Raw genomic sequence first — 57,671 nt, forward strand, 5'->3', positions numbered from 1 at the left:
GCGCCGATGGTAGTTGGGGCATTGCCCCTGTGAGAGTAGGACGTCGCTAGGCACCGGAAAAGATCAACCTTAGGGTTGATTTTTTTTTTGTGAGAAAACCGAAGGTTTTAAAAATCTTTAAAATAGGTACAGAAAGAAATCAAAGTACGGCGGGTTTCGAGGAGCAAAGAGTTCAAGGAAGCAAGTGAGCGACAACCGGAATGTACAACGTACATGAGGATTGGAGGGAGTGCAGCTGACGCAGAAATCTGCCGCTCATCGGAAGCCGGCGACCGAACATGGAAGTTAAGCTTCAGCGCCGATGGTAGTTGGGGCATTGCCCCTGTGAGAGTAGGACGTCGCTAGGCACTGGAAAAGATCAACCTTAGGGTTGATCTTTTTTTGTGAGAAAACCGAAGGTTTTAGAGTAACTAAAGCACCCGCATTTGATAGTACAGGAAATTTCGAAAAAGTAATCCAGGAATTATGCATGCAAATGGGAGAAAATAGGTAACAGCGAACGAGTAAAACCCTTATAGTGGTATGCAAATGGGAGAAAATAGGTAACAGCGAACCAGTATGACCATTATAGTGGTATGCAAATGGAAGAAAATAGGGAACAGCGAACTAGTAAAACCATTATAGTGGTATGTAAATGGAAGAAAATAGGTAACAGCGAACCAGTATGACCATTATAGTGGTATGCAAATGGAAGAAAATAGGGAACAGCGAACCAGTAAAACCATTATAGTGGTATGCAAATGGGAGAAAATAGGTAACAGCGAACCAGTAAAACCATTATAGTGGTATGCAAATGGAAGAAAATAGGGAACGCCGAACCAGAAAACCCCTTATAGTGGCATGCACTTGGAAAAGTATAGGTAACACCGAACCACTAGCAAACTCATTAACAGGTTCCACACCTAGTTGAAAACAGAAATCCCAAATATCCTGAAACCTTTACTACTCATAACCGTAAATTACCTTATCAGACAAATACAAAAGGAGGCTTTCTCATTGCTAGCTGGATTTATCACATGTTTTATTGTTGGTCTCATATGTATATTAATGGGGTTATTAGTATGGAAGAAGAAGCAACTATCTTTAATTGCTGGTTATAATGAAGAAACCTTTAAAGGGGATAAGGAAAAGTTAGCTAAAGCCGTGGGATTTTTTACGATTATAACTGGTTTACTAACCATAATACTTCCGTTTGGTTTAGAGTTCATTAGTGAGATGTTTGGACTTCTTTTTGGAGCAATTATTGTAATTGGAACGGCAGCCTTACTCATATATGTAAATAAATTAAATAAACCAAGCGATATCTAATTAAACAAATCCCCTACTGAATGGTTAGGGGATTTTCTTGTTAACTCTCAGCATCTTTTACTTCGACTCTTATGCGGGAATCATCAGGGATTTGCTTGTGAAGGTGAATAAGTAGGAGTCCTCGTTTGTAGCTTGCTTTGATGCGGTCTTCTTTAACCGTATAAGGGAGTTGTATTTCACGTTCGAATTTCCCTTGGAAGATGCCTTCTTGGATGAGATCAAATCCTTTGAAATTCAAATTGATTTTTCCACGGACCTCCAGTGTTTGATGGTTAACGAATATGTCGACATCCTCAACCTTCACTAGTCCAGGAAGGCTCAAGACAACTAAAAGTTCGTTTTCACCTTGATAGACATTTAGCTGGGAATGGGCATTGTCGAAGAATGGGGTGAATTCATTCCAAAACTCATCACCAAAAAAGTGATCCCATTGCTTTCGCCAATTATTCATATTTTTAAATTGGTCCATTTTCATGGGCTGTTATTCCCTCCTCACTAGTACATAATTCCTCTAAAGTAGTATATGAATTGGAAGTAGGTAGGTGCCTATAAATAAATTATCGAAATGATGTTTTAGGTGATATCATTTAGGGAAAATGTTTAGTACAATGTAATCTTTGGCAAGATAAGTAAAGTGAGGTTTTCGAAGGGGGATTTAAATTTAAATGTTAGGTAATGCATATGTAATGGTCATCATTATACTAGTCATAAATATTGTATATGTGTCATTCTTTACGATTAGGATGATTCTAACACTGAAGGGGCAACGTTATTTAGCGGCGTTAATAAGTACTGTCGAGGTCGTAATTTATGTAGTTGGTCTTGGTTTGGTGCTTGATAACTTAAATCAGATTCAAAACTTAGTTGCATATGCTGTTGGGTACGGAATCGGTGTAATTGTCGGGATGAAGATAGAAGAAAAGCTTGCGCTTGGATATATTACAGTTAATGTAATAACAAAGGAATATGAAATGGAATTACCGAAACGATTGCGCGCTGAGGGATACGGGGTTACGAGTTGGTCAACCGAAGGGAAAGAGGGAGAAAGATTGTCCATGACAATTTTAACCCCGCGCAAATATGAGATGAAATTATATAAAACCATTACAGATTTGGACCCGAAAGCGTTTTTGATTACGTATGAGCCGAAATCTATACACGGTGGATTCTGGGTGAAGGCTGTAAAGAGAGGGAAACTAGAAACATGAACAAGCCAAAGAAACAAAAGTTTGAAGTTAGGGATAATGAAACGATCGACCAATGTTTGGACCGGATGAAGGCTGAAGGTTATTTTCCGGTAAGAAGAATGGAGGAACCAATCTTTCAGGAAACCGAGCGTAATGGAGAGATTGCAGTAGAGCCTTGTGGGAGAAGGATTGTTTTTGAAGGAAAACTACAGTAAAACACGAACATTAAAAATAATAATAGGATAAATTGTTCGATAATAATTGACAATTACTGAATACTGTTGTTAAGATTAGGTTAGATAAAATACCTCATATAATCTTGGGAATATGGCCCATAAGTTTCTACCCGATAACCGTAAATTATTGGACTATGAGGGAAAAGTATTATTTTACCTATTCTTGGACATAGAATGCTCAGGTAGGATTGCTTTCCCTTTTCGGAAATCAGTCTTTGCCTGGGCATTTTTTATATTTAAAGTCAGCTATAGGCACTGTCATTGAACCAAAAGGCAATCGCTTCTGAAGGAGAAAAGGAACCTTCTATCTGCTACTTGTCTTACGCTTATTGGATGATAGGGCCTTGGGCTTTCAATTTAAGGAGGATCTTATGAATCCAGTAGTTGGTGTAATTATGGGAAGTACTTCAGATTGGGAAACGATGAAGGAAGCTTGCAATATTCTTGATGAGATAGGGATTCCTTTTGAAAAAAAGGTGGTTTCTGCTCATCGTACACCAGACCTTATGTTTGAATATGCACAAAATGCAAAAGAGCGAGGCATTAAGGTCATTATTGCAGGGGCAGGCGGTGCGGCCCATTTACCTGGAATGGTAGCAGCAAAAACAACTTTACCAGTTATAGGAGTACCAGTTCAATCGAGAGCATTGAATGGTCTTGATTCATTGCTTTCCATCGTACAAATGCCTGGTGGAGTGCCAGTTGCTACGGTTGCGATTGGCAAAGCAGGTGCTATAAATGCAGGATTATTAGCGGCTTCAATTCTAGGAATTTCGAATCCAGAGTGGGATCAGAAGCTTGTAAATATAAGAGAAGCTAGAAGAATTCAAGTACTAGAAAGTAGTGATGAACTTGAATAATCGAATTTTACCAGGCCAGACGATAGGGATTATTGGCGGTGGTCAGCTAGGTAGAATGATGGCAATTTCAGCTAAGGAAATGGGTTTTTTCGTAGCAGTGCTAGATCCGACACCGAACTCGCCTTGTGGGCAAGTATCAGACATCGAGATTACGGCCCAATATGATGACCTTGAAGCCATAAAGCAGTTAGCAAGTGTGAGTGATGTAATAACGTATGAATTTGAAAATATAGATTATGAAGCCCTTACGTGGCTTGAAGAGAATGCAAATTTGCCGCAGGGCAGTCATTTATTAAAAATAACGCAAGATCGAGGTACGGAAAAGGAAGCAATTCAAAAGCTTGGCCTAGAAGTTGCGCCATTTCGACTAGTTGAAAATAAGCAACAATTGGCTGAGGCAGTGGAGACAATTGGGTTCCCTTCCGTTTTAAAAACATGCCGTGGAGGATACGACGGTAAGGGACAGTTTGTAATGAAACAGAAGGAAGATATCGGAGAAGCAGAAAAACTTCTTGATTCGGGCAAATGCATTTTGGAGGCATGGGTTCCCTTTCAAAAGGAAGTCTCTGTGATTGTCACAAGGAATCCTGCAGGAGAGGTAAAAACCTTTCCAGTTGCGGAAAACGTTCATGTTGAAAATATCCTACACCAATCTATAGTTCCAGCGAGAATACCAGAAAAAACAGGGGCTACGGCAAAAGAAATAGCAATGAAACTTGCTACTGAATTCAAACTAGTAGGAACGCTAGCAGTTGAAATGTTCGTGACAGAGGATGGAAGAATCTATATCAATGAATTGGCACCACGCCCGCATAACTCCGGTCACTATTCGATTGAGGCTTGTGAAACGTCTCAATTTGAGCAGCATGTTCGCTCCGTTTGTAATTGGCCTCTTGGGGAAACAACATTATTACGACCAGTTGTAATGACGAATATATTAGGCGAACATCTTCAGTTATTGCTTGATAAAGTGTCGCTTCTATCTAATGTGAAGGTTCATTTATACGGAAAAAATGAGGCGAAAATAAAGAGAAAGATGGGTCATATCAACGTCTTAGGGAATTCGGTGGAAGAGGCTTTGCTTAAGTCAGAATCCTTGGATATTATGAATGGATCTTACATTGCTCGCGTATGAGGAGGAAAAGTGATGATTGAACGTTACACTCGAGAAGAAATGGGGTCCATTTGGACCGAGGAGAATCGATTTCGTGCATGGCTAGAGGTTGAAATTTTAGCTTGTGAAGCTTGGGCAGCGCTAGGTGAAATCCCAAAAGAAGATGTTGACTTAATCCGAAAAAATGCATCGTTTGATGTGAATCGAATTAATGAAATTGAAGAGGAAACAAGACACGATGTTGTGGCGTTTACACGAGCTGTCTCGGAAACTCTAGGGGATGAAAGGAAATGGGTTCATTACGGCTTAACCTCAACAGATGTCGTTGACACAGCTTTATCATATTTACTTAAACAAGCAAATGATATTTTGCGTAAGGATATTAAAAATTTCATCAGTATCCTAGGTGAAAAAGCAAAAGAACATAAATACACGGTAATGATGGGGCGTACACATGGTGTTCATGCAGAACCTACAACATTTGGCTTAAAGCTAGCCTTGTGGTATGAGGAAATGAAACGCAATTTAGAACGCTTTGAGCTTGCAGCGGAGGGCGTTCAGTTCGGTAAAATTTCGGGTGCGGTTGGCACCTATGCCAACATCGACCCATTTGTTGAAACGTATGTGTGTGAAAAATTAGGTTTATCACCAGCGCCAATTTCAACACAAACATTACAACGTGACCGTCATGCAGCCTATATGTCAGCATTAGCGCTAATTGCTACCTCAATTGAGAAATTTGCCGTTGAAATTCGTGGTTTACAAAAGAGTGAAACTAGGGAAGTTGAAGAGTTTTTTGCGAAGGGACAAAAAGGTTCTTCTGCAATGCCACATAAACGTAATCCAATTGGATCTGAGAATATGACAGGATTGGCTCGTGTGATTCGTGGCTATATGATGACAGCTTATGAAAATGTGCCACTTTGGCATGAGCGTGATATCTCACATTCGTCCGCAGAACGAATTATTCTACCGGATGCAACGATAGCACTAAACTATATGCTAAACCGTTTTGGAAACATCGTTAAGAATTTAACTGTATTTCCGGAGAATATGAAGAGAAATATGGATCGAACACTCGGGTTAATATACTCACAACGTGTTTTATTAGCATTAATAGACTCTGGTTTAACAAGAGAAGAAGCATATGATACGGTGCAGCCTAAAGCAATGGAGGCATGGGAAAAGCAAGTACCTTTCCGAGAACTAATTGAGGCTGAGGAAAAAATTACGAGCCGTCTAGCTCCAGCACAAATTGATGATTGTTTTGATTATAACTACCATATTAAGCATGTAGACATGATTTTTGAACGATTAGGGTTATAAGCAGAAATATAGGAAGTGGAATTTGGTCTGTATTGTTTAGGAGGAGTGCTAAATGGACGTGAAGAAGCTTGGTTTGTTGTATGAAGGAAAGGCTAAAAAAGTCTATAAAACCGCAGAGGAATCTATCGTTTTATTGGAATATAAGGATGCGGCAACAGCATTTAATGGTGAAAAAAAAGCAGAAATTGCTGGTAAGGGTCGCTTGAATAACGATATTACAAGCATGATATTCTCGAAGCTTCATATTGAGGGCATCAAAACACATTTTATCGGTAAAATCTCTGAAACAGAGCAACTCGTAAAACATGTATCGATTATTCCGCTCGAGGTAGTTGTTCGGAACGTAGTTGCAGGGAGCTTTTCAAAACGAGTTGGTATTGAAGAGGGTGCAAACTTAGCAAGGCCAATTGTTGAGTTATATTATAAAAATGATGAACTTGGAGATCCACTTCTGAATGAAGATCATATTGATGTCCTGAAACTTGCAACAATGGATCAGGTACAGGAAATAAAAAAACAAGCTCTTAACATCAATGACGTATTAAAGACTTTCTTTTTAAACATCCAAATTAGGTTAGTAGATTTTAAACTTGAATTTGGTGTAACGAAAGACGGAGAAATTATACTTGCAGATGAGATTTCACCTGATACTTGCCGTTTGTGGGATATTGAAACGAATGAAAAATTTGATAAAGATGTATTCCGTAGAGATCTTGGTAACGTAACCGATGCGTATACGGAAATTTTAAATCGACTAGGAGGAAAAATAGCATGATGTACAAAGTAAAAGTATATGTAACTCTACGCGAGAGTGTATTAGATCCACAAGGAAGTGCTGTAAAGGGATCCCTGCACCAACTGAATTATCAAGAAGTTAAGGATGTTCGTATCGGTAAATATATGGAATTAACTATAGATGAATCAGTAGCTAACTTAGATCAAACGGTGAAGGAGATTTGTGAGAAACTATTAGCGAATACAGTGATTGAAGACTACCGTTATGAAGTTGAGGAGGTTGTCTCGCTGTGAAGTTTGCCGTAATCGTGTTTCCGGGTTCAAACTGTGATGTAGATATGTATCATGCGATAAAGGATGCGCTTGGTGAAGAAGTGGAGTACGTATGGCATAATGAAACGAATCTTGACGAGTTCGATGGTATTTTACTTCCTGGTGGATTTTCCTATGGAGACTACCTAAGAACAGGTGCGCTTGCTCGTTTTTCAAATGTCATGGATGAGGTTATAAAAGCAGCAAAGGCTGGTAAACCAGTACTTGGTGTATGTAATGGATTCCAGATTTTATTAGAGGCCGGTCTATTACCCGGTGCAATGCGTCGTAATGAAAAGCTAAAGTTTATGTGTCGTCCAGTAGAGCTACGTGTTGAAAATAATAAATCTATGTTTACTTCTGAATATCAAGCAGGTGAGGTTATTACAATCCCGATTGCACATGGTGAAGGGAACTACTATTGTGATGAACAAACACTTGCTAGATTACAAGAAAATAATCAGATTGCATTCACATATAACGGAACTAATCCAAATGGTAGTATTGCAGATATTGCGGGTATTACGAACGAAAGAGGAAATGTTCTTGGAATGATGCCACACCCTGAGAGAGCGGTTGAGGAATTATTGGGTAGTGCAGATGGAATTAAATTGTTTCAATCAATTGTGAAAAGTTGGAGGTCAGCACATGTCGTTACTTCTTGAACCAAGTCCGAAGGAAATTAAGCAAGAAAAAGTATATCGTGAAATGGGTCTAAGTGATTCGGAGTTTGAACTAATCGAAAAGATAATCGGGAGACTACCAAACTATACAGAGACAGGATTATTCTCCGTAATGTGGTCTGAGCATTGTAGCTATAAAAACTCAAAACCTGTATTAAAAAAGTTTCCTGTCACTGGTGAGCGTGTTCTTCAAGGGCCAGGTGAAGGAGCAGGTATTGTTGATATTGGCGATAACCAGGCGGTTGTTTTTAAAATTGAAAGTCATAATCACCCTTCTGCAATTGAACCATATCAAGGGGCTGCAACAGGTGTGGGTGGTATCATTCGTGACGTATTTTCGATGGGAGCACGTCCGATTGCTCTATTAAACTCGCTTCGGTTTGGTGAACTCACTTCCCCAAGAGTGAAGTACTTGTTTGAAGAAGTCGTGGCAGGGATCGCTGGATACGGAAACTGTATCGGAATTCCAACAGTTGGTGGGGAAGTTCAGTTTGATGCTTCCTATGAAGGAAATCCACTTGTAAATGCAATGTGTGTTGGACTTATTAACCATGAAGATATTCAAAAGGGCCAGGCAAAAGGTGTTGGCAACACAGTCATGTATATTGGAGCCAAAACAGGACGGGACGGTATTCATGGTGCAACCTTCGCTTCTGAAGAACTTACTGAAGATTCGGATGCAAAGCGTCCTGCAGTACAAGTTGGCGATCCTTTTATGGAGAAATTATTGCTTGAAGCTTGCTTAGAACTCGTAAAATCCGATGCTCTTGTTGGAATCCAGGACATGGGCGCAGCAGGACTAACAAGTTCTTCTGCAGAAATGGCAAGTAAAGCAGGTTCAGGTATTGAAATGAATCTTGACCTAGTTCCACAGCGTGAAGTCGGAATGACTGGATACGAAATGATGCTATCTGAATCTCAAGAGCGGATGCTTATCGTAGTTGAAAAAGGTAGAGAACAAGAAATTCAAGATATCGTGAAAAAGTACGACTTAGCAGCTGTAGCAATCGGGAAAGTAACCGACGATAAACAACTACGTTTGGTACACAAGGGTGAAGTGATCGCGGACGTTCCAGTTGATGCGTTAGCAGAGGATGCTCCTGTGTATCATAAGCCGTCAAGTGAACCAGCAAGTTATCGCGAATTTAAGGAAATGAAGGTTGAAGCTCCAAAGCTTGAAAATGTTGGTCAAACGTTACTAGATTTACTAGCTCAACCAACAATCGCAAGTAAAGAATGGGTATATGACCAATATGATTACATGGTGCGTACAAATACAGTTGTGGCTCCAGGATCAGATGCAGCGGTTGTACGAATTCGTGACACACAGAAGGCTCTTGCGATGACAACGGATTGCAATTCTAGATACCTCTATTTAGATCCAGAAGTTGGCGGACAAATTGCTGTAAGTGAAGCAGCAAGAAATATTGTATGTTCTGGAGGAGCACCACTAGCGATTACAGACAACCTAAACTTTGGAAATCCAGAGAACCCAGAGATTTTTTGGCAGATTGAAAAAGCGGCAGACGGAATCAGTGAGGCATGCCGTGTATTAAACACACCAGTAATTGGTGGGAATGTGTCACTTTATAATGAAACGAATGGAAAAGCGATCTATCCAACACCGGTTATTGGAATGGTTGGGTTAATTGATGATGTATCACATATAACGACTCAGGATTTTAAGGAAGCGGGCGACCTTGTCTATGCGATTGGAGATGCAAAAGAGGAATTCGCGGGCAGTGAATTACAGAAATTACTTCACGGCGAGATTTTTGGACCGGTTCCTGAACTAGATTTAGAGATTGAAAAGAGAAGACAGCAACAAGTGTTAACTGCTATTCGTGCGGGTGTGATTGCTTCTGCACATGATGTAGCAGAAGGTGGTTTTGCAGTTGCATTAGCAGAAAAAGCATTCGGAGCAAGAGGCTTAGGTGTGAAGGTGCAAATTCAGGGTGAAACAGTGACTGAATTATTCAGTGAAACACAATCTCGTTTTATCGTTACTGTGAAAAAGGAAAACAAAGAGAAATTTGAACAGCTCGTTAAAGCAAATCTAGTTGGTGAAGTAACAGGTGATGGAACATTTATCATTGAAAATCAAGTAGGTGAAGAACTTATCAATCTACCAGTTGACGATCTTAGACGTACATGGAAAGGAGCTATCCCATGCTTGCTGAACTCAAAGGCTTAAATGAGGAATGTGGTGTATTCGGTATTTGGGGACATCCTGATGCAGCTAAACTAACGTACTATGGATTACACAGCTTACAGCATCGTGGTCAAGAGGGTGCCGGTATTGTCGTCAGTAATGGTGAAAAGCTCCGCATTGTAAAAGGAGAAGGCCTTGTGAATGAAGTATTTGGCAATGGCCAACTTGAACAACTAGAAGGTAATGCAGCAATTGGGCATGTTCGTTATGCTACAGCTGGAGGCGGGGGCATTCAAAATGTTCAGCCCCTCCTCTTTCATTCTCAAGTAGGTGGGCTAGCGATTGCTCATAACGGGAATCTAGTAAATGCAAATGACCTAAAGCACCAGTTGGAAAACCAAGGTAGTATTTTTCAAACTTCTTCTGATACAGAGGTTCTCGCACATTTAACTAGAAAAAGCGGGTACACAAAAATTAAGGATCGTGTCAAAAACGCATTAACGATGCTAAAAGGTGCTTATGCCTTTTTAATTATGACTGAAAAGAAAATGATTGTTGCCCTCGATCCAAATGGTCTGCGTCCTTTATCATTAGGTAGACTTGGAGACGCATGGATAGTCGCTTCTGAGACATGTGCCTTTGATATTATCGGTGCAAAATTTGAAAGAGATGTTGAGCCAGGGGAATTACTTGTCATCAATGATGAAGGGATTCAATCAGAACGTTTCTCTCTTATGGCAAATCGTGCAATGTGTAGTATGGAATATATTTATTTCTCACGCCCTGATAGTAGTATTAATGGAATCAATGTTCATACAGCACGTAAAAAATTAGGTAAACAGCTTGCTCTTGAAGCGCCAATTGATGCTGATATTGTTACCGGTGTCCCTGATTCAAGTATTTCAGCAGCGATTGGTTACGCAGAAGAGTCTGGAATTCCGTATGAGCTGGGACTAATTAAGAACCGGTATGTAGGAAGAACATTTATACAGCCGTCTCAGTCATTACGTGAACAAGGTGTAAAAATGAAACTTTCACCAGTTCGTGGTGTTGTTGAAGGCAAGCGCGTTGTTATGGTGGATGATTCGATCGTACGTGGAACAACAAGCCGTCGAATTGTAAAAATGCTTCGCGATGCCGGGGCCTTGGAAGTACATGTATGCATTAGCTCACCGCCTATAAAGAATCCATGCTTCTATGGAATAGATACCTCGACACATGAGGAATTAATTGCTTCTTCCCACTCAGTTGAAGAAATGCGAGAACTCATTGGCGCAGATACATTAACATTTTTAAGTCCGGAAGGATTAGTAAAAGCAATTGGAAGGCCTTATGAAGGCGAATCACGTGGACAATGTATGGCGTGTTTTACAGGAAAATACCCAACGGAAATCTTCCCAGATACCGTATTACCGCATGAAAAGGTATTAACATAAATTTGACTTTATAAAAGTAGGAGTGTTCATAACGATGGCAAATGCTTATAAGCAAGCTGGAGTTGACATAGAGGCAGGATATGAGGCTGTTTCAAGAATGAAAAAACATGTTGCGAAAACGATTCGCCCCGAGGTTATGGGGGGACTTGGTAGTTTTGGTGGGATGTTTGACCTTTCCAAGATAAATGTAAAAGAGCCTGTACTGGTTTCAGGGACAGATGGTGTTGGCACGAAGTTGATGCTCGCCTTTATGATGAATAAGCACGATACAATTGGAATCGACGCAGTAGCCATGTGTGTAAATGATATCGTAGTACAAGGTGCTGAGCCTTTATACTTTTTAGATTATATTGCCTGTGGAAAAGCACAGCCTGAGAAAATCGAACAGATTGTAAAAGGGATTGCCGATGGCTGTGAACAAGCGGGATGTGCATTAGTTGGTGGAGAGACCGCTGAAATGCCGGGAATGTATAGTGAAGACGAATATGACCTTGCAGGTTTTTCAGTAGGTGTTGCCGAGAAATCAAAGCTTGTAACGGGTTCTTCTATTAAGCCGGGTGATGTTCTGATTGGACTTTCCTCAAGTGGTATCCACAGTAACGGTTATTCACTGGTACGTAAGGTATTACTTGAAGAAGGTGGCTTAGATCTTCATAAAACGTATGAAAGTATTGGTCGTCCGTTAGGTGAAGAACTTCTTCAGCCAACTAAAATTTATGTGAAGTCTTTGTTAAAGGCAATGAAAAAGTTCGAAATTAAGGGAATGTCCCATATTACTGGTGGGGGCTTTATTGAAAATATTCCGCGTATGCTACCTGACGGTGTAGGTGCAGAAGTTGATTATGGCTCATGGCCGATTCCGCCGATATTTGATTTACTTGAAGAAACAGGAAATCTAGATCGTAAAGAAATGTTTAATATTTTCAATATGGGGATTGGGATGGTCCTCGCCATCAACGAAGCGGACTTACAAGAGGTTACTGGTCTCCTCGAGGAGCAAGGGGAAAAGGCGTATGTGATTGGTCGTATCAAGGAAGGAAGCGGCGTAACCTTTGGTGGAGGCGGACTTGTATGAAAAAAATAGCCGTATTTGCATCAGGTAGTGGCAGTAACTTTCAAGCGATTGTTGACTCGATAAAAGAAGGTAGACTTGCGGCGGAAATCGAATTACTAGTTTGTGATAAGCCAGGTGCAAAAGTAATTGATCGTGCTTCAAAGGAATGGGTAGAAACTTTTGTTTTTTCACCAAAAGACTATCCAGAAAAGTCGATATTTGAAGCCGAAATTGTGGAAATTTTACGCCAAAAAAAGGTAGACTTAATTGTATTGGCTGGATATATGAGATTAATAGGTAATACCCTTCTAAAGGCGTATGCAAACAGAATTGTGAATATTCATCCTTCTCTCTTACCAGCCTTTCCAGGTAAGGATGCAATTGGTCAGGCGTTTCGAGCGGGCGTAGAGAAGACGGGTGTCACTATTCATTATGTTGACGAGGGTATGGACACAGGACCTATCATTGCACAGCGGGAGCTACCGATCGAACCAGGAGACACACTGGAAAGCATCATCGAAAAAGCACACCGAATCGAGCATGAATTCTACCCACAAATCGTACAATCACTTTTAGTAAGTGCTCAAAAAGGACCCGTCGAAAGTTAGCCGAAGTTCTACTTAAAGGTGTTCATTTTTTACCGGACTTTTTGAACATCCTCTTTTAGCATCGAAGAGCAAAAATCTACAATAGGGAGCGATATTATCGTGACAATTAAACGTGCACTAGTCAGTGTTTCAGATAAACAAGGACTTGTTCCATTTGTAAAAGCCTTAATCGAAAACGGGGTTGAAGTTATATCAACAGGCGGTACAAAACGTACTCTTGAGGAAGCGGGCCTTTCTGTAATCGGAATTTCAGAGGTAACTAATTTTCCAGAAATCATGGATGGACGTGTAAAAACATTACACCCAAATATCCATGGTGGGCTCCTTGCAGTTCGAGAAAACGAAGATCATGTTAAACAACTTCAAGATCATGATATTACACCGATTGATTTAGTTGTTGTAAATCTTTATCCTTTCCAACAGACAATTGCAAAACCAGACGTGCAGTTTGTGGACGCTATTGAAAATATTGATATTGGCGGCCCTTCTATGCTTCGTTCTGCTGCAAAGAATCACAAATATGTAACAGTAGTTGTCGATCCACAAGATTACGATACTGTACTTGAAGAAATCTCTGAAAAGGGTGAAGTTGCACAAGAAACAAAGCTTCGTTTAGGAGCAAAGGTATTCCGTCACACTGCAGCATATGATGCGGTTATCGCTGATTATTTAACAAACGCAGCAGGTGAAGAAAGTCCAGAATCCTTAACTGTTACGTATGAGAAAAAACAAGACCTTCGTTACGGAGAAAACCCACATCAAAAAGCAGCATTTTATAAAAAACCACTAGGTACGCACGTTTCTATTGCATCTGCTACACAATTACACGGCAAAGAATTATCTTACAATAATATCAATGATGCTGATGCTGCTCTTCAAATTGTGAAAGAATTCAATGAGCCTGCGGCTGTTGCAGTTAAGCATATGAATCCATGTGGAGTGGGCGTTGGAACAACAATTGAGGAAGCTTATCAAAAGGCATATGAAGCCGATTCAACGTCAATTTTTGGTGGAATCATTGCGGTTAACCGTGAAGTTGATGCACAAACAGCTCATAAAATGCGTGAAATTTTTCTTGAAATTATTATCGCACCATCATTTAGTGAAGAAGCATTTGAAATTCTTTCTTCAAAGAAAAACTTACGCTTACTAACTGTTGATTTTTCTGATGACCAAAAAGTTGAGAAGAAGCTGGTATCTGTTCGTGGGGGATTACTTGTTCAGGATGAAGATGCATTTGGTTTCGATGATGCAACGATCTCTATACCAACTAAGCGTGAACCAACAGAACAAGAATGGGCTGATTTAAAATTAGGATGGAAAGTTGTTAAGCATGTTAAATCAAATGCAATTGTACTAGCCAAAGAAAATATGACAATTGGTATTGGTGCAGGTCAAATGAATCGTGTCGGTTCAGCAAGTATTGCAATTAACCAAGCTGGTGAAAAAGCAAAAGGTTCTGCGCTTGCTTCAGATGCCTTCTTCCCAATGGGTGACACGGTTGAGGCTGCAGCTAAGGCAGGTATTACGGCTATCATCCAGCCTGGCGGCTCAATTCGTGATGAGGAATCAATTCAAAAGGCTGACGAATACGGAATCGCAATGGTCTTTACCGGAGTACGTCATTTTAAACATTAAATAGAAAAGCGAAAGCGCCTATTGAACGTCTACTTACTACTGCCACGTCCTGTGGCAAACGTAGACGTCAGCACATCCTCGAAAATGCTTTGCATTTTCTTCGTGCGATGATAATGCTGTCTAAGCGTTCCTTGTCCTGTGCAAGTCCGATAAGCAAGACGAGCAGCTAGAAGGTTGTTCTTTGACCTTCAAGCTGGGTTGGCTTGTGACCTTGAGGGGCTAGGCGCTGGAGCTAGACATCGAAAACATGTAAATCCATCAAATTTGTTCGATGAGGTGAAAAAATGAAAGTACTAATCGTTGGCCGCGGTGGCCGTGAACATACGCTCGCTTGGAAGATTGCCCAAAGCCATAAAGTAGATACAGTCTATGTGGCTCCAGGAAATCCAGGTATGAGGGATGTCGCAACTTTAATAAACATTGATGAAAATGATTTCGATGGTTTAATTGAATTTGCAAAAAAGGAACAAATTGATCTTACTATTGTTGGACCAGAAGTACCATTAATCAATGGTATTGTCGATAAATTTCAAGCTGAAGGCCTCGCGATATTTGGCCCTACAAAGGAAGCAGCTCTACTTGAAGGTAGTAAATCCTTTGCAAAAGAAATCATGAAAAAGTACAATATTCCAACGGCAGCATATGAAACATTCACTTCATATGAAGAAGCAAAACAATACATCCTAGAAAAAGGTGCACCAATTGTCATAAAAGCAGATGGCCTTGCTGCAGGAAAAGGTGTGACAGTAGCACTTACCTTGGATGATGCATTAACAAGTGTGTATGAAATGCTTGAGGCCAATAAATTTGGTGAAGCGAGTGCGCAGGTTGTTATTGAGGAATTTCTTGCTGGAGAAGAATTTTCATTAATGGCCTTTGTTGATGGGAAAACGGCGTACCCAATGGTGATTTCACAAGACCACAAGCGTGCTTATGATCATGATGAAGGACCAAATACTGGAGGGATGGGTGCTTATTCCCCAGTACCTCAGATTTCAGACGACGTCGTACAAACAGCAATTGAAACAATTATTAACCCAACCGTTAAAGGAATGGAAGCTGAGGATAGAACATTCACTGGTATCCTTTATGCAGGTTTAATTTTAACAGCAAATGGACCAAAAGTGATTGAATACAATGCTCGCTTTGGAGATCCTGAGACCCAGGTTGTCCTCCCTCGGTTAAAATCAGACCTGATTGATGTAATCGAAGGTTTGCTTGGCCAAAAGGAGATTACCCTAGAATGGTCTAACCAAGCAACGCTCGGAGTAGTGATGGCTTCAACAGGCTATCCGGATAGCTATGAAAAAGGTGCGGTCATTGAAGGCCTAAATAATATCGATGAAACGATTACTGTGTTTCATGCGGGAACAGATATGGTGAATGACCAGTTTGTTACAAATGGTGGAAGGGTATTGACCGTTGTGGCAAGTGGTGACGACTTAGAAGTAGCTCAAAAACAAGTCTACCAAGAGATAGTAAAAGTGAAGTGTGATAATCTATTTTATCGTAGAGACATCGGCAATAAAGCAATAAAAGCTCAACTCGTGTAGGCTAAATCAAAGCGTGAATTCATACCCGAATTCACGCTTTGATTTTTGAAATAATCCTAGTTGCTTAAATTTCGGAAAGCCCCGCCAAGAAAGTACCTTTTCTTGTCCAAAGATACCTAAGAATAGGAAAAAGGTAAGAGGATAATCCTCTTACCTCAACTTTCTATGATGGATTAACAGGAGGTAACTCCTTTGGTGGTGTAGATTCTTCTTGTTTTTTTTCTACATATTCATAAAAGAGAGCTGTTAGTGGACAGAAGCGGGTAATCCCTTCAGCCACCTTCATCGCTCCAAGCATAGCCACGATTATAAAGCTTTCTCGCCAAGGACGTTTTACCATTTTTGCTGTCGCCCATGATAGCATGGTAAATCCACAAGTAATGCGAATCAATGCATTTATCATTCCAATATTCGGTTTCATATTGTAATCCCCCAATTACATTTAATTACTAAAGAGTAAAAAATCTGTCAAAATTTCTTGCGAATTTTCTTCAAGTCTTTAATGCAGTAAACCATTTAATATGGTACTATAATGTAAAGCGCTTCCATATGCAACGAAGGCAGAGATTGGAGAGATGGTTAAATGGTTGGGCAACGATACCGATGGAAAAATAAGCAACTACGAGAACATGTTGCTGTTATAGATGGAAAAAAATCACCAACGATTTTATTGAAAAATGTCACTTATTTAAATCAAATGTTGAAAAAATGGATTAACGCACATATATGGATCTATCAAGACCGCATTGTATATGTTGGTCAGCAACTTCCATCAAAACTCACTGATTGTGAAGTCGTAGAGTGTGATGGAAAGTTTGTCGTGCCAGGTTACATTGAACCTCATGCACATTCTTTTCATTTATATAATCCCCACTCGTTTGCTCAGTATGCATCCCAAACAGGTACGACAACGATTATAAATGATAATTTAGTACTTGCTTTGCAAACGACAAAAAAGAAAGCGTTTTCTTTTATTGGAGAAATGAAGAACCTTCCTGTAACGATGTACTGGTGGTGTCGTTTTGATCCCCAAACGGAAATCCACCATGAGGAACAAGCCTTTTCAAATGGTAATGTGCTTAGCTGGCTTGAGCATGATACTGTTTTACAAGGAGGGGAATTAACAGGGTGGCCTAAGCTTCTTGATGGTGATGATTTAATGCTACACTGGATACAAGAAGTAAAGCGAGTTGGAAAAAAGGTCGAAGGACATTTTCCAGGTGCTTCAGAAAGAACATTAGCAAAATTAATGTTATTAGGTGCCGATAGCGATCATGAGTCAATGACAGGAACTGACGTATTAAATCGCTTGCTTCAAGGCTATACAACGGCATTGCGTTATTCGTCAATTCGTCCCGATTTACCACTCATTCTGGACGAAATTCATGACATGGGGATTGATCAGTACGATAAATTCATATTTACGACAGATGGTTCTCCACCAGCTTTTTACGAGCAAGGGATCATTGATCGAATGATTAAAATTGCAATTGATAAGGGTGTACCAATCATTGATGCCTATAACATGGCAACGATTAATGTTGCAAGACATTATAACATGGAGAACCTTCATGGTATGATTGCAACTGGAAGAATTGCAAACCTGAATATTTTATCAGCAAAGGACAACCCAACTCCGGAATCAGTTCTTGCCAAAGGAATATGGGTGAAGCGTGATAAGATGGATAAACAAGCATTTCCTGACTTCCCATGGGAAGGTGAAGGCTTTGACAAACCTTCAATAAACTGGGATTTAACGCTTGATGATTTGCAGTTCTCAATGCCCTTTGGGATGAAAATGGAAAATGCAGTTATCATGAAACCATACTCAGTTACGATTGACGCTTCTTATGATGAATTATCAATGAATCATGATGAGAGTTACCTAATGTTAATAGACCGTGATGGAAAATGGCGTGTAAACACGATAATTAAAGGTTTTGCGAATCGTATTTCAGGATTTGCCAGTTCTTTTTCAAATACGGGTGATTTTGTACTAATTGGAAAAAATAAAAATGATATGCTTCTTGCCTTCCATCGGATGAAAGAGCTTGGTGGAGGAATTGTTTTGACAGAAAACGGGTCCCTTCTTCATGAGATTCCGTTAGATATAGGTGGAGTAACATCAGCGAAATCCGTTGTAGAATTAAGCATGCTTGAAAAGGAGTTTGTTCGTTTAGTTCGAGAACGTGGGTACAATCATAGTGATCCAATCTATACCTTAACCTTTTTATCATCTACACATTTGCCATATATCCGGATTACGCCACAAGGGATTTATGATGTTATGAACAAAATTGTACTCTTTCCGTCAATAATGCGTTAAAATATAAAAGGATTTAACTTTATTCAGTCAGGGTATACTCTGGCGCAGATACACCAAAGTTCATTTGATTTATTTATAACAAAGGTTGTGTGCCTCAATGAAAAAAGTAAAAGTTTTATATAGTATAGGAATTTCACTAATGCTTCTCACAGCAGCATGTAGTAATAAAGAAACAGTAAAACAGCAAGATGATCATGAGCCAAAACAAGTTGATCCAATTGAAAAGGAAGAACCAAAGTTTGAACACGCGTATCCATTAACAGGTATCGAAACGAATGAAGAAGTAAGTAGTCGCCCATTTGCGGTTATGGTCAATAATCATCCGCAAGCACGTCCGCAATCTGGTCTACACATGGCAGATGTTGTATACGAGGTGTTAGCAGAAGGTGATGTGACAAGGTTCCTTGCGGTGTTCCAAAGTGAGAAGCCTGAGATTATTGGGCCGGTCCGAAGTGCAAGGGATTATTATATAGAGCTGAGTAAAGGCTTTGATGCATTATATGTAGCACATGGCTGGAGCCCAGAGGCTCAGGAAATTTTAAACAGCGGGAAGATAGATAACATAAATGGAATGGTTTATGATGGCACTCTTTTTTGGAGGGCTGACCATAATGTAGCTCCACATAATTCGTATATTTCGTTTGAAAATATCGTTGAAGGGGCAGAAAAACAAGGATACTCAATGGAAGACGAAGTAACTAGCTTCTCTTTTTTAGCTGAAGACGAAATCAATAATATTGAAGGAGCTACAGCTGAACATGTTCGCGTATCCTATTCATCAAGGGATACTTTTGCAGCAGTGTATGATTACAATGCCGAACTAGGTAAATACGAGCGTTATAGCGGAGGAAATCAAACAGTCGATCGTGAATCAAATTCACCGGTTCTACTCGATAATGTCTTAATTGTCGAAATGAGTCACCGCTTTATTGACGACTACGGCCGACGCGCGATTGATGTAACCTCTGGGGGTAAAGGGTATCTACTCCAAAAAGGTAAATCTCAGGAGGTTGAATGGCAAAATGTCGAAGGACGTATCGTTCCATTTGCGAATGGTAGTGAAATTGGCTTAGTGCCAGGGAAAACATGGATAAACATCATCCCAACTTCACCGGGAATAGACGGCTCTGTTTCGTTTGGGAACTAGAATACATTGAAAAAGGGAGAAACTCTATGCAAATTGATAAACTACGAGGGAAAGAACTAGACCAATTATTTAATGCAATATTGTCACTAGATAATCTTGAGGAATGCTATCGATTCTTTGATGACTTATGTACAGTCAATGAGATTCAGTCATTAGCACAACGATTAGAAGTGGCAAGAATGCTTCAAGAAGGCAATACCTATCATAAAATTGAAACAGAAACAGGAGCTAGTACAGCTACTATTTCTCGTGTAAAGCGTTGCTTAAACTATGGAAACGATGCATACCAAATGGCGCTAGATCGTGTGAAAGAAATGGAAGAAAAATAATTGTACCCTTAATTCAATGGGGACTATAGAAAAAGTCGAAACTTTGGTTTCGGCTTTTTTATATGGGATGATAGTTAAATAATAGTATACTCACAGTAAACCAAAAGTGTTTTATAAGAAATAGAGCTATTCAGTTCGTCCATGCTATTAACATAAAATAGAAAAAAGTACGAAATCTAGGTGGGTATTAATAGATGCATCTAGTTTTGATATAATGGAGAAATGGAAAGATGAATGGAGGATCTTCATGTACGATTTTAGAGAATGGAGACATGTATTTAAGCTAGACCCAAATAAAGAGATAAGTGATGAACAATTAGATGTAGTATGTGAATCAGGTACGGATGCAATTATCGTTGGGGGAAGCGATGGGGTGACATTGGATAATGTGCTTAACCTAATGTCTAGAATTCGCCGTCATACTGTACCGGTAGTATTAGAAATTTCTACAATTGAGTCAGTTACACCTGGCTTTGATTTATATTTTATCCCAACCGTATTAAATAGTACTGATACGAGATGGATGATGGGGCTACACCATGAAGCGGTTAAAGAATATGGAGATGTCATGGATTGGGAAGAAATGATTATGCAAGGCTATTGTATTCTTAATGAAGATTGCAAAGCCGCAAAGCTAACTGGTGCAAATGCAGCTTTGACCAAGGATGATGTTGTAGCGTATGCGATGATGGCAGAAAAAATGTTTTCATTACCTATATTTTATCTGGAATATAGTGGGGCATTTGGAGATGAAGAAATCGTATCGGCTGTTAAAAATACCCTACATGAGACAAAATTGTTCTATGGTGGTGGAATCAAAAACGCGGAGCAAGCAAAAAAAATGAGCCAGTACGCGGATACAGTTATTGTTGGGAATATTATTTATGAAGATTTGGAAGCTGCATTAAAAACAGTACAAGCAGTTAAGGGATAGTAATGGAAATTGATTTAAAAATCAGTTAAAATAGAACGTACATTCGATAAGAAAAAGGGACGGTGAAGAAGTTGCAATTTTTAAGTGACAAATTGTTATCAGGATTGAATGCAGAACAACAAGAAGCAGTTAAAGCAACGGATGGCCCACTTCTCATTATGGCTGGAGCGGGAAGTGGAAAGACGCGAGTTCTGACACACCGGATTGCCTATTTGATGGTGGAAAAGGAAGTAGCACCATGGAATATATTAGCGATTACCTTCACAAATAAAGCAGCTCGAGAAATGAAGGAACGTGTCCAAGGAATTCTCGGGGGTGCAGCTGAGGATATTTGGATTTCAACTTTCCACTCAATGTGTGTTCGAATTTTACGAAGAGATATCGATCGCATGGGATTTACTCGTAATTTTTCAATATTAGATACAACCGACCAATTATCAGTTATTAAAAACATCTTGAAAGAAAAAAACATTGACCCTAAAAAGTTTGACCCTCGCTCAATCCTTGGGTCCATTAGTAGTGCAAAGAATGAGCTACAAACACCGGAAGATTATGAGAAAACTGCGGGTGGAATGTATGAGCAGATAGTCAGTGATGTCTATAAGTTATACCAAAAGAAACTACGCAAAAACCAAGCTCTCGACTTTGATGATTTAATTATGACCACCATCCAGTTATTCCAGCGAGTTCCAGATGTATTGGAATATTATCAACGTAAGTTTCAATATATTCATGTAGATGAGTATCAGGATACAAACCGGGCCCAGTACATGCTCGTGAAACTACTTGCTTCACGGTTCCAGAACTTATGCGTTGTGGGTGATTCGGATCAGTCGATCTATCGCTGGCGTGGTGCGGACATCGCGAATATCCTTTCATTTGAAAAAGACTACAAAAGTGCAAAAGTGATTATGCTTGAACAAAATTATCGTTCAACAAAGCTAATCTTACAGGCGGCAAATGAAGTTATTCAAAATAATATGAACCGTAAGCCAAAGAATCTTTGGACAGAAAACGATGAGGGTAAAAAGATTTCTTATTATCGAGCTGATAGTGAATCTAGCGAGGCACAATTTGTAGCGGGAAAAATACGGGAGCTGGTAGATGGGGGTAAGCGTACCTATAAAGACATCGCAATTTTATATCGCACAAATGCACAATCCCGTGTAATGGAGGAAGTCTTACTTAAATCCAATATTAATTACCAAATCGTCGGCGGTATCAAGTTCTATGATCGTAAAGAAATCAAGGATATCTTGGCGTACCTACGTGTCATTGCAAACCCGGACGATGATATTAGCTTAGCTAGAATAATAAATGTACCGAAGCGTGGAGTGGGTGCAACCTCTATTGATAAAATTGCAAACTATGCGATTGCACAAGATTTGTCGATGTTCCAGGCATTGCAAGAGGTTGAGCAAATTGGCTTAAGTGCGAAAATCACGAAATCATTACGTGAATTTAGAGACCTCATTCATAATTGGGGCCAAATGCAAGATTATCTTTCTGTCACGGAATTGGTTGAAAATGTATTAGAGAAGATTGAATATGTTGAAATACTAAAAGCAGAAAAAACACTTGAATCTCAGAGTCGTATTGAGAATATTGAAGAATTTTTATCTGTTACGCAAAACTTTGAGAAATCAAATGATGATAAAAGTCTTGTCGGTTTCCTAACTGACCTAGCCTTAGTTGCTGACATTGATAAGCTAGATGAAGATGAGAATGATAAAAATAATGCAGTTGTTCTTATGACTCTACACTCTGCGAAGGGACTAGAGTTCCCGGTTGTATTTTTAATGGGCATGGAAGAAGGAGTCTTTCCGCATAGTCGATCTCTTATGGAAGAGGCAGAGATGGAAGAAGAGCGTAGGCTTGCTTATGTTGGAATAACGAGGGCAGAAGAAGAACTCTTTTTATCGAATGCTCAAATGAGAACCTTGTATGGTCGGACGTCAATGAATCCAGTATCACGGTTCATTGCGGAAATTCCGGAAAACCTTATTGAGGATTTAGGTGAGCAACGTAGACAGCAAATGCGGACTCCGTTTTCTTCGTCGCCATCACCATCAAGACAACCAGAACGTAAGGTTTTCTCAAAGCCTATCACACAATCCGCCGGTGGTGATGAAATTGGCTGGAAAGTTGGAGACAAGGCGGAGCATAAAAAATGGGGAATAGGTACGGTTGTCAGTGTAAAAGGAGAAGGAGAATCGAAGGAACTAGATATCGCATTTCCAAGTCCAACAGGAATCAAACGATTGCTTGCAAAATTCGCTCCAATCACTAAGTCAAATTAAGAAAGCGTGGGTTTGATGTATGGAAAAAGTGGCAGCAGAGCAACGAGTTCATGAACTTCATGAGTTATTAAATCAGTACAATTACGAATACCATGTGTTGGATAAGCCCTCTGTACCAGATGCTGAATATGACCGATTAATGCGTGAGTTACTTCAACTTGAGGATGAATTTCCTGAATTAAAAACGGAAGATTCGCCATCGGTCCGCGTCGGTGGACAGGTACTGGATTCTTTTCAAAAAGTAGAACACCAAATTCCTATGTTAAGTTTAGGAAATGCCTTTAACGAACAGGATTTACGTGACTTTGATCGTCGAGCCCGCCAAGCCGTCGGGGAATCTCTTTCATATGTGTGTGAGCTTAAAATTGATGGTCTTGCAGTGTCATTACGCTATGAACAAGGTCGCTTCGTGCAGGGGTCGACACGTGGTGATGGAACAATTGGAGAAGATATCACGGTTAACCTGAAGACGATCCGCTCAATTCCGCTTCGTTTAAATAAGGAAATTGATATTGAGGTGCGTGGAGAAGCATTTATGCCAAGAAATTCCTTTGAAAAGCTAAATGCAGTGCGGCTTCAAAATGAGGAAGAGCCATTTGCTAATCCAAGAAATGCAGCGGCAGGTTCATTACGCCAGCTTGATCCGAAAATTGCGGCAAGTCGTAATCTAGATATCTTTTTGTATAGCATAGCAGATACACGAAATTTAGGGGTCGATTCACATAGTGATGGCCTTGATATGCTTGATAAGGTTGGATTTAAAACAAACCCTGAACGCAGAAAGTGTACCACGATTGAGGAAGTCCTCGATTATATTAAAGAATGGACTGAGAAGCGTCCATCTCTTAAGTATGATATTGACGGAATTGTTATTAAAGTTGATTCGTTTGATCAACAAGATGAACTTGGATTTACAGCTAAAAGTCCAAGATGGGCAATTGCTTATAAATTCCCAGCCGAAGAGGTAGTAACGAAGCTGATTGATATCGAGTTAAGTGTTGGTAGAACTGGAGTTATTACGCCAACAGCTATCCTCGAGCCTGTTCGAGTTGCAGGTACCACAGTCCAGCGTGCATCCCTTCATAATGAGGATTTAATTCGTGAAAAGGATATTCGCATAGGTGATTCAGTTGTTGTGAAAAAGGCGGGAGACATTATCCCTGAGGTGGTAAATGTCCTTGTTGAAAACCGAACGGGTGAAGAGATTGAGTTTTTAATGCCGACTCATTGTCCTGAATGTGAGAGTGAGTTGGTACGCCTAGATGGTGAGGTCGCTTTACGCTGTATGAATCCAAAGTGCCCTGCACAGATTCGGGAAGGCTTAATCCATTTTGTCTCTAGAAATGCAATGAATATTGATGGCCTAGGAGAAAAGGTTATTTCTCAACTATTTGATGAACAACTAATCTCTGATGTTGCGGATATTTATACGTTAACAAAGGAACAGCTGATTAAACTTGAACGGATGGGTGAAAAATCAGCAGATAACTTGCTTAGTGCAATTGAAGTTTCGAAAGCAAATTCTTTAGAAAAACTATTATTTGGTTTAGGCATACGTCATGTTGGAGCAAAGGCAGCAAAGACGTTAGCTCAGCACTTTGAAATAATGGAGAAATTGCAGGTAGCAACAAGAGAAGAACTCACGGCTATCAATGAAATAGGTGAAAAAATGGCAGACGCAATTGTCACCTATTTTGAGCTACCGGAGGTCCATGACCTATTAAATGAACTACGTGAATATGGCATTAATATGGAATATAAGGGGCCGAAGCTAGTCTCGGTAGAAGGTAGTGATTCCTACTTTGCAGGAAAGACCATCGTACTTACAGGAAAGCTAGAGCAGATGTCAAGAAATGAAGCAAAAGCAGAAATTGAGGCGCTTGGTGGAAAGGTTACGGGAAGCGTTAGTAAAAGTACGGATCTTTTGATTGCAGGTGAAGCAGCGGGATCAAAACTTACAAAAGCTGAACAGCTTCAAATTGAAATTTGGGATGAGGATAGACTGGTACAAGAACTAAGGAAGTAAGAGGTGCTCGGATTGAAAAACCTATTTATTATAGGGTTGTCGGTTTTACTTCTACTATCTGGATGTGCTCCTAGATTTGACCAAGAGACAGAGGTCATTCAGGATCCAGATAAAAAGGGCGAAAAAGCGATAATACCTAGGTACAATATTTCAGATTCCTATTATAAAGCAGTCATCCCTTATAAAGTAGGGAAAGCAAGAGGGATGGTTGCAGCTGGTATTAACAATCGTTTGGATATTGATGAGTTTGAAACAGGATTGATGCGAATCGCTCAAGACTCCTTTCCTGCAAATAAATACTTTTTCCAAGAAGGACAGTATTTAGAAAAGGAAACAGTCCGGGATTGGCTAAAACGAAAAAGATCTCCAGCACAGCAAGATGCTCATGAAACAAATACAGCTAAAGCAAATAAAACAAAGAAAAAGGAACTACCTAATGTAGGATTAAATCCAGTTTTTGATACTGCTGATACAGATCCTGAGTACGAGACTGCAATGAAAGAAAATCCAATATATATTGCCACAATTACAGAACAGAATTATCTCATTAAAAACAATGAAGATAAGTTAGAAATTGGTGGTGTTGTTATTGGTATTGGGATGAATTCACACCATTATTATAACTTACCTGCAGGAATGGGCGGATATCCAAGAGATGTGGAAATTTCGGACGCCGAAATCGAAAGTGAAGGTAAAAAAGCAGCTGAAGAAATTATCAATCGTATTCGAACTGAGGGTGAATATGAAAGCATTCGTAATATCCCAATAGTCATTGCTTTATATAGACAAGAAGCGGTTAACTCTGTTGCCCCAGGTAATTTTATAATGAAAGCCAAGGTCGATGCCAACTCCTCGAAGATTGGAAAATGGGAGACAATAAATGAGGAGTATTATTTCTTTCCTTCATCAAAAGCGAAGGAGAACTATCGCGAGGACTCCTTAATGGTTCAAAACTTTTCAGATGCAATTGCTGATTTCTTCCCTAACTTTACGGCTGTTGTTGGAAAGGGGTTCTATAAGAATGACGAGCTACAAGAGCTAACCCTTACCATTCCAATGCAGTTCTACGGTAAAGCAGAAGTTATCGGGTTCACACAATATATAACAGGCCTAATTATGGAGCACTTTGAAAACTACATCTCCCTTCAGGTCTATATAGAATCTGATAGCGGAGCTGAAAGTGTCATCATACGTGATGCAGGCGAAAGTGAACCTACTGTACATGTCTATAACTAAACAGATAAGGTTTCGGCTCAGGAACCAAGGCAGTAAATTACATTGCATTTTAGCGTGAATTCACATATGAGTTCACGCTTTACTTATGCGGAATCTATTACTGCCTGTAGGTGGTCATCACGTTCTTTCTCCATCACCCTTAGAAGTAGAACAATTAAATATCAAAATTCATTATAGGTATTTTAATCAAGCCGAGATCTTGGTTAAACTGAATTAGAGTCATAATTAATTCCTCCTCATTGTTTTCTTCGCTGTTAACATTGTAGACATGAGGAATTGATTTGACTCATTTTGTTTTTACACAATTATACGGACTTAATCAAGCCCCGCCTTTGCTTGTCCAAAGATACCTAAACCTTCAAACCTTGCAGCGATAGTTACACCTTCTTGTCTAATAATTTTCTGGAGTTATTTCTAAAAGTGGCTTTCTTAACACACAAATTTTTGGTTGTTTGAAAAGTGATAACATATGCAATTTTGATAGGTTAGTAGGGCTGTTTACAATCCAAAATGGAACCCGTTGACACCAGGTAAACTCTGGTTTAGGGTTTTACAGGGTTCGACAACATTCCTATTAAATTAAATAGATGGAATATTGTGAAGTTTGAAGTAAGCGCTTTATTTTAGTAGAATGTAAGTGTTTAGTATAAAGACTACAAGGGAGGCGAAGTAGCATGGTAGTACCATATAAGCATGAGCCATTTACTGATTTTTCAATTGAAGAGAATAAGAAAGCGTTCGAGGCCGGTCTTGAAACTGTAGAATCATATTTAGGTAATGATTATGATCTGATTATTGGTGGTGAACGCATCTCGACCAAAGATAAAATCGTCTCTGTTAACCCTGCGAATAAAGCAGAGGTAGTAGGCAGTGTTTCGAAAGCCAATCGTGAGTTAGCTGAAAAAGCAATGCAGGTTGCCGATGAAACATTCAAAACATGGAGAAAATCAAGCCCTGAAATGCGTGCTGATATTCTTTTTAGAGCTGCAGCAATTGTACGCCGTCGCAAACATGAGTTTTCTGCTTTACTTGTAAAAGAAGCAGGTAAACCATGGAATGAGGCGGATGCAGACACAGCCGAAGCAATTGACTTTATGGAGTATTATGGGCGTCAAATGTTGAAATTAAAGGACGGGATTCCAGTAGAAAGCCGTCCGATTGAGCATAATCGTTTTACTTATATCCCTCTAGGTGTTGGGGTTATTATTTCACCTTGGAATTTTGCGTTTGCTATTATGGCAGGAATGACAACAGCTGCCTTAGTGTCAGGTAACACTGTACTGCTAAAGCCGGCTAGTACAACGCCTATAGTTGCCGCAAAATTCATGGAAGTTCTTGAAGAAGCGGGGTTACCGGCTGGAGTTGTAAACTTTATTCCTGGAAGTGGATCTGAAGTTGGTGACTACCTAGTCGACCATGCCAAAACTCGCTTTATCAGCTTTACAGGTTCTCGTGATGTGGGATTACGTATTTATGAGCGTGCTTCTAAATTAAATGATGGCCAAATTTGGTTAAAACGCGTAATCGCTGAAATGGGCGGTAAAGATACAATCGTAGTTGATAAAGAAGCTGACTTAGAACTAGCAGCCAAATCAATCGTTGCATCTGCATTTGGGTTTTCAGGACAGAAATGTTCAGCTTGTTCACGTGCAGTTGTGTTAGAGGATGTATATGATGAGGTTTTAAACCGAGCTGTTGAATTAACTAAGGAATTAACAGTAGGTGATACTACTCACCAAGCAACATATATGGGACCGGTTAATGACCAAGGTGCCTATGACAAGATTATGGGCTATGTTGAGATTGGAAAGAAAGAGGGAAAACTTCTTCATGGAGGAACAGGTGATGATTCCAAAGGCTGGTTTATACAACCAACAATCTTCGCCGATGTGGATGAAGATGCACGTATCATGAAAGAAGAAATATTTGGTCCTGTAGTGGCCTTCTGTAAAGCTCGTGATTTCGACCATGCAATTGAAATTGCAAATAACACAGAGTATGGTTTAACAGGTGCCGTTATTTCAAATAACCGTGCAAATATTGAAAAGGCAAAAGAAGACTTCCACGTAGGGAACCTTTACTTTAATCGTGGGTGTACAGGAGCTATTGTAGGGTACCAACCTTTTGGGGGCTTTAATATGTCCGGAACAGATTCAAAAGCAGGTGGCCCTGATTACCTTCTTCTTCACATGCAAGCCAAAACAATTTCTGAAATGTTGTAAAATAGAGGCGCCCTCTCGATTCGAGAGGGCGTTGTTCATTTTGTATCTTTGAATCAGGGTCTTGCGCTTTTCTATTAATGGTGGTGATGTCCTTTTTTGGGATTTGTAATTACGAATTGTTCCTCGGGAACATAGAAGAATTGGATCCAAACACCATCCAAAAATTCAGCATCCCTAGTATCTAGAAGAACCTCGATATCTTTATCAGTTTTGACAATTTCATCATGCTCTGTAGGATTATCAAATTGAAGTGCATAATGTGCGTGATCACCATGCATCTCTGTAATAACAACGCGGAGCATTTTGCCTTCGGCTTCCTCACTTTCGATCATTTTCTTCATTATTTTTGCAGCATTACGATTAATTTTAACGTTCATGTTGAATCTCCCATTTCTATAAAAAATTTATATTACTTATTTTCTCAGTATTTCTGATAAATAACAAATATATAGCTTCTTTCTGGAAAAAGTTCAACTTAATTTTATTCGTTTTCATGAATAGATATTAGGTTAATAGATTCATACGGTTTAAATTAATGCAAATTATTGGATATTTATACATTGGTAACTATTTGTTTGATAATTCACCCTGTTCTGAAAATGATAATATGTTACGATTAATTGGTGTTTTTCTTTATTTGCAGCAATTGTCGAAAAGTCACAATTATCATTAAATTGTATAAGGCTGCATAGGGATAAGAAACAAGGGTTTTAGGGGGGTGAAAGAGTGGAGTATAGCTTATCAGGTGCTACATGGTTCTGGTTGTTCGTGCCAATGCTTTCGTTAATTGTACTATCAGCTATCACATTATTTACTGACAAAGGAGAGGATGTCTAAACATGGATATTAATCCACAAACATTAACAGCAATTATCGTATATCTTGTAGGAATGCTTGTAATCGGTATCCTAGCTGCAAGAATGACCAAAAATTTAACTGATTATGTACTGGGTGGAAGAAGATTAGGTGCTGGGGTTGCAGCTTTAAGTGCTGGTTCTTCGGACATGAGTAGTTGGCTCATGCTTGGTTTACCTGGTGCAATGTATGCAAGTGGAATGGGTGAAATATGGCTCGCCGTTGGTTTAGCGGTCGGTGCGTATCTGAATTGGCAATTTATTGCGAAGCCATTCCGTGTATATACTGAGGTTGCAAAAGATTCAATCACGGTTCCCGATTATTTAGAAAATCGATTCCGAGACGGATCAAAACTACTACGTGTAATTTCCGCAATTGTTATCTTAGTGTTTTTTACCTTCTACACTTCTGCAAGTCTTGTAGGTGGAGCTATTCTACTAGAAAGCTCGTTTAAAATGGACTATGAACTTGCCCTTTGGGTTGGAGCTGCCGTTATACTTTCCTATACATTTTTTGGTGGATTCCTAGCAGCAAGTTGGACTGACTTTGTTCAAGGAATTTTAATGTTTTTAGCATTAATCATTATTCCAATTGTTGTCATCTTTGAACTAGGTGGTTGGGGTGAAACTGTAAATAAAATTGGAGCCATTGATCCATCTTATTTAGACGTTATGTCTGGTGCTACTACACTAGGTATCATTTCGTTATTAGCGTGGGGACTAGGATATTTTGGTCAGCCACATATCATCGTTCGATTTATGGGAATTAAATCGACGAGGGAAATTCCAAAAGCTCGTTTTATCGGGATGACTTGGATGGTTCTCTCATTATTTGGTGCAATCTTTATTGGTTTCACTGGTATTGCTTATTTTGCAGATGCACCATTAGCAAATTCAGAGACTGTTTTCATTGCATTTTCACAAGTTTTATTTAACCCTTGGGTGGCAGGATTCTTATTAGCAGCAATTTTAGCAGCTATTATGAGTACTGTTGATTCTCAGTTACTTGTTTCATCAAGTGCTTTGACTCAGGATTTCTATAAAGCTATCTTTAAAAAGAATGCAGGTCGTAAAGAAGAAATGTGGGTTGGGCGAATTGCAGTTCTCGTGATTGCGGTAGTTGCTATTTTACTAGGTTATGATCGAGAAAGTAAGATTTTAGATTTAGTTGGTTATGCATGGGCAGGATTTGGAGCTGCATTTGGTCCTGTTATCATTCTCTCCCTTTTCTGGAAACGGATGAATCGTTGGGGAGCATTGGCTGGAATGATCGTAGGAGCAGTTACAGTTGTTGTCTGGAGTATTTTATCTACACCTAAATTGAATGATGCTGGAGAGGTTATAAGGGAGGCTGTCATTCCATTTAGTTTGTATGAAATCGTTCCAGGTTTCCTACTTGCCTTAATTTCAATAATTGTTGTCAGCTTGGTTACAAAAGCACCATCTCAAGAAATACAGGATGAATTTGATGCTGTAAAAGAAAAACTGAAAAATGCGTAAATAATCGTAATATAGTAAGAAAAAGGCCGTTACTGCAAAAATGCTGTAACGGCCTTTCTAATGTTTAAATCCCTAATCCTTCAAGATATTCATTCACTTGTTCTGGGGTTTTTGCATTTGCACTGTGTAAGTGTCCAAGCTTTTCTCCGCCTTTATAGTAAAGCAAACTTGGAATTCCCATTACATTATATTTTTCTGCGATCTCAGGGAACTCGTCTTTATCCATGCTGTACCAAGTCACACTATTGTGATTTTCGATAATTTCCCCAATAAAAGCCTCTAGGCGTCGGCAATCAGGACACCAGGTTGTATCAAATTTAATAATCGCACCATCAGAATTTATAACTTCACTAAATTTTTCTACAGAAGTAATTTTCTCCACTTTTATCACTCCATATCCAGTATTTTGCAATCTTACTATAACAAATTCCACACCTAAAAGGAAAATTATCTGCCCTCAACCCATCTATTTGGAATTAACTGGTAGTAAGGATTATTTCACGAATAAAAACCCTTACATGCAACTTTCGACAAATATACACAAAACCTCACAAAATATAGGCCTTAACGCCTAATTTTCGTTGTCGAAATCTATTGAATGAGATACAATTTAAGATAGCGATTACATAATTTCGGAGATACCGAGAATTGAACTAATGTTTAATTTTCAATCCAGTCTTTGTCGTATAGATCATATAGGAGATGGTGGAATTTTAATGAAGAAAGTAATGAAGTTTTTAAAGCGATTTCAAAGACGAGAATACAAGGTTCAGAAGGATAGAACAAGAGGTATTTCACTAAAGACAAGAATCATTATCTTTTTTATTTTATTCAGTTTTATACCTAGTGCAATTATTGGAAACGTTGTCTATTTTGTCTCAAAGGGAGAAATTGAGTCAAAAGTATCTGAGATGAATGAAGAAATTGTGCATCAGGTTACCAAGAACGTAAATAATAGTATTTCAGAGCTTGAGAGTCTAATCCTTTTACCAATATCCAATTCAGATTTATTAAATTCAATCAAATTAAATAGTGATTTATCTGATTACGAACAAGTACAAAATGATAGAAAGATTTCAGAATATCTACAAGCTATTCAGTTTTCAAATTCTAATGTGAAGTCATTACTGTTTTTAGATAATGAAGATAAATTCTATAATAAAACGATCGAAGATACTTTTGATATTGATACGTTTTATAACACGGGAATTGCAGAGAAGGTTGAAAACCATCAAGGTAAAGCTCTTTGGATCCCTGAATTGGACGAGGAGAAGAAAGTGATTTATCTCTTTAAAAAGGTGAAAGGCCACGGAACGTTAATATTAGCTGCGGATCCTGCTATATTCCAAGGGGTTTTTGATTCGACTAGTGATTCCTCTGAACGTGAGATAGCAATTATAAATGAAGAAAATAGGATTGTCGCAAGTAATAATGAAGCTATTATAGGAGCTGACATCACTTCCAATCAGAAAAATAATAACAATGAGTACTTGACGTCAGATATGGAAAGTTCAAATGGTTGGAAAGTTAGTGTGTCCACGTCAAAATCATATTTGTTGAATGAGATTAATGATGTAATCTATCTCGTATTTCTAATTATCATTGGTTTTGTTCTACTATCAGTAATTGCTGGTGTCTTGCTCGCTTCAAGTATGACAAAGCCAATAACAAGAATTGTAGATTTAATGAAACAAGCTGAAACAGGAGATCTAACAAACCGTGCAGAGTATGTGAAAAGGAATGAGATTGGTCAACTAGGTCGAAGTTTCAATACAATGCTTGATAATATAAAAGCGGTTCTAAATGAAAATAAGAGAATTTCTACTTATGCAGTTGATAGTTCACATCAATTAAAGCAAATTGCAACCGAAGCAAGTGAAGCGTCTATTCAGATTGGCGCTGCGATTGAAGAAGTAGCAAAAGGTGCAACTGTTCAAGTTGATTTTGCTGAAAAAACTAGTCAAGAAATGCAAATGCTATCTGACGAAATTAATGATGTAGCCACGAACATGACTAAGGTTTCGGATGTAACCTCCGCAACGAGACAAGTGAGTGGGCGGTCGATTGAAGCTATAAAAGAATTGACGGCGAAGAATGAAAAAATGGCTGTTAATATTCACCAAGTTGATCAAACGATTACAGCCTTAAATAAAGAGATTATGCAAATTCGTAATATCATCGAAATAATAAAAAGCATCAGTGATGAAACAAATCTGTTATCCTTAAATGCAAGTATTGAGGCAGCGCGCGCTGGTGAAGCGGGACGTGGTTTCTCTGTTGTGGCGCAAGAAATTAGAAAGCTAGCAGATCAATCAAAAACATCATCAAATAAAATAGAGAAGGTTATTGAAGGTATACTCCTTCAGACTGAAAAGACAGTTGACTTGGTAAGGAAATCCATTCAATTATTTGAAGAGCAAACCGAGTCCGTCACCGATACACAGCAGTCCTTTGAGAGTATTTTGCATGGCACAAATTCAATTATCAATGAGATTGAGTTTATTGAAGAATCAATTGGTAAAATACACAAAAACAAAGAAACAGTCGAAAGTTCGATTACTAAAATGATTGAGATTGCCGAAATTTCCTCTTCAACAACACAAGAGGTAAATGCAACCACCGAAGAACAACTAGCTTCTGCAGAGGAGTTAGATCATTTTGCACTCTCGCTATCTGATACTATTTCCGAACTTCAAACGATGATTAACAAATTTAAAATTTAACATGATAAAACAGGGAACTTGGACAACTCCCTGTTTATTTTTATATGCCAAACTATTTCCTAACCGAATAAGGAAGGAAATGTTGCCGAAAGCGTACAATTTTTGATATTATCAGTATATTGTATGGCCGGTGGAGGTGAAGGAAATGTCGAGAATTTCGATTGAAGAAGTAAAGCATGTTGCAAACTTAGCACGTTTAGCTGTAACAGAAGACGAAGCAAAGATGTTCCAACAACAGTTAGATGCAATTATTTCATTTGCTGAGCAATTAAATGAATTAGATACAGAAAATGTGGCGCCGACTTCACATGTTCTTCCCGTAAAAAATGTAATGCGTGAGGATGTCGCAAAAGAAGGATTACCTGTTAATGAAGTATTGAAAAATGCACCAGATGCGAAGGATGGTCAATTTCGTGTACCATCTATTATTGAATAAAGGGGGGAGAAAAGGTGTCACTATTTGATCATAAAGTCTCAGAATTACACTCACTATTAAACAAAAAAGAAATTTCAGTTTCAGACCTTGTAGATGAATCATACAAGAGAATCAGTGCAGTTGATGACAAAGTACAAGCCTTTCTTTCATTAAATGAAGAAAATGCAAGAGAATACGCAAAACAACTAGATGCTGCGCTTGGCAATGGTGATGAAGTAGGTCTTTTATTCGGAATGCCAGTCGGTATTAAAGATAACATCGTAACGAAAGGTATTCGTACAACAGCTGCAAGTAAAATTCTCAAGAATTTTGATCCGATCTATGATGCGACGGTTGTTCAAAAGCTTCAGAAGGAGCAAACGGTAACCGTTGGTAAGCTAAATATGGATGAGTTTGCGATGGGTTCATCAAATGAAAACTCTAGCTTCAAGGTAACGAAAAACCCATGGGATCTCGAGCGTGTTCCAGGAGGATCTAGTGGTGGTTCTGCTGCTGCGGTTGCTGCAGGGGAAGTACTGTTCTCATTGGGTTCAGATACAGGCGGATCAATCCGTCAGCCAGCAGCGTTTTGTGGTGTTGTTGGACTAAAACCTACGTATGGCAGAGTATCACGTTTTGGATTGATTGCATTTGCATCATCACTAGATCAAATCGGGCCAGTTACTCGAACAGTCGAAGACAATGCCTATCTTTTACAGGCGATTTCTGGTGTGGATTCAATGGATGCAACCTCGGCAAATGTCGATGTACCAAACTACGTATCTGCCCTAACTGGTGATGTTAAAGGACTTAAGATTGCCGTTCCAAAGGAATACCTTGGTGAAGGTGTGAATGAAGAAGTACGTCAATCAGTACTTGATGCGTTAAAGGTACTCGAAGGACTTGGAGCAACTTGGGAAGAAGTATCACTTCCGCATTCTAAATATGCACTTGCTACATATTACTTACTATCTTCATCAGAAGCATCTGCAAACCTAGCACGCTTTGACGGTGTTCGTTATGGATACCGTACAGATAATGCAGAGAATCTTATTGAGATGTACAAGCAAACGAGAAGTGAAGGCTTCGGTGATGAAGTAAAACGTCGTATCATGCTTGGAACGTTTGCACTTAGCTCAGGTTATTATGATGCTTATTATAAAAAGGCGCAAAAAGTCCGTACATTAATTAAGAAAGACTTTGAAGATGTCTTTGAAAAATACGATGTAATAATTGGACCAACTACACCAACACCAGCATTTAAAATTGGTGAAAACACGAAGGACCCACTTACAATGTATGCGAATGATATTCTGACCATCCCAGTCAACCTTGCGGGTGTACCTGGAATATCCGTTCCTTGTGGCTTCTCAAATGGTTTACCGCTTGGACTCCAAATCATTGGAAAGCATTTTGATGAAAGTACGATCTATCGTGTTGCTGATGCGTTCGAAAAGGCAACCGACCATCATAAACAAAAACCACAATTGTAAGGGGGGAAAACAAGATGAAATTTGAAACAGTAATTGGGTTAGAGGTTCACGTCGAACTTAAGACCGAGTCTAAAATATTTTCAAGTGCACCGAATGAATTTGGAGCTGCTCCTAATACCAACACAAGTGTTGTTGAACTAGGATATCCAGGTGTTCTACCGGTTGTAAATAAAAAAGCAGTTGAATGGGCTATGAAGGCAGCGATGGCATTAAACTGTGAGATTAATCAGGAAACGAAGTTCGACCGAAAAAATTACTTCTATCCGGATAATCCAAAAGCCTACCAAATCTCTCAGTTTGATAAGCCAATTGGTGAAAATGGCTGGATTGATATTGAAGTGAACGGTGAAACGAAAAGAATCGGAATCACGCGTCTTCACCTAGAGGAGGATGCTGGTAAACTGACTCACTCAGGAAGAGGGTATTCATTAGTTGATTTAAACCGACAAGGGACACCCTTGATTGAAATTGTATCAGAGCCAGACATCAGAACGCCTGAAGAGGCATATGCTTACTTGGAAAAATTAAAATCAATCGTTCAATATACTGGTGTATCTGATTGTAAAATGGAAGAAGGCTCACTTCGCTGTGATGCTAATATCTCGTTACGTCCAGTGGGTCAGAAAGAGTTTGGTACTAAAACCGAGCTTAAAAATCTAAACTCATTTGCATTCGTTAAAAATGGTCTTGAGTATGAAGAAATTCGTCAGGCGGAAGTTCTATCTGCAGGTGGAGTAATTGAGCAGGAAACTCGTCGTTATGATGAATCTTCAAAGTCAACGATCTTAATGCGTGTGAAAGAAGGTTCAGATGACTACCGCTATTTCCCTGAGCCAGACTTAGTGGAACTTTATATTGATGATGAGTGGATGGAACGAGTTCGAGCAGAAATTCCAGAGCTTCCAGATGCTCGTAAAAAGCGATATATTGAAGAGCTAGGTCTTCCTGAATACGATGCCGCAGTACTTACAGTAACTAAGGAAACTTCCGATTTCTTTGAGGAAACAGTAGCAAACGGTGCAGATGCAAAACAGGCGTCTAACTGGATAATGGGCGAGGTTTCAGGTTATTTAAATGCAGAGCAGAAAGAATTACACGAGATCGCATTAGCACCTACGAGCCTCGCAGGCATGATCAAGCTAATCGAAAATGGAACAATCTCCTCTAAAATCGCCAAAACAGTATTTAAGGAATTAATTGAAAATGGCGGAGATGCGGAAAGCATTGTAAAGGAAAAGGGACTAGTTCAAATCTCTGATGAGGGTGCTCTAACCAAGATTGTTGTCGAGGTTATTGGGAACAACCCACAATCCGTAGAAGACTTTAAGAACGGAAAAGGGAAAGCTATTGGATTCCTTGTTGGTCAAGTTATGAAACAAACAAAAGGACAAGCTAACCCACAAATGGTAAATAAAATTCTAGCTGAAGAATTGAATAAACTTTAAATCTTAAAGGGCCTATCTTAAAAAAAGATAGGCCATTTTTGAAACTTTTTTTGGTTGTTAATCGTAAAATAGAAAAGTGGTTTTAAACTAAAGGGGGGCTTAGGATGAGTGACGGGTTTATTTTTTATATAATTGGTGGCGTTCTTCTTCTTTATATTTTAATTATGATTCCAATCCAGTACCGAAATATTGAGGCAACAAAACAGGAAATCAAGAGAACGAATAAAACACATAACGAAATGTACGAAAACAAGTCATTCGAGGAACAACAATTGCAGTTTAACCTTCAAGGAAGCCTACTAAACCTACCATCTACTTTAATTGCTACATTAATCTATAAAATACTCCATCGAAATAAATAATGTTATTCAGCAGACCTTCATTTATTGGAGGTCTTTTTCTTTTGCAAAAAAACTTTTAAACTTTTTTTGTAAAAACTGTAGGGTATAGTAGGTGTATATTCGTCTAATTAGGTAGAAAGAGAGAAAGGGGGAGAGCACGATTCAGGATGAGTTATTGGTTGAGAAGGCAAAAGCTGGGGATGAGCATGCTTTTCGTTTGTTAGTTGAGAAATATAAGAATCTAGTATTCAAGGCGATTTATTCTGTTTTACGTCATGAAAAGGATGCAGAGGATGCTACCCAAGAAGTATTTCTTAAAATCTATTATGCTCTCCCCCGGTACAGCTCTCAGGGGATTAAAGCGTGGATGACTCGAATAGCAGTGAACCATGCTATCGATGTTAAACGGAAGAAACAACGACAGCGTGAGGTGGTTCTCGATTCTGATGATGTCTATGTACTTCCATCGTCCGAGGAAAATAGCGATATCCCCCTATTAAAACAAGAACAAAGGGAACTCGTCAAAAACCGGTTGAATCATATGCCAGCGAATTATCGTGAAGTAATTGAAGCTTATTACATAGCAGAAAAAAGCTATAAACAAATAGCAAAGGAACAACAGGTAGAGGTGAAGACAATCGAGACGAAGTTATATCGAGCTCGAAATTGGATGAAAAAACATTGGAAGGAGGAAGATTTTTGGTGAAACATTTTAAGAGTGAAGAGTGGTTGTTGTACATTAAGGACGAATTAGCAGAAGTAAAGCGAGAAGAACTCGAAAATCACTTATTTTCCTGTGACCAATGTTTGGAAGTATATATGAGCTTAATTGAGAATCAGGCCGAGGAATTACCCGATATTGTAAATGCTAGCTTTACAGATGACGTGATTCTAAAGCTTTTGATAAAAAAGGAAAACCAAAAGAGGTCTTTTTTACAAAGCCCAATCTTTCATTACGGAGTCGCTGCAGCTGTAACGTTGACGTTAATGTCGACTGGTGTCTTCCAAAGTATGACAAGTATCCTTGGCACGGTGGAGGCATCTAGCTTTGCGAAGGAAAGGCATTCTGTTTCAGATAACTTGATGGAAAAAGCGTTATCGCTTTTTAACATAATTGATATTCAGGAGGAGGGAGAAAAATGAATTATAATCCAGTACTGGCATTTTTTCTATCGTTTATTCCAGGGGTTGGACATTTTTACGTAAATCGCAAGGTTAGAGGGTTTTTATATGGAATGGGTGCTTTTGTCCCATTATTTTTTATCATTTTTCTTTTCGTTATGGGTGGTTATTATGGTGATGAGATATTTGTCGGATTATTATTTTCATTCTTTGTTACGGTAATCAATGTGTTAGATATGATTTTATTTTTATTGAAAAAGAACAAACATCATCAGCAGGTTGGAGAAGAACAAATGGTTCTGAATCGAACGGACGATTCAGAACGTTTCTATACCATTATTCTTTCGTTTATCCCCGGTTTAGGGCATTTTCAATTAGGATTGTTAAACCGTGGGCTGACATTTCTAATCGGTTTTTTTGGATTAGGGACGATGGTTGTATTTATTTCAATCTTTACTGACCAAGGCGCATTCTTAGTGTTTTTAGGGATTCTACCGATTCTTTGGGTATACAATATGTTCGATGCGATTCAACTGGTCGGGAAGAAACAACGTGGAGAAGAGCTAGTAGACAAGACGATTATTGAAGATTTTGAGGATACAAGACGTGAGCAGGGACGCAAAAGCAAAACTCTAGCAACAATTTTAGCGATTTTTCCAGGGGCTGGGCATATGTATCTTGGACTGCAAAAACGTGGTATACAGTTAATGGCAGCCTTTTTATTCGGGATTTACATTTTAGATGTACTCAGGTTATCGTTGTTCCTATTTTTAATCCCGATTATTTGGTTTTACAGCTTTTTTGATGCCCTCCAAAAGGTTTCTAAGCATGGTGAAGAGGATCTTGAAGATGTGCCGGTTGTTTCGTATATTGTAAATCATCAAAAGTGGGTAGGATTTGGGCTTATTGCGTTAGGTCTCTATTATTTACTTGTGAATGTTGTGCTGCCTACGGTTGGTCCAATGGTCATGGAAGCATTTAATTTTGATATACACAATTTTTACTACAATTACCTCCAAGGCACAATTATCTGCATTCTGTTAATTGGTGGTGGATTGAAGCTAATGATAGGAAATAAAAAACGGAAGGAGAATGCATAATGAGAAAATGGCGAGTGGGCTCTGTGTCGATGGGTTTATCTTTATTTCTATTAGGTATTCTTCTTTTCTTATCACAGCTAAAAGGAATGAGCATGATGGAGCCACTACTTGTGTGGTGGCCACTCATTCTCATCGTTTTAGGAATTGAGATTGTTTTATATCTTATATTGTCCAAACAGGAGAATCCAATCGTAAAATACGATATTTTAAGTATTTTCTTTGTAGGGGTAATCGGGACGATTGGGATCGGGTTCACTCTACTATCATCAATAGGGCTTATTGAGGAGGTTCAAGGTGCGATTGGCGCAGAGCAACGTTCGATGGATTTACCTGCTGTTAGCGAAACCCTGGAAAGCAATATCATGAGGATCGTCCTTGAAACAAACGGAGTTCCTAGCAAAATTGAAGGGTCAACTGCGAATGAACTACATGTATTTGGTTTATACCGTGCAACGGTCCATCCAAAAGAAAAACCACTTATCACTGAAACGGGTGACTATGTACAAACAAAGGTAGTTGGGGATACCATGTATGTAACATTGAAAGAGCCAACAGATAAAATAGGACCATTTTCTACGTATACTACAATGGAGCCAACGATTATTGTACCCAGTTCCATTCAGCTAGAGGTTCGTGGTCAGCATAGTCCTGTTTCACTTTACCCTGGCTCACTTGAAAACAACTGGATTGTAGATGGAGCCTCTGATGTAATGGTTCATATAAATGATAAGAGCAACATCTTATTATCTGCCGTTTCTCAAAATGACCTTGATAATGGAAATGTAGCATGGGATAAAATCGATACAACGGACCGTGACCGTATTGATGAGGTGTATGAGGAAAGTACCACTGAAAAATTATACAAGGGAACGAAAAAGCTAGGTGAAGGAACTTATAAGTTATCCATTTTTAATAGTGATCTTGTTACTGTAAATCTAGTTGAAAAACTTTAAGTGATATGTGCGCTTTGATTTCGGTCAAAGCGCATTTTTGAATACGTAGCTACGTATAAAGGGCAACATAATAGTGTTTTTTGAATATAAATGATATAGTAGAAGGGCAAGAAGGAATTGGATTATTTTGTTAATATCTAAATTGATAAAATGGTTTGGATAAGCTATGATGTAAAAATAAACAAATGATTATCTTATTTTAGGATGATGAAAATGAAAAGAGCTCGAATTATATATAATCCAACCTCTGGAAGGGAGTTATTTAAAAGACATCTTCCTGAGGTATTAGAAAAGCTAGAACGAGCAGGCTATGAAACGTCATGCCATGCCACAACTGGTGCTGGTGATGCAACAAATGCTGCTCGAATCGCGGTTGAAAGAAAGTTTGACCTCGTTATCGCTGCAGGTGGCGATGGAACAATAAATGAGGTTGTAAATGGCTTAGCCCAGCAGGAGTATCGTCCGACACTAGGTATTATTCCAGTTGGTACGACAAATGACTTTGCACGTGCGATTGGGGTTCCTCGGAATATTGATGGAGCCTGTGATGTGATTGTCGAGGGTAACTCAGTTCCGATTGATATAGGCAAAGTAAGTGACAAATATTTCATTAATATTGCTGGCGGCGGAAGGTTAACCGAACTAACCTATGAGGTACCGAGTAAGCTTAAGACCATGCTTGGCCAGTTAGCATACTACTTAAAAGGCATGGAGATGCTACCGTCAATTCGTCCGACAGAAGTCAGTATTGAATATGACGGGAAGCTATTTGAGGGTGAAATCATGTTATTCCTTGTCTCCTTAACAAATTCTGTCGGGGGCTTTGAAAAACTAGCACCAGATTCCTCACTGAATGATGGCCTGTTTGATCTGTTAATTTTAAAAAAGGCAAACTTAGCTGATTTTATCAAAGTGGCGACGCTCGCTATTCGTGGTGAGCATATTAATGATCCGCACGTGATTTACACGAAAGCCAATCGAATAAAAGTAAACCCAACCGAAAAAATGCAAATTAATTTAGACGGTGAGTACGGTGGCCTTCTACCAGGCGAATTTGTGAATTTGTATAAACATATTAATGTGTTGGTATCGAAAGAAAAAGCAGAGAACATGTAAAAAAGATCTGGCGTATGCCGGATTTTTTTGTGTTGAGAGTTTATTTATGGGGTGAGCGCTAGGAAAAGTGGCTCATCAGGTTCGTAAGTGGAAGAAATTAGAGAAAGTGAACCGGTAAAGAGGTTTAACAGGTTCGCAAATGGAATAAATTAGGAAAAGATGAACCAACAAAGAGGATTATCGGGTTCGCATCTGGATGAAATTAGGAGAAAGCATACTAGAAAAGTGTATTTACAGGTTCACAAATGGAATAAATTAGGAGAAAGTGAACCAGCAAAGAGGTTTAACATGTCCGTATCCGGATAAAATCAACAAAAACAATCCAGCAACAGCAGAAGCTGTACAAAATTCCCTCTCAACAACGTATCTTCTTAACAAATTGGCACAGTACATCCCCAATATGGTACAATCAGTTCAGCATTTTGAACGCAAAGGAAGAAAAAATACTATGACAAAACTCAAACCCCCAGTGGAAAAAAATACATACTATGATGTCACGTTCGAGGACCTTACCCACGACGGAGCGGGTGTCGCGAAGATCGAGGGCTTTCCGATTTTTGTTCAGAACGGTTTACCGGATGAGAAAGCGAAAATCAAAATAACGAAGGTTAAAAAAGGCTACGGATACGGACGGTTAATCGAACTGTATGAAGAAAGTAGATATCGGGTAGATGCCCCCTGTCCAATATATAGAGAATGTGGCGGCTGTCAGCTCCAGCATGTAAGTTATGAGGGCCAGTTGATTGCGAAGCAAAAACAGGTCCAAGGAGTGTTAACTCGAATCGGTAAGTTGCAAGATGTAGAGGTTCATCCTGTTTTAGGGATGGAGAATCCTTGGCGCTATCGGAATAAAGCGCAGGTACCGGTTGCGGATAGAGAAGGTGGATTAGTTGCAGGATTCTACCAACAACGAAGCCATGAAATTATCGATATGGAAGCCTGCCTCATTCAACAGGAAAAAAATGATATGGTTGTGCAAACGGTAAAGACAATCTGTGAAAAATATGGGATACAAGCCTATGATGAAAAAAACAACAAAGGTGTACTCCGTCATATTATGGCACGCTATGGTCTAGTTTCGGGTGAAGTAATGGTGGTTCTTATTACAAGAACGAAGAAGATCCCCAATAAAGACAATATCATCTCTGATATTATTGGAAGGTTGCCAGAAGTCAAATCAATTGTCCAAAACGTCAACCACAAACAGACGAATGTAATCTTTGGCGATGAAACAAATGTCCTCTGGGGCGAAGAATATATATATGACTCAATTGGGGATATACGCTTTGCCATTTCAGCGAGATCCTTTTATCAGGTCAATCCTGAGCAAACGAAGGTCCTTTATGATAAAGCACTAGAGTATGCGGGACTAACAGGCAACGAAACCGTTATTGACGCCTATTGTGGAATTGGAACGATTTCATTATTTTTAGCACAAAAAGCAAAAAAGGTGTACGGTGTTGAAATTGTTCCAGAAGCCATTGAAGATGCGAAACGAAATGCAGCTTTAAATGACATTCATAATGCAGAGTTTGCTGTAGGTGAGGCCGAGGTGGTTATTCCGAATTGGTACAAGAATGGGGTGAAAGCTGATGTTATCGTAGTGGATCCTCCTCGTAAGGGCTGTGATGAAGCACTATTACAAACGATTTTAAACATGAAGCCCAAAAAAGTAGTGTATGTTTCCTGCAATCCAGCAACCTTGGCAAGGGACCTCAGAATTCTAGAAGATGGCGGATATGCAACAACCGAAGTACAACCAGTAGATATGTTTCCTCATACTGTCCACTGTGAAGCGGTCGCAAAATTAATATTAAAATGATATTGAAAATGAATGGAGACCAGCCCACTGAAACTAACATGTTGTTTCAGTGAGCATGGTTTTTTTATGTTTAAGCTATGTTAAAGAACTCAATTTGCATGTGATGTGTGCGAATGAATATTCTAAAAAGTAGCTTGTTTTCTATAGATGTACCATATGATAAAATAGGACCGTCAGAATTTACTAAATGAAGTGAATATGTAATAGGAAATTTTTAGAGGTGATTTCTCAATGGAAAAAAGAAGAAGATGGTGGAGTATAAGTCTACTAAAATATAGTAGTGATGTTCGTATTTATTATTTTCTAACTTTGTTTTTAATGATATTTGGAAGCAGTTTTATATTTAGGGCGTATTTTATATTACCTGATATTGATTGGAACCTTTTTATATCTGTAATAATGATTTTTACATTCATATACACTCTTACATGTTGTATTAAAAAAATGAAGAAAGAATACGAAGAAAAAGAACTTGGTTATTAAACTATATCTTAATGTCTTTACTACAGGGAACCTTTCTATGGTTCCCTTATCTTTTTGCAAAAACCAAAAATTTTTATTTAACATAGATTATTCTTAAGGGAGTTGAGACATATGTCTCGGATATTGGTTATTAGACTTCATAATGGAAATAATACCTCTAATTAAAAAAGACAATTGGAGGGAGTGAGGGAGATGGATGCATCTAACCAATATCGAATGGAAAATGACCCCCTAGGTAACATCATGGTTCCTACTTCAGCTTATTATGGTTCCCAAACTCAACGGGCTGTGGAGAATTTTCAAATAAGCGGCCTGCGGCTACCACGACCGTTTATTAGGGCCCAAGGAATTGTTAAGGCATCAGTTGCCACCGTAAATGTTGAGTTAGGGAAACTATCACCTGATTTAGGAAAAGCAATCATACACGCAGCAGAAGAAGTGATCGAAGGGAAATGGGATGAACATTTTGTTGTAGATGTCTACCAAGCAGGGGCAGGCACCTCTCAAAATATGAATACAAATGAGGTCATAGCAAAGCGTGCTACTGAAATACTAGGAGGTATACAAACAATCCATCCTAATGACCATGTCAATATGTCTCAATCGACGAATGATACTTTTCCATCCTCTGTGAATATAGCGGCAGCAGAGATGATAATCCAAGGGTTGCTCCCATCCCTTACTAAGTTGGAACAAACATTTCGAAAAAAGGCAGAACAATTCATGCCTGTCCTGAAATCAGGGCGAACCCATTTGCATGATGCTGTTCCAATTCGATTAGGCCAAGAGTTCTCCGGATATGCTGCGACAATTGGTGCGGTAGCTAGAGAGCTTCAAACTAAACTCGATTCATTGTATCAAATTGGACTTGGTGGGAATGCAATTGGGACTTCGATTAATTTAGAAGCGGAATATGCGCCAAAAGTCATTCAAGAAGTGTGTAAAAGGACGAGCCTACCTTTTCGTGAGCCACCAAACATCTTTGCTTTTATGCAAAATATGAGTGAGCCTATTCGTTGTATGTTAACGTTAAAAGAGCTGGCCGTTCATCTTATAAAAATAACAAGTGATTTACGTCTACTTAGCTCTGGACCCCGTACGGGATTTGCAGAAATAACGTTACCCTCTGTTCAACCGGGTTCGACAATCATGCCTGGTAAAGTAAACCCTGCTATTTTAGAAATGACTCATATGGTCTGTTGCCAGATAATTGGTTATGAAACTGCAGTGGCAACCGCTGGGACAGCCAGTCAATTAGAGATAAATGTGATGATGCCGATGATTGCTCATACATTTCTCCATTCAATTCAGATTTTGACAAATGCAATAGAAACGTTGGAATCTAAATGTATTAATGGAATCCAAGCAAATGAAGAACAATGCAAAAAGTGGATGGAAGAGAGTCTTGCATTAGTAACAGGGTTAAGCTCAAAAATTGGGTATGATATGGCCTCCGAAATTGGTATGCAAGCAGATGAACAAAATAAAACATTAGAACAAATTCTTCAAGAAAAAGGGTTGCTTACTGAGGATGTACGCAATGCAATTAACCCTAAAGGTATGATTTAGATTAGTTAGTGATTAATTTACCTGTATCGTCTGGGATACAGGTATTTTTTGGTGTTTCATCTCATGAATCGGATAAGTCAATCTAGTAAGGGAAATATAAGCTCAAAAGGAGGCTTAATTATGGATTCAACTTATAAAGGTACAAATAAAATGATTATTGGGATTGTATTCGGAGTTATTACATTCTGGCTATTTGCACAAGCCATGGTGAATATAGTCCCTGCTGTACAAGAAGATTTAGGGATATCACTTGGAACCTTGAATATTGCCATAAGTTTAACGGCTTTATTCTCAGGATTGTTTATCGTCGCTGCTGGTGGCCTTGCTGACAAACTAGGGCGTAAAAAAATTGCCTATTTTGGTTTTCTTTTAAGTATTGTCGGATCACTTTGTCTAGTATTAGCCCAAGGCGCTGCCTTGCTAATTATAGGGCGAATTATACAAGGGATCTCTGCTGCATGTATTATGCCATCTACAATCGCTTTAATGAAAGCTTATTTCGAGGGTGCAGAACGTCAACGTGCACTAAGTTATTGGTCAATTGGTTCATGGGGTGGATCAGGGGTCGCCTCGTTTGCAGGTGGAACCATTGCCACTTCACTTGGATGGAGATGGATTTTTATTTTTTCAATTATTTTTGCAATCGTTGGGATGTTTTTACTAAAAGATACACCTGAAAGCAAACAACCATCTACTGGTCGGTTTAGGTTTGATTACACTGGATTAGCGATTTTCATCGTAACCATGATTGCATTAAATGTATTTATTACGTACGGAGCAGATATTGGTTGGACAAGCCCTATTTCGCTGGGCCTTGTTGCTGTTACGATAATAGGATTACTATCCTTTATCAAAATAGAGAAAAGTAAGGAAGTTGTCCTTATTGATTTTGCTGTTTTTAAAAATGCACCATATACAGGTGCGACTGTTTCAAACTTCTTACTGAACGCTATCGCTGGTACATTAGTTGTAGCAAATACGTATGTACAGGTAGGGAGAGGATTTAATTCATTTCAATCCGGTATGTTGTCGTTAGGTTATTTAGTTGCGGTACTAGCAATGATTCGAGTTGGTGAGAAAATTTTGCAAAGGGTAGGTGCAAAATCTCCAATGATTTGGGGTGCCACAATTACAACAATTGGTGTAGGAATGATGGGTTTAACTTTTCTGCCTGACCTTGCTTATACAATCGTTGTGTTCATTGGATTTGCCTTATTTGGATTAGGTCTTGGGATCTATGCAACTCCATCGACAGATACATCTGTTGCAAATGCACCAGCGGAGAAGGTGGGAGAAGCAGCTGGCGTTTATAAAATGGCAAGTTCTCTAGGTAGTGCATTTGGTGTAGCGATTTCTGCTTCAGCTTACGCGGCAATAGCAGCAAACGGGAATCTAGAATTTGCAGCAACAGTAGGTATCATAGTCAATGTAATCTTCGGTGTTTTATCAATACTATCCATTATAATACTGGTTCCAAAAGACGCAGGAAAAACATCTAAAACAGTCAAACCAAGTAACGAAACCAAAAAAATAACCAAGCATAAGCCTGTTACTGAATAATTTTGTAGGTGGACACATAAACGAAGTATCTTCAAAGAAGAAAAGGAGTACAACGTAATGAGAGAACAGCTAATGAAAATGTTAGAATCCCGCAAGGACGAGATCATAGAAATCCGTAGGCATCTACATGAAAACCCTGAATTATCCTTCAAGGAAGAAAAAACGGCTCAATATATTCTAGATTTTTATAAAGGTAAAGATGTAGAAGTACAATCAAATGTTGGAAATGGTTACGGAATCGTTGTAACAATAAAGGGTGAAAAGTCTGGTAAAAACATAGGCTTACGTGCAGATTTTGATGCACTTCCTATCGTTGAAGAAACAGATGTACCTTTTAAATCAAAAAATGAAGGCGTCATGCATGCTTGTGCACATGATGGTCATACAGCGTATTTGTTAGTCCTAGCTGATTGCTTAATTCAGTTAAAGGAACAGTTACCAGGTACAATTAAAATTATTCATCAGCATGCCGAGGAGGTTCCTCCTGGCGGGGCGAAGAGTATTGTTGAATCAGGAATTCTTGATGACTTAGATCATGTATTTGGCATCCACCTACTACCTCTAGGACCAGCTGGGGTGGTGGGGTATCATGCAGGATATACCTTTAATGGTAGAGCGTATATGAAAGTAAAGATTCAAGGTAAAGGTGGACATGGTTCGTCTCCACATATGGCGAATGATGCAATTGTAGCGGGTGCTCATTTTGTAACAGCAGCTCAAACCATTATCAGCCGTCGCTTAAGTCCATTTGAAAATGGTGTGATAACAATCGGTTCTTTTGATGGAAAAGGAACATTTAATGTCATCAAGGATAGTATTGAGCTTGAAGGTGATATACGTTATATGTCAGAAGAAACGAAGGGGAAAATGGAGCGAGAAGTAAAGCGGATTGCTAGAGGAATTGAAGAAGAGTTTGGGGTAACATGTGAACTTACGTATACCAATGATTACCCACCACTCTATAATGACCCCGAACTTACCGATAAGGTTGTATCGTACTTAAATAGTGCTAATGATAAGGATATAAAAGAAGTGAAGGAATACCCTGCACTGTCACCATCTGAAGACTTTGCGTATTATGCAGAAAAATTTCCTTCCTGCTTTTTCTTCATTGCTTGTTCACCAAAAGGGGTGGAAGAACCGTTCTTCAATCATCACCCAAAATTCGATATTGATGAAGATGCACTCCTCGTCGCAGCAAAAGCGGTGGGGTACGTAGTTTGTGGACTATACGAGTTAGAATAAAGAATAAAAGCCCATCCTAACGTGATATGTTGGATGGGCTTTTAAAATTAAGAAATACTTTCTCTCAAATTAGTTTTAACATACTCAAATGATTTTTTCTTCTGGGCGATTCTGACAAAGATGTTATTGGCCAATAGAGACACGATAATAAAAACAGTACCTAGTATGTCAAACAAGGTTACATGATTGCCTTGGGCAATGGATATCAAAAGCGTCGTAACAGGTACGAAGTTAATGAACAATAACCCGTTTAAAGGTGATAATATACTCACACCAATATTCCAGCCTAGAAGCGCAATAACCCCAGGGAATATTATCATGAAAACCAGATGTGGACTTACTTCTATAATACTATTCACTGATGGAACAGAAAGGTATCCAAATAGTGTTGCCCCTACAGTAATTAAAATAGCTGTAATTGTTCCAAGTAAACAACTTAACGTTGAATATCTTAACGCAGACCAGCCGCTAAATTCACTTCCACCCATTGTGTAAATAACCCAACCTATTACCGCAATGAATATGAGCAAAGAGGGGATAAAAGAATCGGTTGCACTAAGAAAAGCGTGAATATCACCTTTTGTAATCACTAATAAAGCACCGATAAAAGACACAAGCACACATATCAAAGTAAAGAAGTGTGGGCGTTTTTTGAAGAACATCCAGACAATCACAACGGAAATCATTGGCATTAATGACTCCATGATGGAAGCCACCATTACCCCGGATGCACCTAATAAATCTTCTCCCCAGAAGATGAATAGATTATAAACTGTAAAAGCCATAGTCCCGAAAAACCATAAATAAAAGCCTTTGCCCTCCAATCGGAAAGCCTGCTTTCCCTCTTTCCAAATTAAAACTGCGACTAGAATAATCGTAACAGCCCCATAACGAATGATTGTAAAATAAAAGGGATCAATATGCTTAAATGCTGCATGTGCAACTGGAAACATGGCTCCCCATGAAACTGCAGCAATAAAACATAAAATAGCCCCTAACCATACACTGTTTTTCAACTAACCTCAACCTCTTTCATTAAGTTACCAATTTCAAATTTGATTTCATCATATCTACATTTGAATATCTTGTAAAATGAATAAAAACAATGATTATTATCAATTTTACTGATATCATAATAACCAAGATGTAAATATGGAGAGGTGGGCTAGAAGTGGAATTTAAGGACTTGGAAATTTTTCAACTGGTAGCTGAGAAAGGAACCATTACAGAGGTAGCGAAAGAACTAAGTTATGTTCAATCGAATATTACGTCTAGGATTCAGAAACTAGAAACTGAACTAAACACCCCCTTATTTAACCGACACCGCCGGGGAATGACATTGACACCTGAAGGGAAGAAACTATTAAGCTATAGTAAAAAGATATTATTATTAACAGATGAAATGAAGAAAGCCGTTCAAAATAAAAATGAACCTGCTGGGAAACTGGAAATTGGAACGGTTGAAACGGTCATTCAATTACCTAAAATACTCTCTTCCTATACTAAAAAATATACGAATGTAGATTTATCATTATATACTGGCGTAACAGAAACACTAGAAGAGGAAGTATTAAATCATAAGTTGGATGGAGCCTTTGTATCAGAAACGGACTTTCATTCTAATCTTGTTTCACATGATGTATTGGAAGAAGAACTTGTTCTAATTACGGATAAGCACACAAGTTCAATGGATGGGATTAGGGAGGAGACGATCCTTTGTTTTAGTGAAGGCTGTGGATACCGAGCTCGTTTTATGGCGTGGTGTAAGGACGAAAACATTAAGCCGAAAAAAATAATGGAATTTGGTACATTGGAAACCATTTTGAGAAGTGTTGTCGTAGGCCTTGGTGTTGCATTTGTGCCTAGGTCTGCTGTTAATCATTTGGAGCAAAGTGGTCTCATTCGCTGTTATTCACTTCCAGATAAATACAGCAAGGTAAAAACTGTTTTTATTAGGAGAGCGGATTCCTATCTAACCTCAACAATCGAAAGGTTTATTGAAACTATTGAAACAAATAAAATGAAACTCCCAGCCTATTATGATGCTCAGTGAGAAAGAAAGCATGATAGGATTTGAAAAATCCTGGAGGTAAAATATGCAAGATCGTCTAGCGGAGGTCTTAGTAAATTATGAAGAATATGCAATCATCATTAGTTTGTTGCTTAATATTTGTATAAGCGTCTTCGGGGTCATTCCTACTCTGTTTATAACAGCGGCAAACCTTATAGTTTTTGGTTTTTGGAAGGGAACTATGATTTCCTTCCTAGGTGAGGCCTTAGGAGCAATTCTGTCTTTTTGGTTATACCGAAAAGGATTCAAAAATAATCTTGGAAAAAAGGTTTCTACCTATCCGTTAGCAAAGAAACTACTGAATACAAACGGAAAAGATGCCTTTCTATTAATCATAGCATTGCGATTATTTCCTTTCGTACCATCAGGGCTAGTGACCTTTGCTTCTGCAATTGGTGAGGTTAGTTTCATCATATTCATATTTTCAAGCTCGTTAGGGAAACTTCCAGCGCTACTGCTTGAAGCGTATTCGGTCTATCATGTAACAAAGTGGACCGCAGAAGGAAAACTTATATTAACTATTATTTCAGTTGTTGTAATAGCTTATCTAATCAGAAAAATTGGGCTAAATACAAAGTCTTCGAAATAAGTATTCCAAGAATAAAAATAAATCTGTACTAATTGATGATTTTCTGAAGTATGCAATTTCAATCAAACGTTTGTTTAATGATCTAGACCAGTACTACCAAAGGATTGTTAAATCAATCAAACGTTTGTTTGAAAAGATTTAATAAATTGAGATAGACAAAAATAATTGCTGTACTAGTCTATAAAGTGAGGAAAAAGTACATCATAATGTGTCATTTCTTTGTCTATCGTTCTCATTTACGGTATCTTAATCTATAATGAGGTGGGGTGAGCAACATGGCACGTGAGCGTAAATTTACGAAAGAAGAATTATACCGGGTTACGGAAGAGTTGCTTTTGACGTATAACTATGAAGGGTTCCAGATTAGTTTAGTGGCTGATCATTTGAATGTTTCCCGTGGGGCAATCTACAAGTACTATGAAAACAAGGAAGAATTAATCACGGAATATATGCTCTTTAAAATGGAACAGTTTCTTCAAGAGTTAGAGGAAATCAATAATATTATAGGTTTCCAATCTAAATTTGATTTCCTAATGACAATTATGTTTAAGAATCCTGAGCTTTATCAACTGATTGAAATCGGTAAAAGTGTTCCAATTCACATAAATGTTAAAGTAAAAGAAGGTATAGAAAAACTCGACGGTTATCGTATAGAAATGTACGAATATGCACACAGTTTTATTGAGGCAGGAAAGAGCGAGAAACTTTTAAATCCGAAAATTCCTGATTCAGTTATGTTAGGTTATATTTTCCAATCAGTCGTTATACCGAATCACTTTAATATCCCGCATGATGTATGGGTTCAGTCGATTAAAGATCTGATTTGTCACGGAATATTCATTGATTCCTAATTGACACTGGCGTCACTTTGAAAGATAATTATCGTGACAATAGTGTCATTTTTTTTATTTTGAAAGTGACACCTGTGTTACTTTGGACAATAGAGGTGGAGTATCATGAGTAAGATGTTACAAGCTATTACAGATAAAATTACCACAAAGAAAGGTATGTGGATTACACTTGCTACTTGGCTCGTTATAACGATAGTCTTGGCAGTTTTTGCGCCGAATGCAAAGGACTATGAGGTTTCAAGAATTGATTCACTTCCAGAAGATGCACAGTCGGTCATTGCGCAAAGTAAGGTAGATGAGTACTTCGAAGGTAGTAGCGGTACCCCTGGAATATTAGTCTTTCAATCAAACGATGAGCAATTTGAATTCCAGGATCTAGTTGATGTGTTCACGCATATTGAAAATGCAGATATTCTAGGAGTAGAGCAAGTGGTTCCGCTTTCTGGATTGCCACCGCAGGCTGCTGCAGGATTTTTCTCAGAGGATCAGACAACTGCATTACTACCAATCGTCTTTGACGAATCATTAGAAACAAAGGAAATTCGTACTTCAAAAGATGAAATCTTAAAAGTGGTTGAAGAATACTCGAATTTGACTTTATATGTCACTGGACCTGCAGGAATCGCAACAGACTCACTTGATTTATTTTCAAGAGCAGATCTCGTTTTAATTCTCTCGACAGTAGGGTTAATCCTCATTTTATTAATTGTGATATACCGCTCGCCATTATTAGCACTTATACCATTGTTAGCAGCGGTATTTGTCTATGAAGTAGTTATGAAATCACTAGGTATTCTAGGAAGTGCGGGCTTAGATTTAAGCAATCAAACCATTTCAATCATGTCGATTCTTTTATTTGCCGCAGTTATTGACTATTCACTGTTTGTATTTTCTCGCTTTCGCGAAGAACTCAAGAACTATGAGAATAAATATGATGCAATGAGAGCTGCTATGAAAGAGGTAGGCATGCCGGTATTCTTCTCTGGAGGGACAGTATTGGCTGCAATGCTCGTGCTATTCTTTGCAGATCTAGGAGATTATCAAAACTTTGCACCGACCTTTGCTACAACAATGGTAATTATCATGGCGGCTTCAATCACGTTAGTGCCAGCCTTATTCACACTTTTCGGTAGAAAATCATTCTGGCCAAAGGTTCCCAAGGTTGGCGATGATAAAGTAAAAGACAATTCGATTTGGAGCAAAATCGGTAGAATGGTTGTAAAAAAACCAGGATTATATGTTTCAATAGTTGGGCTAATCCTTCTAGTTTCAGCAGCTAACTTATTTAACCTAACATATGAATTTGATACGATGAAGTCCTTTCCAGAAGATATGCCTTCAAGACAAGGGTATGAAATATTAGAGGATAAGTTTGCAAAAGGCGAACTTGCGCCTTCAACCGTATTGTTTGAAAGGAAACAACCCGTTACTCAAGAAGAACAAGAGTCATTACGTAATGAACTGTTGGAACAAGATCTTGTTAGTGAAGTGCGAGTCAACGGAACAGCTGATGAAAATAGGGTCCTCAATTTCTCATTAACCTTTGAAGAAGGTCCGTATGATGTTAAAACAATTGATGCGATTGAAAATATGATAAATAAAGCTGATACGATTGTAGCAGATGCAGATCTAGATGGAGATCTTTACTTTGCTGGGGAAACAGCGACTAAAGTGGATGATCGAGCAACGAATAATCGAGATGTGATATTGATTGTCATACTTGAAACGATTTTAATCTTTGGGCTTTTAATAGTCCTGACTAAGTCAGTTAAAATGCCAATTTATATGATGGGTACGATTTTAGTTTCATTTTTATCAGCATTAGGTCTTGGAATGTTTTTAACTAACTTATTCTTTGATATCGATACAATAGCCAATCGAGTTCCGTTGTATGCCTTTGTTTTCCTAGTTGCACTTGGAATTGATTATAATATTATGCTTGTCTCACGATTCCAGGAGGAAAGAAGAAACCATTCAGTAAAAGAAGCAGTAGAAATTGCTGTAGCTAAAACAGGTGGGGTGATTTCATCGGCAGGTATCATCTTAGCTGCAACCTTCGCTGTCCTAATGACACAGCCAGTACAATTATTATTCGTTTTCGGCTTTATTGTAGCCGTTGGTATTCTACTAGACACTTTCTTAATTCGTGGAGTACTCTTACCTGGATTAATCGTCTTATTAGAAAAGGATAAGGCAGTAAGTAAAGAAAACTAATAAGAAAAGCCTATATCATGGTGATATGGGCTTTTTTATTGGAGTTCGTAGATGTAATATCATTGATATTAAGAAGTTGACAAGTTTTGTGAATTGTGAAAATATGTTGATATCCCCTCTGCTCCTCGAGCCCCTTCATTGAGAGATTCCAAAGATTAATCAACTAAATAAAGAAAAGGAAGGCTAAAAAGATGTTACTTAAAGAAAGAAAAATCCCCAATAACCTCCAATTACGCCGATATTTAAAGCCCCGAATAGCGTTTACTGAAGGGCAGTTAAAAAAGTTGCTAACCGATGAAAAAGGTTTCGAAGGTGAATGTAAATTTGATGAACTGATCGCCCGTTCTCCCGCATCAACATATCTCCAATTAAACGACCTCTTCCTTGAATGGAGAAACACGACTTTTCAAATTGACTCATCCTTAATTACTCCACATAAAGTCTATCTTTTTGACGTTAAAAACTATGAAGGAGAATTTTATATTGAAGGTAACCGATGGTATTATTCATCGGGGTATGAGATAAAGAATCCAATCCTACAACTTCAGCGCTCAGAATCCCTTCTTACACCACTCATTCAATCTTTAGGTATAAATCTTCCCATTGAATCAAAGATCGTTTTTGTAAATCCTAACTTTACTCTATTCCAGGCAAATAGACTACTACCAATTATCCTACCTACACAAGTGAACTCTTTGTTGAAGAGTTTTGGATCGGTTTCGATGAAGTCGAGTGGGCATTTAGTAAAGTCAGCAAAAGAACTGGCATTACTACACAATGACAAAACGCCATTTGATAATATGCACATCCCTGAATACGCCTATGAATCTTTAAATAAAGGAGTATCCTGTTGTGGATGTGGGTCGTTAGCTGTTCATGTAAATGGAAGAGTCCTAATGTGTAAGAGATGCAGGGCAATCGAGAAGCTACATACGGGTATTATGAGAACGGTTGAAGAACATAGAGTTCTCTTTCCAAAGAGGTTTTTAACGGTTTCCGAAGCAATTGAATGGTGTAGATTAGACTTAAATAAGCTTAGAATGCAGAAAATACTAAAGGAGCACCTTGTGATGGTAGAGGGTGGAAAATCGACGTATTATCGCTTCGAGTAGGGTTCAAAAGGTGACTTATAAATGAAAAGAGAGCAGAGGCTGTATCAACAAGGGGTGTACATGTATTTTTGCTTTTAGATGACGATTATTTATGCGGAAATCCATAGTATGGAAGTTTGTCCGCAAAATTGGTTGGAATTGTAATATAAGTCCACACTCGCATGGTTTGTTGTAACAAAAGCAGAAGAAAGCATGCACAAATCCAGAATGCGCATGCATTTTAGTTAATAGCTGTAGCAAAGCCATGTGTAATATCCAGGATGTGGAGGAAAATTCCATAAAGTTAGTTATAACAGTAAAAAAGTTCCACACCCGCATGATTTGTTGTAACAAAAGCAGAAGAAAGCATGCACAAATCCAGAATGCGCATGCATTTTAGTTAATAGCTGTAGCAAAGCCATGTGTAATATCCAGGACATGGAAGAAGAACCCGTAAAGTCAGTTGTAATTGTAAAAAAGTTCCACACCCGCATGATTTGTTGTAACAAAAGCAGTAAAAACCATGCGCAAATCTGGAATGCGCATGCCTTTCGATTAATAGCTGAAGCAAAGCCATGTGTAATATCCAGGATGTGGAAGAAAAGTCCATAAAGTTAGTTATAACAGTAAAAAAGTTCCACACCCGCATGATTTGTTGTAACAAAAGCAGTAAAAACCATGCGCAAATCCGGAATGCGCATGCCTTTCGATTAATAGCTGAAGCAAAACCATGCGCAATATCCAGGACATGGAAGAAAAACCTGTAAAGTCAGTCGTAACAGTAAAAAAGTTCCACACCCGCATGGTTTGTTGTAATAAAAGCAGAAGAAAGCATGCACAAATCCGGAATGCATTGCCACTGTGTTGTGAGGTGCCCAGACAAATTCAAAAAGACCTATATCAGTTAAGATACAGGCCTTCATATTAGTTTTGTGCCATTTTGAATTCTAGGAATAGCTGATTGTAGATAGAGAGATTCCGCTTGCCTAGGTTTTCATACACTTCAAGCTTCTCTGTTAGTTCAGGAGAAGGGTAGAAGCGCTCGTCAGTCACCATATCCTCAGGCATATATTGAAGTGCCTCTTTGTTTGGAGTAGAGTAACTGACATATTCAGTGTTCTGCGCGGCAACTTCAGCATCTAACATAAAATTAATGAATTGATGCGCGCCATCTATATTTTTGGCAGTCTTCGGAATAACCATATTATCAAACCAAAGGTTGGATCCTTCACTTGGGACCACATAATCTATGTCTTCGTTTTCCCACATGATATCAGCTGCATCACCAGACCATACTATCCCAATAGCGGCTTCCTCATTCTGAATGAGTACTTTTCCTTCGTCACCGACAATGGCTTTAACGTTTGGTGTGAGCTTGATAAGTTTTTCCTTTGCCTCGTTTAAATGGTCGATATTTGTATCATTCAATGAATAGCCGAGAGAGTTTAGTCCCATCCCGATAATTTCCCTCGCGCCATCGACCAGGATAATTTCGTTTTTAAGAGAAGGATCCCAAAGGTCATTCCAGCTAGTAAATTCTCTTCCCTCAAGCATTGTAGGATTAAAGACAATCCCGACAGTCCCCCAGAAATAGGGAACAGAGTATTGATTGCCTGGGTCAAAAGGTAGATCCATGAAACGCTCATCAATGTTTACTAAATTTGGCAATTTCGAGTGATCAAGAGGGACAAGTAGGTCCTCTTGCCGCATTTTATCAATCATATATTCAGAAGGAACAGCGATATCATAGCTTGTTCCACCTTGCTCAATTTTTGTCATCATTGCTTCGTTAGAGTCGAAAGTTTCATAAATGATTTTAATTCCGGTTTCCTCTTCAAAGCGGTCAATTAATTCCTCATCAATATAATCGCCCCAGTTATAAATGGTCAATGTGTTCCCACTAGCGAGACCCTGTGACGAATTTAAATGATGGATAAGATAGAGTAGTCCACCTGAAACAAGTACAATTGCTAAGAATAGCCGGATTAGTTTCGTCATTTTCGTACCCCCAATCCGCGCGTGCTATTACGTTGTGCGATAAAGTAATAGCCGACAACAAGCATCATCGTAAAGATAAAGAGAAGTGTTGACAATGCATTAATATTTAATGAGATTCCGCGACGTGCGAGGGAATAGATTTCAACAGACAGAGTTGAGAATCCGTTACCCGTTACGAAAAATGTCACGGCAAAATCATCAAAAGAGTACGTAAGTGCCATGAAAAATCCAGCAAAGATGCCTGGAGTAATATAAGGGATAATGACCTTTGATAGAACTTGCCAATTGCTAGCTCCAAGGTCTTTAGCCGCGTCAATAAGAGTTGGACTCATTTCCTTTAATCTTGGCAGTACCATTAGAACAACAATCGGAATACAGAAGGCAATATGCGAAA

At 38.7% G+C, this 57,671-nt stretch carries 51 protein-coding genes and 1 riboswitch (1 of these 52 cut by a window edge); of the genes, 44 read left to right on the forward strand and 7 right to left on the reverse strand.

Annotated elements, in window-relative coordinates; translation table 11 throughout:
- Positions 1-213: 213 nt before the first annotated feature.
- A complete protein-coding gene (locus tag CZ490_RS23030; protein ID WP_268762183.1) occupies positions 214-345 on the forward strand; it encodes a hypothetical protein in 132 nt (43 codons plus the stop codon).
- A 651-nt stretch (positions 346-996) separates the two neighbouring features.
- A complete protein-coding gene (locus tag CZ490_RS19510; RefSeq protein WP_077620409.1) occupies positions 997-1,308 on the forward strand; it encodes a DUF3784 domain-containing protein in 312 nt (103 codons plus the stop codon).
- A 40-nt stretch (positions 1,309-1,348) separates the two neighbouring features.
- Here the strand turns inward: CZ490_RS19510 and CZ490_RS19515 are convergent, their stop codons facing one another.
- Positions 1,349-1,783 carry an Hsp20/alpha crystallin family protein gene (locus tag CZ490_RS19515; RefSeq protein WP_077620410.1) on the reverse strand — a complete coding sequence of 145 codons (435 nt, stop codon included), beginning with the start codon at positions 1,781-1,783 and terminating at the stop codon, positions 1,349-1,351.
- A 190-nt stretch (positions 1,784-1,973) separates the two neighbouring features.
- On the opposite strand from CZ490_RS19515, the gene CZ490_RS19520 reads away from it, so the two are divergent.
- The 14 genes from CZ490_RS19520 to purD all read left to right on the forward strand — a co-directional run bounded on the left by CZ490_RS19520 (position 1,974) and on the right by purD (position 16,202).
- Complete coding sequence (locus CZ490_RS19520) at positions 1,974-2,516, forward strand: DUF2179 domain-containing protein (RefSeq protein WP_077620411.1); 543 nt, start codon at positions 1,974-1,976, stop codon at positions 2,514-2,516.
- On the forward strand, positions 2,513-2,710 hold the full coding sequence (locus CZ490_RS19525; RefSeq protein ID WP_077620412.1) for an NETI motif-containing protein: 198 nt from the start codon (positions 2,513-2,515) through the stop codon (positions 2,708-2,710). The genes CZ490_RS19520 and CZ490_RS19525 overlap by 4 nt, the downstream gene beginning before the upstream one ends.
- A gap of 74 nt (positions 2,711-2,784) precedes the next feature.
- Positions 2,785-2,886: riboswitch (purine riboswitch) on the forward strand.
- A 216-nt stretch (positions 2,887-3,102) separates the two neighbouring features.
- Positions 3,103-3,591 (forward strand): 5-(carboxyamino)imidazole ribonucleotide mutase, encoded by a 489-nt coding sequence (gene purE, locus CZ490_RS19530; protein ID WP_077620413.1) that lies wholly within the window; start codon positions 3,103-3,105, stop codon positions 3,589-3,591.
- A complete protein-coding gene (gene purK, locus CZ490_RS19535; RefSeq protein ID WP_077620414.1) occupies positions 3,578-4,726 on the forward strand; it encodes a 5-(carboxyamino)imidazole ribonucleotide synthase in 1,149 nt (382 codons plus the stop codon). The genes purE and purK overlap by 14 nt, the downstream gene beginning before the upstream one ends.
- A 12-nt stretch (positions 4,727-4,738) precedes the next feature.
- On the forward strand, positions 4,739-6,031 hold the full coding sequence (purB, locus tag CZ490_RS19540) for an adenylosuccinate lyase (RefSeq protein ID WP_077620415.1): 1,293 nt from the start codon (positions 4,739-4,741) through the stop codon (positions 6,029-6,031).
- Positions 6,032-6,089: 58 nt separating this feature from the next.
- Positions 6,090-6,806: a phosphoribosylaminoimidazolesuccinocarboxamide synthase gene (gene purC, locus CZ490_RS19545; protein WP_077621117.1), complete on the forward strand. Its 717-nt coding sequence runs from the start codon at positions 6,090-6,092 to the stop codon at positions 6,804-6,806.
- Positions 6,806-7,060 (forward strand): phosphoribosylformylglycinamidine synthase subunit PurS, encoded by a 255-nt coding sequence (gene purS, locus CZ490_RS19550; RefSeq protein WP_077621118.1) that lies wholly within the window; start codon positions 6,806-6,808, stop codon positions 7,058-7,060. Before purC ends, purS begins: the two co-directional genes overlap by 1 nt.
- Positions 7,057-7,743: a phosphoribosylformylglycinamidine synthase subunit PurQ gene (gene purQ / locus CZ490_RS19555; protein ID WP_077620416.1), complete on the forward strand. Its 687-nt coding sequence runs from the start codon at positions 7,057-7,059 to the stop codon at positions 7,741-7,743. The genes purS and purQ overlap by 4 nt, the downstream gene beginning before the upstream one ends.
- Positions 7,727-9,955: a phosphoribosylformylglycinamidine synthase subunit PurL gene (gene purL / locus CZ490_RS19560; RefSeq protein ID WP_077620417.1), complete on the forward strand. Its 2,229-nt coding sequence runs from the start codon at positions 7,727-7,729 to the stop codon at positions 9,953-9,955. Before purQ ends, purL begins: the two co-directional genes overlap by 17 nt.
- On the forward strand, positions 9,931-11,349 hold the full coding sequence (gene purF, locus CZ490_RS19565; protein ID WP_077620418.1) for an amidophosphoribosyltransferase: 1,419 nt from the start codon (positions 9,931-9,933) through the stop codon (positions 11,347-11,349). The genes purL and purF overlap by 25 nt, the downstream gene beginning before the upstream one ends.
- A 34-nt stretch (positions 11,350-11,383) precedes the next feature.
- Positions 11,384-12,424, forward strand: coding sequence for a phosphoribosylformylglycinamidine cyclo-ligase (gene purM / locus CZ490_RS19570; RefSeq protein WP_077620419.1), 1,041 nt, complete (start codon positions 11,384-11,386; stop codon positions 12,422-12,424).
- Positions 12,421-13,011, forward strand: coding sequence for a phosphoribosylglycinamide formyltransferase (gene purN / locus CZ490_RS19575; protein WP_077620420.1), 591 nt, complete (start codon positions 12,421-12,423; stop codon positions 13,009-13,011). Before purM ends, purN begins: the two co-directional genes overlap by 4 nt.
- 99 nt (positions 13,012-13,110) lie before the next feature.
- Entirely contained in the window at positions 13,111-14,649 is a 1,539-nt protein-coding gene (gene purH / locus CZ490_RS19580) for a bifunctional phosphoribosylaminoimidazolecarboxamide formyltransferase/IMP cyclohydrolase (protein ID WP_077620421.1), read from the forward strand.
- Between the two features lie 284 nt (positions 14,650-14,933).
- Positions 14,934-16,202, forward strand: coding sequence for a phosphoribosylamine--glycine ligase (purD, locus tag CZ490_RS19585; protein WP_077620422.1), 1,269 nt, complete (start codon positions 14,934-14,936; stop codon positions 16,200-16,202).
- 163 nt (positions 16,203-16,365) lie between these two features.
- Here purD and CZ490_RS19590 read toward each other — a convergent pair whose 3' ends face one another.
- Positions 16,366-16,623, reverse strand: a complete 258-nt coding sequence (locus CZ490_RS19590; RefSeq protein ID WP_077620423.1) for a YgaP family membrane protein — start codon at positions 16,621-16,623, stop codon at positions 16,366-16,368.
- Positions 16,624-16,785: 162 nt separating this feature from the next.
- Between CZ490_RS19590 and CZ490_RS19595 the strand changes: the two genes are divergently transcribed.
- The 8 genes from CZ490_RS19595 to pruA all read left to right on the forward strand — a co-directional run bounded on the left by CZ490_RS19595 (position 16,786) and on the right by pruA (position 28,722).
- The gene (locus CZ490_RS19595) at positions 16,786-18,528 is read left to right on the forward strand and encodes an adenine deaminase C-terminal domain-containing protein (protein WP_077620424.1); all 1,743 of its coding nucleotides are present in this window, start codon (positions 16,786-16,788) and stop codon (positions 18,526-18,528) included.
- Between the two features lie 97 nt (positions 18,529-18,625).
- Positions 18,626-19,675: a DUF3048 domain-containing protein gene (locus CZ490_RS19600; protein ID WP_077620425.1), complete on the forward strand. Its 1,050-nt coding sequence runs from the start codon at positions 18,626-18,628 to the stop codon at positions 19,673-19,675.
- A 26-nt stretch (positions 19,676-19,701) separates the two neighbouring features.
- Entirely contained in the window at positions 19,702-20,004 is a 303-nt protein-coding gene (locus CZ490_RS19605) for a YerC/YecD family TrpR-related protein (RefSeq protein WP_077620426.1), read from the forward strand.
- A 247-nt stretch (positions 20,005-20,251) separates the two neighbouring features.
- Entirely contained in the window at positions 20,252-20,938 is a 687-nt protein-coding gene (pcrB, locus tag CZ490_RS19610) for a heptaprenylglyceryl phosphate synthase (RefSeq protein WP_077620427.1), read from the forward strand.
- Between the two features lie 71 nt (positions 20,939-21,009).
- Entirely contained in the window at positions 21,010-23,238 is a 2,229-nt protein-coding gene (pcrA, locus tag CZ490_RS19615) for a DNA helicase PcrA (RefSeq protein WP_077620428.1), read from the forward strand.
- A 19-nt stretch (positions 23,239-23,257) separates the two neighbouring features.
- Entirely contained in the window at positions 23,258-25,264 is a 2,007-nt protein-coding gene (gene ligA, locus CZ490_RS19620) for an NAD-dependent DNA ligase LigA (protein WP_077620429.1), read from the forward strand.
- A 12-nt stretch (positions 25,265-25,276) separates the two neighbouring features.
- Positions 25,277-26,500: a CamS family sex pheromone protein gene (locus CZ490_RS19625; RefSeq protein WP_077620430.1), complete on the forward strand. Its 1,224-nt coding sequence runs from the start codon at positions 25,277-25,279 to the stop codon at positions 26,498-26,500.
- A gap of 674 nt (positions 26,501-27,174) precedes the next feature.
- The gene (pruA, locus tag CZ490_RS19630; RefSeq protein WP_077620431.1) at positions 27,175-28,722 is read left to right on the forward strand and encodes an L-glutamate gamma-semialdehyde dehydrogenase; all 1,548 of its coding nucleotides are present in this window, start codon (positions 27,175-27,177) and stop codon (positions 28,720-28,722) included.
- 74 nt (positions 28,723-28,796) lie between these two features.
- Here pruA and CZ490_RS19635 read toward each other — a convergent pair whose 3' ends face one another.
- Positions 28,797-29,099 (reverse strand): heme biosynthesis protein HemY, encoded by a 303-nt coding sequence (locus tag CZ490_RS19635; protein ID WP_077620432.1) that lies wholly within the window; start codon positions 29,097-29,099, stop codon positions 28,797-28,799.
- 462 nt (positions 29,100-29,561) lie between these two features.
- On the opposite strand from CZ490_RS19635, the gene putP reads away from it, so the two are divergent.
- The gene (gene putP, locus CZ490_RS19640; protein WP_077620433.1) at positions 29,562-31,076 is read left to right on the forward strand and encodes a sodium/proline symporter PutP; all 1,515 of its coding nucleotides are present in this window, start codon (positions 29,562-29,564) and stop codon (positions 31,074-31,076) included.
- A 64-nt stretch (positions 31,077-31,140) separates the two neighbouring features.
- Here the strand turns inward: putP and CZ490_RS19645 are convergent, their stop codons facing one another.
- A complete protein-coding gene (locus CZ490_RS19645) occupies positions 31,141-31,449 on the reverse strand; it encodes a thioredoxin family protein (protein WP_407639816.1) in 309 nt (102 codons plus the stop codon).
- 343 nt (positions 31,450-31,792) lie between these two features.
- Between CZ490_RS19645 and CZ490_RS23160 the strand changes: the two genes are divergently transcribed.
- From CZ490_RS23160 to CZ490_RS19720, 14 genes are all read left to right on the forward strand, one after another.
- The gene (locus CZ490_RS23160; protein ID WP_159439991.1) at positions 31,793-33,799 is read left to right on the forward strand and encodes a methyl-accepting chemotaxis protein; all 2,007 of its coding nucleotides are present in this window, start codon (positions 31,793-31,795) and stop codon (positions 33,797-33,799) included.
- Between the two features lie 145 nt (positions 33,800-33,944).
- The gene (gatC, locus tag CZ490_RS19655) at positions 33,945-34,235 is read left to right on the forward strand and encodes an Asp-tRNA(Asn)/Glu-tRNA(Gln) amidotransferase subunit GatC (protein ID WP_077620436.1); all 291 of its coding nucleotides are present in this window, start codon (positions 33,945-33,947) and stop codon (positions 34,233-34,235) included.
- A 14-nt stretch (positions 34,236-34,249) separates the two neighbouring features.
- Positions 34,250-35,707, forward strand: coding sequence for an Asp-tRNA(Asn)/Glu-tRNA(Gln) amidotransferase subunit GatA (gatA, locus tag CZ490_RS19660; protein WP_077620437.1), 1,458 nt, complete (start codon positions 34,250-34,252; stop codon positions 35,705-35,707).
- A 14-nt stretch (positions 35,708-35,721) separates the two neighbouring features.
- Positions 35,722-37,152 carry an Asp-tRNA(Asn)/Glu-tRNA(Gln) amidotransferase subunit GatB gene (gene gatB, locus CZ490_RS19665; RefSeq protein WP_077620438.1) on the forward strand — a complete coding sequence of 477 codons (1,431 nt, stop codon included), beginning with the start codon at positions 35,722-35,724 and terminating at the stop codon, positions 37,150-37,152.
- A gap of 104 nt (positions 37,153-37,256) precedes the next feature.
- Positions 37,257-37,514, forward strand: coding sequence for a DUF3949 domain-containing protein (locus CZ490_RS19670; protein ID WP_077620439.1), 258 nt, complete (start codon positions 37,257-37,259; stop codon positions 37,512-37,514).
- 154 nt (positions 37,515-37,668) lie between these two features.
- Positions 37,669-38,199 carry an RNA polymerase sigma factor gene (locus CZ490_RS19675; protein WP_234987263.1) on the forward strand — a complete coding sequence of 177 codons (531 nt, stop codon included), beginning with the start codon at positions 37,669-37,671 and terminating at the stop codon, positions 38,197-38,199.
- On the forward strand, positions 38,196-38,636 hold the full coding sequence (locus tag CZ490_RS19680) for an anti-sigma factor (RefSeq protein ID WP_142255405.1): 441 nt from the start codon (positions 38,196-38,198) through the stop codon (positions 38,634-38,636). The genes CZ490_RS19675 and CZ490_RS19680 overlap by 4 nt, the downstream gene beginning before the upstream one ends.
- Positions 38,633-39,715 carry a hypothetical protein gene (locus CZ490_RS19685; RefSeq protein WP_077620442.1) on the forward strand — a complete coding sequence of 361 codons (1,083 nt, stop codon included), beginning with the start codon at positions 38,633-38,635 and terminating at the stop codon, positions 39,713-39,715. Before CZ490_RS19680 ends, CZ490_RS19685 begins: the two co-directional genes overlap by 4 nt.
- Complete coding sequence (locus CZ490_RS19690) at positions 39,715-40,668, forward strand: hypothetical protein (RefSeq protein WP_077620443.1); 954 nt, start codon at positions 39,715-39,717, stop codon at positions 40,666-40,668. Before CZ490_RS19685 ends, CZ490_RS19690 begins: the two co-directional genes overlap by 1 nt.
- Positions 40,669-40,881: 213 nt before the next feature.
- Positions 40,882-41,784: a diacylglycerol kinase gene (locus CZ490_RS19695; RefSeq protein ID WP_077620444.1), complete on the forward strand. Its 903-nt coding sequence runs from the start codon at positions 40,882-40,884 to the stop codon at positions 41,782-41,784.
- A gap of 448 nt (positions 41,785-42,232) precedes the next feature.
- Positions 42,233-43,606 (forward strand): 23S rRNA (uracil(1939)-C(5))-methyltransferase RlmD, encoded by a 1,374-nt coding sequence (gene rlmD, locus CZ490_RS19700; protein ID WP_077621119.1) that lies wholly within the window; start codon positions 42,233-42,235, stop codon positions 43,604-43,606.
- 675 nt (positions 43,607-44,281) lie between these two features.
- Positions 44,282-45,658 (forward strand): class II fumarate hydratase, encoded by a 1,377-nt coding sequence (locus CZ490_RS19710; RefSeq protein WP_077620446.1) that lies wholly within the window; start codon positions 44,282-44,284, stop codon positions 45,656-45,658.
- A 120-nt stretch (positions 45,659-45,778) separates the two neighbouring features.
- Positions 45,779-47,218: an MFS transporter gene (locus tag CZ490_RS19715; protein WP_077620447.1), complete on the forward strand. Its 1,440-nt coding sequence runs from the start codon at positions 45,779-45,781 to the stop codon at positions 47,216-47,218.
- 57 nt (positions 47,219-47,275) lie between these two features.
- Complete coding sequence (locus tag CZ490_RS19720) at positions 47,276-48,463, forward strand: amidohydrolase (protein ID WP_077620448.1); 1,188 nt, start codon at positions 47,276-47,278, stop codon at positions 48,461-48,463.
- 47 nt (positions 48,464-48,510) lie between these two features.
- Here CZ490_RS19720 and CZ490_RS19725 read toward each other — a convergent pair whose 3' ends face one another.
- Positions 48,511-49,479 (reverse strand): DMT family transporter, encoded by a 969-nt coding sequence (locus CZ490_RS19725; RefSeq protein ID WP_077620449.1) that lies wholly within the window; start codon positions 49,477-49,479, stop codon positions 48,511-48,513.
- A 155-nt stretch (positions 49,480-49,634) separates the two neighbouring features.
- On the opposite strand from CZ490_RS19725, the gene CZ490_RS19730 reads away from it, so the two are divergent.
- The 5 genes from CZ490_RS19730 (at position 49,635) to CZ490_RS19750 (ending at position 55,300) form a co-directional block, all read left to right on the forward strand.
- On the forward strand, positions 49,635-50,516 hold the full coding sequence (locus CZ490_RS19730; protein WP_077620450.1) for a LysR family transcriptional regulator: 882 nt from the start codon (positions 49,635-49,637) through the stop codon (positions 50,514-50,516).
- 43 nt (positions 50,517-50,559) lie between these two features.
- The gene (locus CZ490_RS19735) at positions 50,560-51,123 is read left to right on the forward strand and encodes a TVP38/TMEM64 family protein (protein ID WP_077620451.1); all 564 of its coding nucleotides are present in this window, start codon (positions 50,560-50,562) and stop codon (positions 51,121-51,123) included.
- A 275-nt stretch (positions 51,124-51,398) separates the two neighbouring features.
- Positions 51,399-51,974, forward strand: coding sequence for a TetR/AcrR family transcriptional regulator (locus CZ490_RS19740; protein ID WP_077620452.1), 576 nt, complete (start codon positions 51,399-51,401; stop codon positions 51,972-51,974).
- A gap of 105 nt (positions 51,975-52,079) precedes the next feature.
- The gene (locus CZ490_RS19745) at positions 52,080-54,188 is read left to right on the forward strand and encodes an MMPL family transporter (protein ID WP_077620453.1); all 2,109 of its coding nucleotides are present in this window, start codon (positions 52,080-52,082) and stop codon (positions 54,186-54,188) included.
- Between the two features lie 191 nt (positions 54,189-54,379).
- The gene (locus CZ490_RS19750) at positions 54,380-55,300 is read left to right on the forward strand and encodes a nuclease-related domain-containing protein (protein ID WP_077620454.1); all 921 of its coding nucleotides are present in this window, start codon (positions 54,380-54,382) and stop codon (positions 55,298-55,300) included.
- A 903-nt stretch (positions 55,301-56,203) separates the two neighbouring features.
- On the opposite strand, the gene CZ490_RS19755 is transcribed toward CZ490_RS19750, so the two are convergent.
- Positions 56,204-57,277 (reverse strand): ABC transporter substrate-binding protein, encoded by a 1,074-nt coding sequence (locus CZ490_RS19755; RefSeq protein WP_077620455.1) that lies wholly within the window; start codon positions 57,275-57,277, stop codon positions 56,204-56,206.
- A protein-coding gene (locus CZ490_RS19760) for an ABC transporter permease (protein ID WP_077620456.1) crosses the window boundary here: on the reverse strand, positions 57,274-57,671 show its 3' end. It continues 406 nt past the right edge of the window; only the last 398 of its 804 coding nucleotides appear in the window; the start codon falls outside the window, past its right edge — the gene reads right to left on this strand; it ends in the stop codon at positions 57,274-57,276. Before CZ490_RS19760 ends, CZ490_RS19755 begins: the two co-directional genes overlap by 4 nt.

The organism is Litchfieldia sinesaloumensis (assembly GCF_900156865.1).
GTDB lineage: Bacteria > Bacillota > Bacilli > Bacillales > Bacillaceae_L > Ferdinandcohnia > Ferdinandcohnia sinesaloumensis.

What these genes read in the sequence shown, in the direction of transcription:
- CZ490_RS23030 (WP_268762183.1), top strand. Translation starts at nt 214, where the DNA reads ATGAGGATTGGAGGGAGTGCAGCTGACGCAGAAATCTGCCGCTCATCG.
- CZ490_RS19515 (WP_077620410.1), bottom strand. Translation starts at nt 1,783, where the DNA reads ATGAAAATGGACCAATTTAAAAATATGAATAATTGGCGAAAGCAATGG.
- CZ490_RS19520 (WP_077620411.1), top strand. Translation starts at nt 1,974, where the DNA reads ATGTTAGGTAATGCATATGTAATGGTCATCATTATACTAGTCATAAAT.
- CZ490_RS19525 (WP_077620412.1), top strand. Translation starts at nt 2,513, where the DNA reads ATGAACAAGCCAAAGAAACAAAAGTTTGAAGTTAGGGATAATGAAACG.
- purE (WP_077620413.1), top strand. Translation starts at nt 3,103, where the DNA reads ATGAATCCAGTAGTTGGTGTAATTATGGGAAGTACTTCAGATTGGGAA.
- purK (WP_077620414.1), top strand. Translation starts at nt 3,578, where the DNA reads ATGAACTTGAATAATCGAATTTTACCAGGCCAGACGATAGGGATTATT.
- purB (WP_077620415.1), top strand. Translation starts at nt 4,739, where the DNA reads ATGATTGAACGTTACACTCGAGAAGAAATGGGGTCCATTTGGACCGAG.
- purS (WP_077621118.1), top strand. Translation starts at nt 6,806, where the DNA reads ATGTACAAAGTAAAAGTATATGTAACTCTACGCGAGAGTGTATTAGAT.
- purL (WP_077620417.1), top strand. Translation starts at nt 7,727, where the DNA reads ATGTCGTTACTTCTTGAACCAAGTCCGAAGGAAATTAAGCAAGAAAAA.
- purF (WP_077620418.1), top strand. Translation starts at nt 9,931, where the DNA reads ATGCTTGCTGAACTCAAAGGCTTAAATGAGGAATGTGGTGTATTCGGT.
- purM (WP_077620419.1), top strand. Translation starts at nt 11,384, where the DNA reads ATGGCAAATGCTTATAAGCAAGCTGGAGTTGACATAGAGGCAGGATAT.
- purN (WP_077620420.1), top strand. Translation starts at nt 12,421, where the DNA reads ATGAAAAAAATAGCCGTATTTGCATCAGGTAGTGGCAGTAACTTTCAA.
- purD (WP_077620422.1), top strand. Translation starts at nt 14,934, where the DNA reads ATGAAAGTACTAATCGTTGGCCGCGGTGGCCGTGAACATACGCTCGCT.
- CZ490_RS19590 (WP_077620423.1), bottom strand. Translation starts at nt 16,623, where the DNA reads ATGAAACCGAATATTGGAATGATAAATGCATTGATTCGCATTACTTGT.
- CZ490_RS19595 (WP_077620424.1), top strand. Translation starts at nt 16,786, where the DNA reads ATGGTTGGGCAACGATACCGATGGAAAAATAAGCAACTACGAGAACAT.
- CZ490_RS19600 (WP_077620425.1), top strand. Translation starts at nt 18,626, where the DNA reads ATGAAAAAAGTAAAAGTTTTATATAGTATAGGAATTTCACTAATGCTT.
- CZ490_RS19605 (WP_077620426.1), top strand. Translation starts at nt 19,702, where the DNA reads ATGCAAATTGATAAACTACGAGGGAAAGAACTAGACCAATTATTTAAT.
- pcrB (WP_077620427.1), top strand. Translation starts at nt 20,252, where the DNA reads ATGTACGATTTTAGAGAATGGAGACATGTATTTAAGCTAGACCCAAAT.
- ligA (WP_077620429.1), top strand. Translation starts at nt 23,258, where the DNA reads ATGGAAAAAGTGGCAGCAGAGCAACGAGTTCATGAACTTCATGAGTTA.
- pruA (WP_077620431.1), top strand. Translation starts at nt 27,175, where the DNA reads ATGGTAGTACCATATAAGCATGAGCCATTTACTGATTTTTCAATTGAA.
- CZ490_RS19635 (WP_077620432.1), bottom strand. Translation starts at nt 29,099, where the DNA reads ATGAACGTTAAAATTAATCGTAATGCTGCAAAAATAATGAAGAAAATG.
- putP (WP_077620433.1), top strand. Translation starts at nt 29,562, where the DNA reads ATGGATATTAATCCACAAACATTAACAGCAATTATCGTATATCTTGTA.
- CZ490_RS23160 (WP_159439991.1), top strand. Translation starts at nt 31,793, where the DNA reads ATGAAGAAAGTAATGAAGTTTTTAAAGCGATTTCAAAGACGAGAATAC.
- gatC (WP_077620436.1), top strand. Translation starts at nt 33,945, where the DNA reads ATGTCGAGAATTTCGATTGAAGAAGTAAAGCATGTTGCAAACTTAGCA.
- gatB (WP_077620438.1), top strand. Translation starts at nt 35,722, where the DNA reads ATGAAATTTGAAACAGTAATTGGGTTAGAGGTTCACGTCGAACTTAAG.
- CZ490_RS19670 (WP_077620439.1), top strand. Translation starts at nt 37,257, where the DNA reads ATGAGTGACGGGTTTATTTTTTATATAATTGGTGGCGTTCTTCTTCTT.
- CZ490_RS19685 (WP_077620442.1), top strand. Translation starts at nt 38,633, where the DNA reads ATGAATTATAATCCAGTACTGGCATTTTTTCTATCGTTTATTCCAGGG.
- CZ490_RS19690 (WP_077620443.1), top strand. Translation starts at nt 39,715, where the DNA reads ATGAGAAAATGGCGAGTGGGCTCTGTGTCGATGGGTTTATCTTTATTT.
- CZ490_RS19695 (WP_077620444.1), top strand. Translation starts at nt 40,882, where the DNA reads ATGAAAAGAGCTCGAATTATATATAATCCAACCTCTGGAAGGGAGTTA.
- rlmD (WP_077621119.1), top strand. Translation starts at nt 42,233, where the DNA reads ATGACAAAACTCAAACCCCCAGTGGAAAAAAATACATACTATGATGTC.
- CZ490_RS19710 (WP_077620446.1), top strand. Translation starts at nt 44,282, where the DNA reads ATGGATGCATCTAACCAATATCGAATGGAAAATGACCCCCTAGGTAAC.
- CZ490_RS19715 (WP_077620447.1), top strand. Translation starts at nt 45,779, where the DNA reads ATGGATTCAACTTATAAAGGTACAAATAAAATGATTATTGGGATTGTA.
- CZ490_RS19720 (WP_077620448.1), top strand. Translation starts at nt 47,276, where the DNA reads ATGAGAGAACAGCTAATGAAAATGTTAGAATCCCGCAAGGACGAGATC.
- CZ490_RS19735 (WP_077620451.1), top strand. Translation starts at nt 50,560, where the DNA reads ATGCAAGATCGTCTAGCGGAGGTCTTAGTAAATTATGAAGAATATGCA.
- CZ490_RS19740 (WP_077620452.1), top strand. Translation starts at nt 51,399, where the DNA reads ATGGCACGTGAGCGTAAATTTACGAAAGAAGAATTATACCGGGTTACG.
- CZ490_RS19745 (WP_077620453.1), top strand. Translation starts at nt 52,080, where the DNA reads ATGAGTAAGATGTTACAAGCTATTACAGATAAAATTACCACAAAGAAA.
- CZ490_RS19750 (WP_077620454.1), top strand. Translation starts at nt 54,380, where the DNA reads ATGTTACTTAAAGAAAGAAAAATCCCCAATAACCTCCAATTACGCCGA.
- CZ490_RS19755 (WP_077620455.1), bottom strand. Translation starts at nt 57,277, where the DNA reads ATGACGAAACTAATCCGGCTATTCTTAGCAATTGTACTTGTTTCAGGT.